Genomic DNA, 56,874 nt, shown 5'->3' with positions numbered 1-56,874 from the left:
GCGCAATATCGACGGCTACAACAACCGCGTCGCCGCCGCCCGCGACAAGGGCGAGACGATCACGATCAGCGTCCAGACCGGCTTCGACAAGGGAACCGGCGAGGCGATCAACGAGGACCAGGAACTCTCCCTCGAGCCGATGCCCTATATCGTCGTCATCGTCGACGAGATGGCCGACCTGATGATGGTCGCCGGCAAGGAGATCGAAGGTGCGATCCAGCGGCTCGCCCAGATGGCGCGCGCCGCCGGCATCCACCTGATCATGGCGACGCAGCGTCCCTCGGTCGACGTCATCACCGGCACGATCAAGGCGAACTTCCCGACGCGCATCTCCTTCCAGGTGACCTCGAAGATCGACAGCCGCACCATCCTCGGCGAGCAGGGGGCCGAACAGCTCCTCGGCCAGGGCGACATGCTGCACATGGCCGGCGGCGGGCGCATTTCCCGCGTCCACGGTCCGTTCGTCTCCGACGAGGAGGTCGAGAAGGTCGTGCTGCACCTGAAGGCGCAGGGCCGTCCGGAATATCTGGAGACGGTGACGGCGGACGAAGAGGAAGAAGAGGACGAGAAGCCGGCTGCCGGCGGCGCCGTCTTCGACAAGGGCGACATCGCAGCCGAGGACGGCGACGACCTCTACGAGAAGGCCGTCAAGGTCGTCATGCGCGACCGCAAGTGCTCGACCTCCTACATCCAGCGCCGCCTTGCCGTCGGCTACAACCGGGCCGCGTCCCTCGTCGAGCGCATGGAGAAGGAAGGCCTCGTCGGCCCCGCCAACCATGTCGGCAAGCGCGAGATCGTCACTGGCGAGCGCAACGGCTTCCAGCAGCAGGAAAGCGGCGACGACGAATAACATTCCGCCATGTGGCGATTGCCCGGCTGTCGGGCAATTGTCCTACTTATTTGAAATGGATGGATTTTCCGGGTCCGGTCCGCTCACGCGGGCCGGATTTTTACCGTGTCCACGGGAAATCTTATTCCGCCATCGCATTTAATCGATTTGGCCCATGACGGGGTCCGCGGGGCCTGTTGCATATGGCGGACGATCTGTGAATAGTGCCGCCCGACCGACGAAATCTGCATCCAAGGAGGACAGGAATGGCATTGATCACCATGCGGCAACTGCTCGATCACGCAGCGGAGAACGACTACGCACTGCCCGCATTCAACGTCAACAACCTGGAATATATCCAGGCGGTCATGCGCGCGGCGGATGCCACGGACTCCCCGGTGATCCTGCAGGCGAGCCGCGGTGCGCGCGCCTATGCCGGCGATGCCTTCCTGCGTCACCTCATCCTCGGCGCCGCCGAGGAATATCCGCATATCCCGGTATGCCTGCATCTCGACCACGGCGACCAGCCGTCGACCTGCATCTCGGCCATCACCAACGGCTTCACCTCCGTCATGATGGACGGCTCGCTGCTCGCCGACGGCAAGACCGTCGCCAGCTACGACTACAATATCGACGTCACGGCGGAAGTCGTGAAGATCGCCCATGCGGCCGGCGTCTCGGTCGAGGGCGAGCTTGGATGTCTCGGCAACCTTGAAACGGGCGCCGGCGACAAGGAGGACGGCCACGGCTTCGAGGGCAAGCTTTCCCGCGAGGAGCTGCTGACCGACCCGGACCAGGCGCTCGACTTCGTTTCGAAGACCGGCGTCGACGCGCTCGCCGTCGCCATCGGCACCAGCCACGGCGCCTACAAGTTCACCCGCGCGCCGGACGGCGACATCCTCTCCATCGAGACGATCGCCAAGATCCACGCGAAGCTGCCGAACACCCATCTCGTCATGCACGGCTCGTCCTCGGTTCCGCAAGACCTGCAGGACCTCTTCACCGCCTATGGCGGCGAGATGAAGCAGACCTGGGGCGTGCCCGTCGCCGAAATCCAGAAGGCGATCCCGCTCGGTGTGCGCAAGGTCAATATCGATACGGACCTGCGCCTCGCCATGACCGGCACGATCCGCAAGAACTTCAAGGAAAAGCCCGACAATTTCGATCCGCGCACCTACCTGAAGCCGGCGACCGCCCGCATGACGGACGTCTGCAAGGAACGCTTCGAAGCCTTCCGCACCGCCGGCAAGGCTTCCAGCATCCGCGTCAAGCGCCTTCCCGACATGGCGAAGTTCTACGCCGCGAAGTAAGCCGCCTTCGGCCTGTCTTTCCACCCTCCCGGTTCCGGCCGGGAGGGTTTTGTTCTTTGGGCGGCAAACCCGCACGAATCCATTGCGAGCCACAGTGCCTGCCCGTAAAAGATTGCGGACCGCAAGCGCGAGCGAGGACGATATGAGCGTGGAACAGGCCCTGACGATCGCAGACCTCAAGGAACGGGCGCGCCGCCGCGTGCCGAAGATGTTCTTCGACTATGCCGATTCCGGAGCCTGGACGGAAGGCACCTACCGCGCCAACGAGGACGACTTCCACAAGGTGAAGCTGCGCCAGCGCGTGCTGGTCGACATGAGCGACCGCTCGCTGGAAAGCGAGATGATCGGCGAGAAGGTCTCCATGCCCGTCGCCCTCGCGCCGACCGGCCTGACCGGCATGCAGCATGCCGACGGCGAGATGCTCGCCGCGCAGGCCGCAGAGGAATTCGGCGTTCCCTTCACGCTCTCCACCATGAGCATCTGCTCGATCGAGGATGTGCGCTCCGTCACCACGAAGCCCTTCTGGTTCCAGCTCTACGTGATGCAGGACAAGGATTTCGTCCACAATCTCATCGACCGTGCGAAGGCGGCGGGCTGCTCGGCCCTCGTGCTGACGCTCGATCTTCAGATTCTCGGCCAGCGCCACAAGGATATACGAAACGGCCTTTCCGCCCCGCCGCGCTTCACGCCGAAGCATCTCTGGCAGATGGCGACGCGGCCCTTCTGGTGCCTCGACATGCTCGGCACGAAGCGCCGCACCTTCGGCAACATCGTCGGCCACGCCAAGGGCGTGACGGACCTTTCCTCGCTCTCCTCCTGGACCACGGAACAGTTCGATCCGCAGCTCTCGTGGAAGGACATCGAATGGATCCGCGAGCGCTGGGGCGGCAAGCTCATCCTCAAGGGCATCCTCGACGAGGAGGATGCGCGCATGTCGCTCGGCAGCGGCGCGGATGCGATCATCGTCTCCAATCATGGTGGTCGCCAGCTCGACGGCGCGGCCTCCTCGATCAGCATGCTGCCGCGCATCGTCGATGCCGTCGGCGACAAGATGGAAGTCCATCTCGACGGCGGCATCCGCTCGGGTCAGGATGTCCTCAAGGCCGTCTGCTATGGCGCCAGGGGCACCTATATCGGCCGCCCCTTCCTCTACGGCCTCGGCGCCGGCGGCAAGGCCGGCGTGCGCCGGGCGCTGGAGATCATCCGCAAGGAGCTCGACGTCACGATGGCCCTCTGCGGCGAACGCGACATCAGGAACCTCTCGCGGGAGAACCTGCTCAGGGACGTGTAAGGAGCCTCACACCTCCTCGAAGCCCTGCAGCACGTTCACCGCGTTCACGCCCAGCGCCTCCACCGCATAGCCGCCTTCCATCACGAAGAGGGTCGGCAGGCCGAAATCGGCGATGCGGCGGCCGATGGTGGAAAAGTGTTCGCTCTCCAGCCTGAACTGCGAGATCGGGTCATCCTTGAACGTATCGACGCCGAGCGAGATGACGAGGGCGGTCGGGGCGTAGGCGCGGATTCTTGCATGCGCGTCCTCGAAGGCGGCCAGCCATTCCGGCCAGGCCGTACCGGCGGGCAGGGGATAGTTGAGGTTATGGCCTTCGCCCTTTCCGGCGCCGCGTTCGCAGGCATAGCCGAGATGGAAGGGAAATTCGAAATCCGGATCGCCGTGCAGGCTCGCGAGCAGCACGTCGTCGCGGTCGTAGAAGATTTCCTGCGTGCCGTTTCCGTGATGGTAATCGACATCGAAGATCGCGACGCGGGCATGGCCGTTGTCGAGGAAGCGCTGGGCGGCGATGGCGGCATTGTTGAGGTAGCAGTAGCCGCCGAAGAAATCCCGGCCCGCATGATGGCCGGGCGGACGGCAGAGCGAAAAGGCGGCCCGCTCGCCGGCAAGCACGGCATCGGCCCCGGCGAGCGCCGTATCGGCGGCGCGCTTTGCCGCCTGCCAGGTCGTTTCGGTGATCGAGCCGGCCATGTCGAAGGAATAGTAGGAAAGCCGGGCATCGAGGCCCGACGGCGGAGCGTCGATCATCGGCATGGAGCGATGGCGCCAGCTATAGGGCCAGACCTCGCCGTCGCGGCCCGCCGCCCGCCATTCGGCAAAGACGTTCTGCAGGAAATCGAGATAGTCCGGCGTATGGATGCGCTCGATGGCCGCCCGGTCGTAGGCGGCTGGCTCCAGAACCGGGCCGAGCCCGACTTCCCTGACGCGCCGAAGCACGATCTCGGCGCGCTCCGGCTTTTCGAAGGTTTCCACGATGCGGCCGAAGGAAAGCTCCATGCCGCTGTGATGCAGGTGATGGTCGGCGGTATAGAAGGTTTTCATGGTCAGACGACCTCGCCGTAGAGCGTGCGTTCGAGCGCGGTGATCTCCGCCGCGAAGCGGCGGTATTCGGCGCGCTTGAGGGCGAGGAAGACGTGGTGCAGCCGTTCGCCGAGCGCTTCCCTGAGGAAGGCCGAGCGGGTGGCCGTCTCGATGGCGCTGCGCCAGTCGGGCGGCAGTTCGTCGCCTCCCGCTTCTGCATAGGCGGTGGTTTCGGGGCCGGGATCGGCCTTTGCGAGGATGCCACTGCGCATGCCGGCGAGCACCGTCGCGCCGACGAGATAGGGGTTGGAATCGATGCCCGCGGCGCGCTGTTCGAGATGGCGGCCGGCGGGCGCGCCCGCGGGAATGCGGACGGCGACGCTGCGGTTGTTGGTGCCCCAGGTCGGCGTCGTCGGCGCATAGCTCTGGGCGGAGAAACGTCGCCAGGAGTTCAGATGCGGCGCGAAGACGAGCATGGATTCGTGCATCGTCTCCAGAAGCCCCGCGACGGCCTGTTTCAGGAGGGGCGAAAGCGCCTCGTTCCGGTCGGCGAAGAGGTTGTTGCCTCCCGCATCGGCAAGGCTCGCATGGACATGCATGCCCGAGCCGGCGCGGCCGGCAAAGGGCTTGGCCATGAAGCAGGCCATCATGCCATGACGCACGGCAAGGCCGCGCAGGAGACGCTTCAGCATGGCGAGGTCATCGGCGGCGCGCAGCGCGCTGCCATGGCGCAGCGTCAGCTCGAACTGGCCCTGCGCATATTCCGAGATCATGGTCTCGACGGGCAGGCCCTGCGCTTCCGCGCCGCGATAGACCGCCGCGATGAAGGGTTCCAGACGGTCGAGCTCGGTGACGCCATAGACCTGGATGCCCTCCGGCCGCTCCCCGGAAAGCGGCAGGCGGAGCGGCTGGAAATCGCCGTCGGCTGTCCGCTCACGGTCGAGCAGGTAGAATTCCAGCTCATAGGCGAGGATCGGATGGAAGCCACCCGCTTCGAGCAGCTTCACCTGGCGGGCGAGCGCATGGTGCGGGTCGGCCGCCATCGGGGTTCCGTCCAGCTCGAAGAGGGCGAGGCGTACTTCGCCGCGCGGCGGGGAGGTCCAGGGCAGGGGCACGAGCGAGCCCGCGACAGGCCAGGCACGACGGTCCGCATCGCCGTCCGACCAGACGAGGCCGGTTTCCTCGACATCTTCGCCCGTGACGTCGAGGCCGAGGATCGAGCCGGGCAGATGCCGGCCGGAGCGGAAGATCGGCAGCAGCTCGTGCCGCCTTACGATCTTGCCGCGGGCAATGCCGTTGAGATCGATCAGCACCAGATCGAAGGCGGTAATCTCCGGGTGCGCGGCGAGGAAGGCCTCGGCTTCGGCGATATCCGCGGCTTCCGGCGGGCGGGCGGCGAGGTCGCGGCTCACGCGGCGGCCCTCCGCTCGGCAAGGCGGCCGAGAACGGTCGCGAAGGCCTCGACCAGGCCATCCGTCTGCTGCTCCGAAAGGGCGGGGCTGACGAGCACCATGTTGTGGAACGGCGTCAGCAGGTAGCCGAGATTGAGCATCGCAAGATGCAGCGCGGCCTCGATCGTGTCGGAGGCGGCAGCGCGCGCCTCGGCGGCGTTGCGCACCGGCACGGGCGAGAACACGACCTCCAGCCGGGCGCCGACGCGCGAAACCGTCCAGCCGAGGCCGGCATCGGCGATCGCGGCCTTGAAGCCGGCCTCGATGCGGTCGGCGCGGGACTGCATGATGCGGTAGGCATCTTCCGTCATGACATTTTCGAGGCAGGCGCGCAGGCAGGCGAGCTGCAGGGCGCTGCCGGAAAGCGTGGTGCCGATGCCGGAATGGCCGTGGCCGCTCTGCTCGCGGCGGATGACGTGCAGCCTGTCGGAGATCGCCTCGGTCATGCCCCAGACACTGACGGGAACGCCGCCGCCGATGGGCTTGCCCATGACCATCAGGTCGGGTTCGAGGCCATGCACGCGGCTATAGCCGCCAAGCCCGGTGGAGATGGTGTGCGTCTCGTCGATGAGGAGCAGCGTTCCGGCCTCGTGCGTAAGGCGGCGCAGGGCATCGTGAAAACCGGGGGCAGGGGGGATCATGCCGCAATTCGTCATGACCGGCTCGGCGAGGACACAGGCGATGTCATGCCCGGCAAGCGCCTTTTCGAGCGCCGCCTCGTCGTTGAAGGGAATGGAGACGGTGAGTTCGCCGAGATCGCGGACCTGTCCGAGGAGGTTGCGGCGCGAAACGGTCCGGCCGTCGACGAGGTCGACCAGCGTCTCGTCCACGGCGCCGTGATAGCAGCCGTCGAAGACCAGCAGCTTCGCCCGGCCCGTCACGGCGCGCGCGACACGGATCGCAAAGCGGTTGGCGTCGCTGGCGGTGGCGCCGAGCTGCCAGCGCGGCAGGCCGAAGCGCTCCACCAGCAGCCGGCCCACGATCTGCGCATCCGAGGAGGGCAGCATGGTCGTCAGACCGCGCGTTCCGGCATTCTTAAGCGCTTCCAGCACCGGGGCGGGGCCGTGGCCGAACATGGCGCCGGTATCGCCGAGGCAGACGTCGACGATGCGGTTGCCGTCGATATCCACGAGCTCGGCGCCGCTTGCGCGGTCGACGACGACGGGGAAGGGGGCCGGCCAGTCGAGCATCCAGTGCTGCGGCACGCCGTCGAAGAAGCCCGATGCCGCCTCGTCATGCGCCGCGGCCGAGCGCGGCCGCCTTGCGCGAAAGACCTCTTCCTCCGCCTCGATGAGCGCGCGGGCGCGCGCCTCCAGGTTCGCCCTCTCCATCCCGTTCTCCCGCAGGTATTGCTGAAATGTGATCACATATTGGTTGATGTGATTCCAAGTGTCAAACGGCAAGATGGTTACAGCGAACCGACGATGCGCAGCCAATCGTGCACCGAGGCGGCCGCCTGCTTTTCCAGCGAACCGCGGGCAAGGGGGCTCTTGCCGTCCATCTCCCGCACCTCGCTCGGGCTCATGCCGAACTGGTTGCGGAAGGCGCGGGAAAAGGCGGAGATATCGGCAAAGCCGCAGGCATAGGCGACCTCGCCGACGGTGCGCTTGCCGTCATTGGCCAGCATGTCGAAGGCGGCGCGCAGACGGCGGGCGCGGATATAGTCCGTGACGCCGCCGATCGGCGCGAACAGCCGGTAGAGCGACGCCCGCGAGAGCGCGAACGCCCGGCAAAGGTGATCGGGGCCGAGGTCGGCGAGGGCGATATTCTGTTCGATATACCGGCGGATCTCCATGATGACCGCGCCGCGCACGGTGGGCGACGGCTGGCTGCGCGCCGCGATCTGTGGCCCGACGAGATTGGCGACGAGATTCGCCGTCGCCGTGACGAACGCCGGCGCTTCCGCCTCGTCGATGTCCGGCAGGCTCTCGAAGAGGGCGCGCAGATGGCTTGCGATCAGGCGTGCCGTGCTGGTCGTGCCCTTCAGAAGAAGGCCGTGCAACGCATCGTTCTGCGCTTCCCTGGCGAACAGCAGATGGCGCGGCAGGGCGAGGGTGAGGTTGCGGCAATGCCGCGTGACGGAATGCATCGGCCGCGAGAGGTCGAAGATGGATATGTCGCCGGCCTCGACCGGCACGGTTTCGCCGTTCGTCGTGCGCAGGTCACCCCCGTCGAGCGTCAGTTGCACGTGAATGAGGTCGAGGCCGCTGCGGGCGATGCGGGCGGGATCGCGCGAGAACGTATAGGTCGTGCCCCGCAGGTCCGCGGCGAACAGCAGGGCAGGGCCCAGGAAATAGGTCGAAAGGCTTGCCCGGAAATCGGCGAGCCGCTCCGGCGTCTCCACTGTCGTGCGGAACACCGGGGCGAGCGTTTCGGCGAAAAGATGGCTCTTGCGGCGGCAGTCCGCACCGGCTTCCGCGACCACGGAGTAGGAGGGCAGTTTGTCGGCAGGGCTCATTGCGCCTCACGGTTCATGGACGTCGTTGCCTGATCAAGCGAATGCGATGGAGGAAGGTTCCCCGGATGATCCCGTGCCGGTCCGCAGAGTTGGCACGGCGTCTCATTCTTTTGGCCCCCCGTCTCATAATGCTTAGCGCGGCTGGTATGACAATTGACAGTCCGTGTCCGCTGAAACCCCATGGAACATAATGGGTCAATTCGAGGCCCCGGTGGCGCGACAAGAACGAGAATGGGCGCACCGTTCCTGAACGGGATTATTGAGGTGGACCAGATCTCCTTAGACGACGGCGCCGTGGCCTTCCGGGTGCCGCCCCACGAATTCCTGCGTGCGCCGGCCTTCGCCGCGGCGAGGGACCGGCTGATCGCCGGCAAGCTGGCCGTCTACGAGGGCAACCATCTCTTCAACCGGCTCATCCTGGAGGAGGGGCGGTTCCTCTGTTATCTCGCCGCCCTTTCCCTTCATGCCGCGCAGGATATGGAACGGCCGTCTACCTGGCTCACGCTCGGCCGTCTCCAGCGCGAGGTGACGGAGCTGGGCGTCGCCAGCCGCAACCGCGTCGAGGCGCAGGTTTCCTGCCTGCGCAAATACGGCTTCCTCACACAACAGCCGCATGCCTCGGACCGGAGGGTTCGCCTGCTCATACCGGGCACGACGCTCACGGAGCGCGATACGGCCATTCTCGGCCATCTGGTCGAAGGGCTCCGCACGCTCGGCCTGTCGCCGACGGAGGGGTGCGAGAGCCCGCTTTCAAGCGAGCTGCACCGCGCCATGCGGCGGGCGACCTTGCCGCATCTGTACGGTCTCAGCCGCCTCATCCGCCGCCACCTGCCGCTTGCGCCCTTCTTCGAGCACGACTGCGGCTACATGATCCTCCTGCTTCTGCTGCGCGGCGCGCGGCATAGTGCCGATGGCACGTTCCCGACGGGGTATCAGCGGCTTGCGACTCAGACCGGCGTCTCGCGAACGCATGTCCGCCGGGTCGTGGAGGCGGCGCGCAATGCCGGCCTCCTGACGACCGCCGCCCGCGGCGGTCACGATATCAGGCTCACACCGGCGATGTGGCAGGCAGCGGACCGCTGGTTCGCCGACAATTTCGCCTTGAGCGATCTTCTCCTGCGCGAAGCGCTCGCCTAGTTGTCGCTCAGGCGGCCGATCCCGCTGCGGCAAGGAGGATCGCAAGGCCGATATGGGTGAGATGGTGCAGGCTCTGGTCCGCGCCGAAAAGCCACCAGAAACCGGCCTGTCGCGGCGTCACCTGCAGGCGCCGCGCGGCAAGGCTCTTCAGCCGGTCGATAACGCCATGAATGAGCGCATCGGCAATTCCAAGCCAGGCGAGGGGCGGGGAGACCATGAGGAAGAGCAGCGCCGTCATCGCGCCATGGACGCCGGCATGGGCCGCCAGCGGCGCCAGCCAGCCCTTTGGCCGCTCCTTGCCCGCCGCCATCCAGTCCGTCTGAAGCAGGAAATCCGCCAGATAATGTTTTGCCAGGAACGCCGCCAGCGCGGCGGCGATCCACAGGGTCGAAATCTGGTCCGGTATCTCGATCATGGCACGCCCGCACCCGATGGCTGGGCAATCCGGCAGGAGCATTCCGTTCCCGCCGGCTTGCACAGATGTTCCGGCAAGCCTTAGCGGCTGCCCGCCTCGACGATGCCTTTGGTCAGGCTGCCCGTCGCCGGATAGAGCGGAATGAGGCAGGCCTGGAGCGCATGATAGATGTCGCCCTTGCCGGCGAACAGGGTGTAGCTCGGCACGAGATCCTCCGTGAGCTCCTCATGCCAGCCGCCGCGATCCTGATCGAGGAAATGACGGGCGATCCCGTCCCAGATCCTGCGATACCAGGTCTCGTGGAAGTCGCTCGGCAGATGTTCGCAGAGGAAGGCGGCAGCGCCGACGCCCTCGGCCATCGGCCACCAGAGCTTGTTGCGCTTGGCCGGTGCGTCGTTCCAGTCGAGCGTATAGAAGAAGCCGCCTTTTTCCTTATCCCAGCCGAGCGCGACCGACTGGGCGAAGAGCGCCTTGGCCGCATCCGGCATCCAGGCGTGCCTGCGGCCGCCGAGGGCGTGGAGCTGGAGCACGAGGCGGGCCCATTCCAGCCAGTGGCCGGGCGTGGTGCCGGAGGGGCGGAACATCTCGTTGCCGCGGTAATCCTTGTCCAGCACCCAGTTCTCGTCGAAATGCTCGGGCACGCGGAAACCGTTCTCTCCGGCGCGGCGGCGGATGACGAGATCGGCGATGCTTTCGGCCTTGTCGAGATAGCTCTTCTGGCCGGTCGCCTCGTAGGCGGCCATCAGGGCCTCGGTGAGATGCATGTTGGAATTCTGGCCGCGATAGCCGGGGATGGGCGTCCAGTCCGCCTCGAATTCCTCCGCGATCGCGCCGTGGCTGTCCTCCCAGAATCGCTTTTCCAGCACCTCGGTGATATCCGCGATCATGCGGTCGGCGTCGGGGTGGCCCGCGGCCTTCGCGCTGGAGGCGGCCAGCAGCACGAAGGCATGGCCATAGCCTTGCTTTGTGGCATCGAGCAGGCCGGCATTGTCGAGCGACCAGTGATAGCCGCCGCGCTCGTGGTCGCGATGCTTTTCCCAGAGATATTTCATGCCATGATCGACGATGTCGTCCGAGCCGGGACGGCCGAGCAGGCTGCCGATGGCGAAGCAATGCACCATGCGCGCGGTGGAATGGATGCCGCGCACGGGATTGCCGGCATTGATCGGCCGGCCCTCGACGTCGAGTTCATGGAAGCCGCCAAGCGGGTTGAAGGCGCGGTTCTGGAAGAAGTCGAACAGTCTGTTCGCTTCCCGCCAGAGCCATTGCCGGTGATAGTCGCGTTCGCGCCAAGCCGTGCCGAGATGTCCCGTTGCGCCCATGATGCGTTCTCCTTTTTGATCGGTCCGCATTGTCGTGTCCGATGCCGGGCGCTTGCCGGAGCGCGGAAGAAACGACCGTGGCGTGGCTGATCACGCACGGCCCGCAACGCTCGCAATGACGGCTGGCCTCGACAGGTGGGAGGCGTTTTATGGCCCAGAAAAACCCGGGCCGCAACCCGCGAGGCGGTCATGTTGCCCGCCCGGCGGCCTCTCGGAGAGAAGATGAAACGCCCGTTTACAATTGCGGCAAAATTGAGAAAAAATACCCTACCAATCTTATAGGGATACTCTATATTGGAACCCGGAAACGGACAGGATGACAATGTCCGCACCCGAAGGAGACCGCAACGCGGCCTCCCAAGCAAGGGATGATGGCGATGAGCAATGTAAACCTCGGCGGCCGTTCCGCTTCCGGCTCTCTCGGTCCTGCCGGCACAAGGCGGTCCCGCCGCGCCGAACGGCAGATCCTCGTCAACAACATCGTCGTGGCCGGCGCCTTCCTCTTCGTCAGCGCCGTGGTCTTCGGCCTCCTGGGCTGACGCCTTCAAGTTCCATAATACCGATTATGCGATCGGTGGATGATTTCGCCCTCGATATCGGACGCCTCGCTATGGCCCCCTAGTCTCTCGAAGATCAGCCGATCTTCTCGACGATCGGCGGGATCTGGATGACGGCGGGGTCGGTCGTGCCGGCGTCGATGATGCCGAAGACGGCTTCGAGCATTTTGGGCACGTCCTGCCGCACCATCTCGATATGGTCGCCGAGCATGGCGACGAAGGGATCCCAGTCGAAGCAGCCAAGATGCGGCACGCCGTCGGCATAGCGGCCGGACCGGCGGATCCAGCGCATGACGCCTTCCAGCGAGATCGTCGAATTGACGAACATGCCGCGCGGCAGCACGCTGGCGTTTTCAGCCATCTGCCGCATCGCCTTCTCCGCCTTGTCGGGCGCATAGCCGCAGGTCATGATGAGGCTTTCGTCGACGGTCACGCCCGCCTGCGCATGGGCATCGCGGAAACCGCGCACGCGCTCGATCGTGTTGTGGTCCGTGCCGCGCCCGCCGACGAAGAGAAGCGGCGCCTTCTCGCCATATTCCCTTTCGCAATTCGCAAGCACGCGGCGCGTCAGTTCCAGCGCCCCGCCGTAATTGTCCGAGATGACGGAAGGCGCGCGCGAGCCCGGCAGGTCGAGATTGACGGTGCGCACGCCGGAGGCGGCGCAGAGGTCGACGATGCGGTCGGGATCGGTCGCGCCGGTCGCGATCAGGCAATCCACCTGGTAGGAGAGCATGGCGCGCGCCGCCTCGACCTCGAGCGCCGGATCGCGCCGCGTGCAGGTGACGATCGGGAAAAGCCCCCTCTCCCGCGCCAGCGCCTCGAACTGCTCGACGATGGAGCCGAAATAGCGGTTGTCGTATTTGGGCACGATCATGCCGATGATCTTGGAACGCTCCCGCCGCAGCACGCTCGCCTGCATGTTGAGCGCATAGCCCTGCTCCTCGGCGAGCTTGGTGATCTTCTCGGCGAGTTTCGCGCTGATGCGCCGCTTCTTCCAGTTACCGTTCAGGACGGCGCTGACGGCACTTGCGGAAGTACCCGCCAGTTCAGCGAGATCGTAGATCGTGGTCCTTTTCGGCGGGCTCGTCCGAGTCACATTTCATCTCCGTTTCGCGAGCCACCTTGACACCAATGGGGATTGGTGGCAATTCTTGCTTCATCGATTGAGCAAAGCTGCTCCATCGATGAAGTTGCCTGAACAGCAAGGCTGACCCAAGGGAGGAGTCAGACGGAGCATCGACCAGCCGGACGTTGCGGCATCGCCGCAGCGAACGATGATCTGCGCGCTTATGGTGCGTGGGACGGTCGGGCGCTGTCGCCCTTGGCGGCTTGAGGTCGCCGGCGAATACGACTGTGAAAAATCAACCGTGGAGGAACCCAATGAAGACGCTTACCTATCTGCTCGCCTCGACCGGCCTTGCCCTGTCGCTCGGCAGCGCCGCCCTTGCCCAGGAAAACGCCACCGTCGCCTTCCTGATGCCCGACCAGGCCTCGACCCGCTATGAGCAGCACGACTATCCGGGCTTCAAGGCGGAGATGGAAAAGCTGTGCGCGAGCTGCACGGTGATCTATCAGAACGCCAATGCCGACGTCGCGCTCCAGCAGCAGCAGTTCAACTCGGTCATCGCCCAGGGCGCCAAGGTCATCGTTCTCGACCCGGTCGATTCCGCCGCGGCTGCGGCTCTCGTCGAGATCGCCCAGTCGCAGGACGTCAAGGTCATCGCCTATGACCGTCCGATCCCGGACAAGCCGGCCGACTACTACGTCTCCTTCGACAATCAGGGCATCGGCAAGGCCATCGCCCAGTCGCTAGTCGACCACCTGAAGGCCAAGGGCGTTCCGGACGGCGCCGGCGTGCTCGAAATCAATGGCTCGCCGACGGATGCGGCCGCAGGCCTCATCCGCGACGGCATCCACGAGGCGCTCGAAGCCTCGCCCTACAAGACGCTTGCCGAATTCGACACGCCGGAATGGGCGCCGCCGAAGGCGCAGGAATGGGCAGCCGGCCAGATCACCCGCTTCGGCGACGAGATCAAGGGCATCGTGGCGGCAAACGACGGCACGGGCGGCGGCGCCATCGCGGCGCTGAAGGCCGCCGGCGTCAAGGAAATGCCGCCGGTGACGGGCAACGACGCGACCATCGCCGCGCTGCAGCTCATCATCTCGGGCGACCAATACAACACGATCTCCAAGCCCTCGGAGATCGTTGCAGCCGCGGCGGCCAACGTCGCCGTCAAGCTCCTCAAGGGCGAGATGCCGGAAGCCACCCACAAGCTCTACGAAACGCCTTCGCAGCTCTTCGTTCCGGCCGTGGTGACGGCCGAGAACATCAAGGCCGAGATCTTCGACAAGGGGATCAACAAGCCGGACGAAGTCTGCACCGGCGAATATGTTGAAGGTTGCCGCAAACTCGGCATCATCAACTAACGGCATTGATCGTGCCCGGCCGCCTCGCCGGCCGGGCACATCGACGGTCAAAAGATCAAAGGTTCCAGCGGCCATGACAGCCACGCTACAAGATGCTCCCGCCAAGGGAGAGCCGGTGCTTCGCCTTCGCGGCGTTTCCAAGAATTTCGGGGCCGTGTCCGCACTCACGGATATCGAGCTCGACGTGCAGGCCGGCGAAGTCGTCGCGCTCGTCGGCGACAACGGCGCCGGCAAGTCGACGCTGGTCAAGGTGCTCGCCGGCGTTCACCAGCCCTCCTCCGGCACGGTCGAATTCTGCGGCCAGCAGGTGACGCTCGACAGTCCCGCCAAGGCCCTCGACATGGGCATCGCCACCGTGTTCCAGGATCTGGCGCTCTGCGAGAACCTCGACGTCGTCGCGAACCTTTTCCTCGGCCACGAGATGTCGCCCTGGGCGCTCGACGAAGTGGCGATGGAAGTGCGCGCCTGGACGCTGCTGCGCGAGCTTGCCGCGCGCATCCCGTCCGTCCGCGAGCCCATCGCCTCGCTTTCCGGCGGCCAGCGGCAGACCGTCGCCATCGCCCGCTCGCTGCTGCTCAATCCCAAGCTCATCATGCTCGACGAGCCGACGGCCGCCCTCGGCGTCGCGCAGACGGCCGAGGTGCTGAACCTCATCGAGCGCGTGCGCGACCGCGGCCTCGGCGTCATCATCATCAGCCACAACATGGAGGACGTGCGCGCCGTCGCTGACCGCATCGTCGTGCTGCGCCTCGGGCGCAACAACGGGGTCTTCACACCCGACTCATCCAATCAGGAACTCGTTTCCGCCATCACCGGCGCGACCGACAATTCCGTTTCGCGCCGCGCCGATCGCAAGGCCGGACACGTCCAGGAAACCCATGGGGGCGCCGCATGAGCCAGAACCCTTCCAATGCCCAGCCGCTGCTCGACCGCAGTGACGAGCGCGTGCGCCACGACGACAGCCTCGCCGCCATGGCGAAAGGCTTCATCGACCGGGTCCGTTCCGGCGATCTCGGCATGCTGCCGGTCGCCGTCGGCCTCGTCGTCATCTCGGCCGTCTTCTCGGCGCTCAACCCGATCTTCCTTGCGCCGAACAACCTGGTGAACCTGCTGTTCGACTGCGCCACGGTCGGCGTCATCTCGCTCGGCATTGTCTGCGTGCTGGTGCTCGGCGAGATCGACCTTTCGGTCGGCTCGATGAGCGGGCTCGCCTCCGCCATGGTCGGCGTGCTCTGGGTCAACCAGGGCTGGCCCATCGTCGGCGCGATCCTCGCGGCCCTCGTCGTCGGCGCGGGCGTCGGCCTCCTCTATGCGACGCTCTACAACCGTCTCGGCATGCCGAGCTTCGTCGCCACGCTCGCGGGCCTGCTCGCGCTGCTCGGCATGCAGCTCTACATTCTCGGCCCGACCGGCTCGATCAACCTGCCCTATGCCTCCTCGCTGGTGCGCTTCGGCCAGATCCTGATCATGCCCGACTGGCTGTCCTACACGCTGGCGCTCGCGCCCGGCCTTGTCATGATCGCCCGGGGCCTTCGGACCCGCAGCCAGCGCCTGGCCGCGAACCTTTCGGCTCAGCCGATGCGCGCCCTGATCCTCAAGGCCGTCCTGTTGACGGTCCTTCTGGAAGCAGCCGTCTTCTACCTTAACCTCGGCCGCGGCATTCCGTGGATGTTCGCCCTCTTCGTCGCGCTCGCCATCGTCCTCAACTATGCGCTGACGCGCACCAAGTGGGGCCGCTCCATGTTCGCCGTCGGCGGCAACAAGGAAGCCGCGCGGCGCTCGGGCATCAATGTCCGCCGCATCTATATGAGCGCCTTCGTGCTCTGCTCGACGCTGGCGGCGCTGGGCGGCATCCTTTCGGCCTCGCGCCTCGCCTCCTCCAGCCAGCAGGCCGGTACCGGCGACGTCAACCTCAACGCCATCGCGGCGGCGGTCATCGGCGGCACCAGCCTCTTCGGCGGCCGCGGCAGCGCCTATTCGGCCCTTCTCGGCATCATCGTCATCCAGGCGATCTCGAACGGCCTGACGCTGCTCAACCTTTCGTCCTCGCTGCGCTACATGATCACCGGCGGCGTCCTTGCCATCGCCGTCATCGTCGACTCGCTCGCCCGTCGCTCCCGTGTCAGCCACGGCCGCGCATAACACTATCGCAATGGAGTTTTCAGAAATGGCTGACCTCATGAAGGGCAAGATCGCCGCCATCACGGGTGCCGCTTCCGGCATCGGCCTCGAATGCGCCCGCACCCTGATCGCCGAAGGCGCGAAGGTGGTGCTCGTCGACCGCGCGCAGGACAGGCTGGAACAGCTCTGCAGGGAGCTCGGCCCGAACGCCCTGCCCCTCGTCGTCGACCTCTTGAAGCCGTCCGACGTCTCCGGCATGCTGCCACGCATCCTCGACATTGCCGGCGGTCTCGACGTCTTCCACGCCAATGCCGGCGCCTATATCGGCGGGCCGGTGGCCGAGGGCGACCCGGATGCCTGGGACCGCATGCTGAACCTCAACATCAACGCGGCCTTCCGCTCGGTCCACGCGGTGCTGCCCTACATGATCGAGAAGAAGACGGGCGACATCCTCTTCACCAGTTCGATCGCCGGCGTCGTGCCGGTCGTCTGGGAGCCGATCTATACGGCCTCGAAATTCGCCGTGCAGGCCTTCGTGCATTCGACCCGCCGGCAGGTGGCGCAGCATGGCGTGCGCGTCGGCGCGGTCCTGCCCGGCCCCGTGGTCACGGCCCTTCTCGACGACTGGCCGAAGGAGAAGATGGACGAGGCGCTTGCAAACGGCAGCCTGATGCAGCCGAAGGAAGTGGCCGACGCCGTGCTCTTCATGCTGACGCGGCCGCGCAACGTCACGATCCGCGACCTCGTGATCCTGCCGAACAGCGTGGACCTTTGACGAAAGCGGCGGGCGGCAAGAGGCCGCTCGCCGGACATATTCCCGAATGCAGGCGGTAGACCCCATGAGCAACACTTCCTCCGCACGCCCCGAAGGCGGCGCACGCTACCTCGTCGGCGTCGATGTCGGAACGGGCAGCGCCAGGGCCGGCCTCTTCGACCTTACCGGCCGCATGCTGGCATCCGGAAAGCGCGACATCGCGCTCTTCCGGGAGCCGGGCGCGATGGTCGAGCAGTCGAGTACCGAGATCTGGGCCGCCGTCTGCGCATCGGTGCGCGAGGCGGTCGCCAAGGCCGGCGTCTCGCCGGAGGACTGCGCCGGCATCGGCTTCGATGCGACATGCTCGCTGGTCGTTCTCGGCAAGGACGGCACGCCCCTGCCCGTCGGCCCATCGGAGGATCCGGAACGCGACATCATCGTGTGGATGGACCACCGCGCGGTCGATCAGGTCGAGCGCATCAATGCGACGGGGCACGCGGTGCTGCGCTATGTCGGCGGGCGCATCTCGCCCGAGATGGAGACGCCGAAGCTGCTCTGGCTCAAGGAAAACCGTCCTCACGTCTTCGACGCGGCCTGGCAGTTCTTCGATCTTGCGGACTTCCTGACCTGGCGCGCAACGGGCGATCTTGCCCGTTCCACCTGCACGGTCACCTGCAAATGGACGTATCTGGCGCATGAGAAGCGCTGGGACCCGAGCTATTTCCACGCCATCGGCCTCGGCGTGCTCGCCGAGGAGGATTTCGCCCGCATCGGCCGGAACGTCGTCGAGCCCGGCACGCCGGTCGGCGCGGGGCTCACCGAACGCGCGGCGGCGGAACTCGGCCTTGCGGCCGGCACGCCGGTCGGCGCGGGCATGATCGACGCCCATGCGGGCGGCATCGGCACGGTGGGCGTCGACGGCCCGCCGGAAAACAGCCTCGGCTATGTCTTCGGCACCTCCTCCTGCACCATGACCTCCACCCACGAGCCGGTCTTCGTGCCGGGCGTCTGGGGTCCCTATTTCTCGGCCATGGTGCCGGGCATGTGGCTCAACGAGGGCGGACAGTCCGCGGCGGGCGCTGCCATCGAGCAGCTTCTCTCCTTCCACCCGGCGGCGGGCGAAGCGTCTGCGCTCGCCAAGACACGTGGCCTCTCCCTGCCTGTCCTGCTGGCGGAACTTGCCGCCGAAAAGGCGGAAACGCTTTCCGGCGTCGCGGGGCTCGCGGACGGGCTGCATGTGGTTCCGGAATTCCTCGGAAACCGTGCACCCTTCGCCGATCCCCATGCCCGCGCCGCCATCGTCGGCCTAGGGATGGAGCGTGGCATCGACAATCTCGTCTCGCTCTATGTCGCCGGCCTCTGCGGCATCGGCTATGGCCTGCGCCAGATCATCGACGCCCAGGCTGCGGCCGGAGCGCCGGTCGAGAAGATCGTCATCAGCGGGGGCGCGGGCCAGCTCGATCTCGTGCGCCAGCTTCTGGCCGATGCGACCGGAAAGCCGTTGCTCGCCACGCGGTCGGAGGAGCCCGTGCTGCTCGGCGCGGCCATTCTCGGCAGCGTTGCCGGCGCGGCGTTTCCCGACGTGCGCTCGGCCATGGCGGCCCTTTCGGCCACCGACCGCAGTTACCTACCCGCGAGGGGGGAAACCGAGGCCCTTCACGCCAAGCGCTACGACGCCTTCAAGCGCTTGCAGGCCTTGGCACGCGAAATCCGCTGATCAGTCGAGCCGCCTGCCCTCGCCGTCGAAGAGGTGCAGCTTGTCGCGCGGCAGGTCGAGGCGGACGGTCGCGCCGGGGTTCAGCATGGCGCGGTCGAGCGTGAAGACCTTGAGCGGTACGTCATGCACCGTCACATGCATGATGATGCCGAAGCCGGTCGGCTCGATGAGATCGACCCTCCCCTCCAGCGCGCCGCCTTCCGTGATGACGACATGCTCCGGGCGGATGCCGAGGGTCGCCGGTGCGCCGGATTCGATACCGCCGACCCTGCGGGCCGGCAGCGCCACGCCGTTTCCGAGCGTCACGTCCGCGTGATCGCCGGACAACAGATAGCGTCCTTCGAAGAAATTCATGCCCGGCGAGCCGATGAAGCCGGCGACGAAGAGGTTGGCGGGCCGGTCGTAGAGATCGAGCGGCGTACCGACCTGTTGCACCACGCCGCCATGCATGGCGACGATGCGGTCGGCAAGCGTCATGGCCTCGATCTGGTCATGCGTCACGTAAATGGATGTTGCGTGAAGATCGCCGTGCAACTTCTTGATTTCGGCGCGCATTTGTTCACGCAGGCGCGCATCGAGGTTCGACAGGGGCTCGTCGAAGAGAAAGGCTTTCGGCTGGCGCACGATGGCGCGGCCCATGGCGACGCGCTGGCGCTGGCCGCCGGAAAGGGCGCGCGGACGGCGCTCAAGGAGGGGGTCGAGCCCGAGCTTCGCGGCCGCGCCGCTGACGGCGCTGGCGATCTTCTCCTTGGTGGAGCGGCGCAGGCGCAGGCTGTAGCTCATGTTGTCGGCAACGCTCATATGCGGATAGAGCGCATAGGACTGGAACACCATGGCGATGTCGCGGTCCTTGGGGGCAAGATCGTTGACGCGCTTGCCGTCGATGCGGATGTCGCCGGCCGTGACCTCCTCAAGGCCGGCGATCATGCGCAGCAGCGTCGATTTTCCGCAGCCGGAGGGGCCGACCAGCACGATGAACTCGCCGTCCCTGATGGTGAGGTCGACGCCGTGCAGCACGGGAAAGGCGCCGAAGCTCTTGCGGATGCCCTCGATATCGATGGAAGCCATGGAAGGTCCTTTCAGCCTTTGACCGCGCCGGCCGTCAGGCCCTGCACGAGATAGCGCTGGATGAGCAGGAAGAAGAGGCAGGCCGGGATGAGCGCGAGAATGCCCGCCGCCATCATCTGCCCGAAATCGACGGAGAATTTCGAGACGAAGGTAAGAAGCCCGACCGGGAAGGTCGCCGCGTCGTTGCCGGAGATCAGCATCAGCGCGAAGAGCAGTTCGCTCCATGCGGCGGTGAAGACGAAGCCGAGCGTCGCGGCGATGCCGGGCAGCGTCAGCGGCAGGATGATCTGGCGGAAGGCGATGAACTGCGTCGCCCCGTCGATCATCGCCGCTTCTTCCAGGTCCTTCGGAATGCCGTCGAAGAAGGACTGCATGAGGAAGGTCGCGAACGGCACGTTGAACGCGGTGTAGACGATGACGAGGCCGGTCAGGCTGTTGGTGAGGCCGAGCGGCGAGAGCATCTTGAAGATCGGCGCGACCAGCATGACGAGCGGGAACATCTGCGTGATCAGCATCAGCGCGACGATCCAGTATTTCGCCCGGAAGCGGAAACGCGACAGCGCATAGCCGGCAAGCGAGGCGAGGATCGTCACCGTCACCGCGGTCGAGCCCGCGACGATCAGGCTGTTCTTGAAGAAGGTCGGGAAGGCGCTGTGGGCGATGACGAAGGTATAGTGCTCCAGCGTCGCGCGCGACGGCCACATGCGCACGCCTTCGCTGTAGAGCAGGTCGTTCGGCGTCACCGACACCTTGAGCAGCCAGAAGAGCGGAAAGAGCGCGAAGGCGATATAGGCGAGGATTGCGAGCCGGTGCGCGACGGTGAAGGCGATTTTGCGGGTTCGCATGGCGTCAGTCCTTGTTGAGCAGCGTCTGGCGCAGAAGCACGATCAGCAGCGAATAGACGAGAAGCAGGACGAGCAGCACGAGCGCGATGGCCGAGGCATAGCCGAAATCCAGCCGCTTGAAGGCCTGGGTGAAGATGTAGCTCGCGACGATCTGCGTGCGGTCGGCAGGCCCGCCATTCGTCATGACGACGATGAGGTCGGCGAAGTTGGAGATCCAGACGGTGCGCAGGAGGATGGTGATGGCGATGGTGGGCGCGAGGAACGGCAGCGTGATCGAGACGAAACGCTGGACCGGCCCTGCCCCGTCGATGCTTGCGGCCTCGTAGAGATCGCGCGGGATCGCCTGCAGCGCGGCAAGCAGGGTGATCGCGAAGAACGGAATGCCCCACCAGACATTGGCGATGATCGGCCCCCACATGGCAAGCTGCGGATCGGACAGGATGTTGTTGGGCGCGTCAAGAATGCCGAAGGCATACAGCCAGTGCGGCAGCGGGCCGATCACCGGGTTGAAGAGCCAGGCCCAGTTGAGGCCGGCAAGGAAGCTGGGCACCGCCCAAGGCAGGAAGCAGAGCGCCTGCGCCAGCCCGCGGCCGGCAAAAGGCTTGTCCAGCAGCAGCGCAAGGATGAGCCCGAAGACGAATTGCAGGAAGACCGAGGCGCCCGTCCACCAGAGCGTGTTGCGCAGGGCCCGGAAGAAGGCCTGGTCCTGCCCCAGCGCCCGGAAATGATCAAGCCCGATGAAGCCGCCGGAAAAGGGATTAAGAAGCTGGATATCGCGGAAGGCGTAGGAAATGCCGAGCACCAGCGGCACCAGCATCACGGCGACGATCAGGATCAGCGCCGGCGCGCTGTAGAGATAGGGCTCCGCAGCATCGGCGAACCGCTTTCTGAACGGCCGCGTGGCCGGGTGATAGGCAGCATGGGTCATCGTCTCGCTTCCGTCAGGCTTGCGGGGCGTTTCGTGGAAGAAGCCGGACGGAGCCTCGTTCTCCGTCCGGCGGTTCCCGGCGTTATTGCTTCGCCAGGAACTTCTGCTGTGCCTTGGTCAGGTAGTCCGCCCACTGGTTGGCGAGGTCTTCCGGCGTGATGTCGCCGAGAAGGGCCTCCTGCGAGGTCTTGATCACCAGCGAATCCTTGAAGAAGGCGAATTCCTCCAGATGCGTCGGCATCACGGTCGGCACGGCATCCTTGTCCTCAAGCTCGGCGAACCAGCCCTTGAACTGCTCGCTCGAATAGAACGGATCCTTTTCCGCAGACGTGTGCACCGGCAGCGCGCCCGTGCGCTTGTTCCACTCGATGTTGCCTTCCGGCCCCTCGAGCGTCTCGATCAATTTCCAGGACAGGTCCTTGTTGGCGCTGGAGGCGAACATCGACCAGCCGGCAAAACCGATGGTCGGGAAGGTCTTGCCGTCCGGTCCCTTCGGCATGGTCATGATGCCGTAGTCTTCCGCCTTCATGCGCTCGGCGATGGCGATCAGCGCGTCCGGGTCCTGGTCGAGGAAGGCGCAGGTGCCGGAATAGAAGCCAGCGACGATCTCGTTGAAGCCCCAGTTGACGCTGTCCTTCGGCGCATAGCCGTTCTTGTAGAGGTCGATCAGGAAGGTGAGGCCCTTGACCCAGCCCTCGCTGTTAAAGGTGGAGGTGCCGTCCTCGTTGAAGAATTTGTTGGAGCCGGCCATGGAGGCGCCGAACATCACCCAGCCGTTGAGGCCGCCCGGCCCGCCGCGAAGGCAATAGCCGTACTTGCCCGGCAGGGCCGAGACCTTCTTTGAGGCTTCGGCGAATTCGTCCAGCGTCTTCGGCGGCTCGGAGACGCCGGCCTCGGCCAGCAGCTTCTTGTTGTAGAACATGGCGCGCAGATAGAAGCCGTAGGGCAGCATGTAGGCCGTGTTCTTGATGTCGCGGCCAAGTTCCAGGGCGCGCGCCGTCAGGCCCGGCGTGTGTTCCCACTTTTCGAGATAGGGCTCCAGGCTCTCCAGCATGCCGTTATTGGCGTAGAGCGACAGCCAGGTATCGGGCATTTCCATGACGTCCGGCACCTCGCCGGCCGAGACCATGGTCGCGAATTTCTGGAACGCCTCACCCCAGGGCAGCGAGATGATCTCGACCTTGGTGCCGGGATTGGCCGCCTCGAACTTGCCGACGATGGATTTCAGCGTTTCCGTGCGCTCGGGGCTGGTGATCACCTCGACGAGCTTCAGCGTGGTATCGGCCAGCGCGCTGGAAGCCATCAGCGTGGTGAGAAGCGCCGCAGTCAGAAGTCTTTTCATGGTCGTTCCCTCTTTTCGTTTTGATTGATCGTTCGACGTCAGTTTTCGGTCGCGGCCTCCATCGCCGCTTCCAGATCCCTCCACAGGGCCTCGGTTCCCTCCAGGCCGACATGGAGACGCACGGACCGCGCATCGATGCCGAAGGCATGCGCGGAATTCGGTTGGGCCTTCTGTTGCAGAACCACCTCGCCCGGCACGATCAGGCTTTCGTGTCCCCCCCAGGAAACGCCGAGCTTGAAAAGGGTGAGGTGATCGGCGAAGGCGCGGATGTCGACGCCCTCGCGGAAGGTGAAGGAAAAGAGGCCGGACGTGCCGGTGAGCCCCGGCGGCAGGCGATTGGCGAGCGCCGGGTGAAAGACCGTGCCGACGATATCGAGCGCCTGCAGGCGCCTTGCGATGTCGAGCGCCGAGGCCTCGTGCGCCTTCATGCGGATCGGCAGGGTGCGAAGGCCCCGCACCAAGAGCCAGGCATCGAAGGGCGAGAGCTTGCCGCCGAGATAGGGATAGGCCTCCGCGCGGATGCGACCGATGAGCTCCTTCGAGCCGGCGACGACGCCCGCAACGACGTCGCTGTGTCCGCCGAGATATTTCGAGGCGGAATGCAGCACGAGATCGACGCCGAGCGTCAGCGGCCGCTGGAAGATGGGGCTTGCCCAGCTGTTGTCGATGACGCTGATAACGCCGTGGCGTTTGGCAAGCGCGGCGAGCGCGCCGACGTCGTGAGCCTCCATGACCCAGCTCGTCGGGCTTTCGAGATAGAGGAGCTTGGCGCCCGGCAGGGCTTTCGCGACCGCCTCCTCATCACGCCCGTCGACATAGGTGACCTCCACCTTCATGCGTTTCAGGTGGGTGCCGAACAGGCGGAAGGCATCCGGGTAGCAATGGCGCACGGCAACGATGCGGTCGCCCGGCTCGACGAAGGAGAGCACGGTGGAGGAAATGGCCGCCATGCCGCTGGCAAAGCCCAGCGCATCCTCGCCGCCTTCGAGCTTCGCCAGCATCTCCTCGAAGGCGCGCACCGTCGGGTTGAGGCCGCGCGTATAGATCGGCCGGACGATCTCGCCGCGATAGGCGGCGACCATCTCGTCATAGCTGGCGAAGGTGAAGAGCGAGGTCTGGACGATGGGCGGCACCACCGCGTCGAAGGCGTTCGCCGCATCGTGGGCGACGGTGAGGGAGGCAAGGTCGAACGGATCGGCTCCGTTGATCATCGGGACATTTCCTTGATGTCTTCCTCGACGACTTCGAGGATCCTGAGGGTTTCGATGCGCGCGGTCTCGGGGTCCTCGGCGGCGATCGCATTGAAGAGCGTGCGGTGGAACGGGAAGGAGCGGCGGGCGAAATCCGGACGGTCGAACGGCTTTTCCCAGAAGCGCTCGAAGGCGCCGCGCATCTGTTCGAGAAACTGCTTGAAGAGCGGGTTGTGCGTGGCGTCGTAGATGGCGAGGTGGAAGGCAAGGTCTTCCGGGCCGGAGCTGCCCTTGGCGATGTGAACGCGCTCCATCGCGTCCAGCTTCGCCTCGATGATGGCGAGGTCCTCCGGCGTGCGCCGCCGCGCCGCCACCATGTTCGCCTCGCATTCGAGCCCCCGGCGGACCTCCAGCGTCTGGAGCAGCACGTCGCGCAAATGCGCCGCGTCGAAGGAGAGCGGCATGTGCACGGTGGCGGTGGTGACCGGCTTCAGGAGATAGGTGCCGCTGCCCTTGCGGCTTTCGATGACGCCGAGCGCCTGGAAATGGCGGATCGCCTCGCGGATGGTCGAGCGGCCGACCGCCAGCGCCGCCATGAGCTCGCGCTCGGCCGGCAGGCGGTCGCCTGCCTGAAGGCTCGCCCGGTCGATATAGGAGGCCAAAGCCTCCGTCACCTGCCGCGCCCTGTCGATGGGCGGCAAAGGCGCGATCTGCGGCCTGTCGCGAGTTCCGATTGGCATGACGCCAATTCCCCTGTTTCGTGCCAGCTTCTCGAATTGGTCTGACATCTTAGCATTATGCGGCGAACTTCGTCTGTCAAGCGGGTGCATGAAAGTGCTGAATGACGCGCTCGGCTTCATCGGAATAATACCAGTTCAACACCGGGAAAAAATATTGCATAAGGGAATCCCCATGACGACAGGTGCCCCATGAGCGATCAGGCGACCCTTCAATTTCTGGCCGGGCTCGTTTCCCTTGCGAGCGGCGAGCCGCTCTATCGCCAGCTCGGGCGCGCGCTGAAGACCGCCATCGACGAATCCGTGCTGAAGCGCGGCGCGGTGATCCCCAGCGAGCGGGACCTCAGCGCCGGCCTCGGCCTTTCGCGCGTCACGGTGCGCAAGGCCATCGACAACCTCGTTTCCGACGGCCTGCTCGACCGCCGGCAGGGGGCGAAGACCGTCGTCTCCTCCCGCCTCGAAAAGTCGCTCGCGATGATGACGAGCTTTTCGGAGGACATGCGCTCGCGCGGGCTGGAGCCCGGCTGCGTCTGGATTTCCCGGGAAATCAGCCGCCCCTCGCCCGCCGAGATGATGGCGCTCGGCATTCCCGGCCATGAGAAGGTCGTGCGGCTCAGGCGCCTGCGCACGGCCGATACCATGCCGATCGCCATCGAGACCGCGACGCTGCCCGCCCGCTTCGTTCCCGATCCGGACGCCATCGGCGCCTCGCTCTACGAATATCTTGCCGCCCATGGCGCCATGCCCGTGCGCGCCATGCAGCGCATGCAGGCAAAGCCGGCGACGGAAGAGGAACGCCGGCTGCTCGTAACGCCCGAAGGCACCAGCCTTCTGACCATGGAACGCCGCTGCTTCCTTGCCGACGACCAGATCGTCGAGTTCACCCAGACGAAATATCGCGGCGACGTCTACGACTTCGTCATCGAGCTGACGCGATAATACCAGTTTAATTCCTGTTGCATTCCGGTTTCATCCTGCTACCGTCGACCCGTCCTGATCGCAAGGACAGGCGAACGTGCGGCTAAGCCGGGAGGATGCGGGTGCCATTCGATTTCAGTCAGCTCGAAAACGGCCTGATCGTCTCCTGCCAGCCGGTCAAGGGCGGCGCCATGGACAATGCGGCCATGGTGGTGGGCTTCGCGCTCGCCGCGCTCGATGGCGGCGCCATCGCATTGCGCATCGAATCCGCCGATTATGTGCGGGCCGTCCGCGCCGCGACGGACCGGCCGATCATCGGCCTCGTCAAGCGCGATCTCGACGATTCCCCCGTCCGCATCACCCCCTTCATCGAGGATGTCGAGGCGCTGGCTGCCGCCGGCGCGGATATCATCGCCTATGACGCTACCGACCGGGTGCGCCCCGTCTCCACCCGCGCGCTGATCGAGCGCATCCACGCGGCCGGCAAGGTCGCCATGGCGGACTGCTCCATTCTTGCCGATGCCGAGCGGGCGCTTTCCGAGGGCGCGGAGATCGTCGGCTCGACGCTTGCCGGTTATACCGGCCCGGTCGAGCCCACGGAGCCGGACTTCGCATTGATGCGCGGGATGCGGGCGCTGACGCCCTATGTCATCGCCGAAGGCTGCGTGCGCACGACCGACCATGCGGCGAAGGCCCATGCGGCCGGCGCCTATGCCGTGGTCGTCGGCTCGGCCATCACCCGGCCGGAGCACGTCACCTCCTGGTTCCGCAGCGCGCTCGACGATGCGCAGGCGAGCGGGGCCTGAACCATGGCCGCGCCGGACGCCATCCTCGCAATCGATGTCGGCGGCACGAAGATGCTGGCGGCGCTGGTGCATGGCACGAGCGTTCTCGACACCGTGCGCCTGCCGACGCCGGCCGATGGCGATCCGGCCCACTGGTTCGCAGCACTCTTTGCCGCGGTTGAAGGCTGGCGGGGCCGTTATGATGCGGTCGGTGTCGCCGTCACCGGCATTGTCGACGATGGCCACTGGTCGGCGCTGAACCGCAAGACGCTCGATATCCCCGACCGCTTTCCTCTGGTGGAAACCGTCGCCCGCTTCACGGACGCGCCGGTCTTCGCCGCCAACGATGCACAGGCCGCCGCCTGGGGCGAATATGCCTTCGGCGCGGGCGGGCGTGAGGACATGGTGTTCCTCACCATCTCAACCGGCATCGGCGGGGGCATCGTCATCGGCGCGCGGCTTCTCGGCGGGCTCGGCGGCCATTTCGGCCAGTTCCGCGACCTCGACCATCCGGACGAGACGCTGGAGGATCGCGTCTCCGGCCGCTGGATCGCTGCGCAGGCGGCCACGCACGCGCCGGATGCCACGGCTCGCGAGGTCTTCGCCGCCGCGTATGCGGGAGAAGGCTGGGCGAAAGCCATCGTCGAGGCCTCGGCCCGGCAGGCGGCCAATCTCTGCCGCAACGTGCAGCTCGCGCTCGATCCGCGCCGCATCGTCATCGGCGGCAGCATCGGGCTTGCGGAAGGCTATCTTGCCGCGATGGAGCGGGCGCTCGAAAGCGTGCCACCGCGCCTCAAGCCTTCGCTTCATACCGCCGCTCTTGCGGAAAATGCGGGAGTCATCGGCATCGCAGACCTGGCGCAACGTCGCCCGGCAACCATGAGGGAGAACGGACAATGATCTATGCGAAGATGAAACAGGCACTTTATACCGCCTGCGCGCTCGGCCTGCTGGCAGGTCCCGCGCTGGCCGAGGTCACGGTGCTCGGCTGGCCGGGCGGCCCGGAGGAAGTGGCGCTGCGCGCCGCCGCCGATGCCTACAACGCCAAGCCCGACACGGCGGATGCCGACAAGGTCGAGCTGCTGTTCTTCAACCGCGACGGCTTCTGGGACAAGCTGCAGGCAGACCTTGCCGCCGGCTCGAAGGCCTTCGACGTCAACCTGCTCGCGACCTATTCCATCGGCCGCTATGCGCCCTTCATGGAGCCGATCCAGCTTTCCGACGACGCGAAAGCCGTCTATGGCGACGCGGTTCTCGCCACCATGCAGTACCAGAACGAGCAGTACGGCGTCCCGACCGATCTTTCCGCGCATTTCATGTATTACCGCACGGACCTCATCGACGCGCTGATGAAGGACGATGCGGCCAAGACGAAATACGGCGAGATCTCCGAAAAGCTGCTCGGCAAGAAGCTCGAGCCGAAGATGCCGGACGAATGGACCTGGGACGATTATGCCGCGACCGCGCTCTACTTCACCCAGGCGGTCAACCCGGATAGCCCGACGCGCTACGGCACCGTGCTCCAGCTGAAGAACCTCCTCTTCAACATCATGGTCTGGCAGTCCGTGCCGCGCGCCTATGGCGGCGACTGGATGGACGAGAGCGGCAAGATCACGGTCAATTCCGACGCCTACCGCAAGGGTCTCGAAATCTACAAGCTGCTCTACGACAACGGTGCGACGCCGCGCGATTCGCTCTCCTACGAATTCGCGGAAGCCAATGCCGCCTTCGCCTCCGGCCAGGTGGCGGCGATGCTGCAATGGAACGCCGCGGCAAGCGACCTCACCAGCAAGGAGAAGTCGCCGACCGTCGCGGAAGTCACCGACACCGTCGCCCCGCCCTCCGGCCCAGCCGGCCGCTTCACCCATATCCACGGCCTCGGCTTCGGCCTCAACAAGAATGCCGAGCACAAGGACGGCGCGGTGAAGTTCCTGAAATGGCTCTCCTCCAAGGAAGCCGCGCTGGTCTACGCCCGCAACAACGGCGCGCCGGCCCTGACGCCCGAAGTGGTGGCCGAGGTCGCCAAGGAACGGCCCGACCTCGTCAAGCTCGGCGAATTCGCCGGCAAATACGGCTATGTCATGACCGGCGGCACCTCCGCCAAAGCGCTCTCGGTCTATGAGCTCCAGGCCAAGGAGTTCACCGGCTACTGGTCGGGCCAGCAGTCGCTCGACGATGCCCTCGCCAACACCGAGAAGGGCATGGCGGAACTGCTGAAGCAGTAGGTTCGGGTGGGAAGACCCCTCCCCAACCCCTCCCCACAAGGGAGAGGGGCTTACCGTGCCGCACTCTCAGCGTTCAATTTTGAACGGTGAGCAAGCCTCCTCCTTCTCCCCCCTCGTGGGGGAGATGCCGGCAGGCAGAGGGGGTCTTGGCCCGACTATCGCGAAGAGGACACGATGGCGACAACGAGAAGACAGATCGAGGCCCCCGCCTTCCGGATGCTGGCAACGCCGCTCGTCGCCTTCCTCTTGCTGTTCCTCGGCTTCCCGGCCGTCGTCAACCTGATCTATTCCGTCTCCGACGTCACCTTCGAGACGCTGCGCCAGCCGACGCTTTCCGGCTTCGGCAATTTCGTCGCGGTCGCCACCGACGGGGCCTTCTGGCGGGCGACGTGGTTCTCCCTGCGCTTCGGCCTGCTCACCGCTTTGCTGGAATGCGCGCTCGGCCTGTTCCTCGCCATCTTCCTTTCCCCGCTCATCGAGAAGCGAAGCTGGCTGCTGGCGATCCTGATGATGCCGCTGATGGTGGCCCCTGCCCTCGTCGGCCTCATGTACCGGCTCGTGCTGCACGAATTCGTCGGCCCGGTGCCCTATTATCTCTGGGCCTATTTCGGGGTCAGCATCTCCTTCCTCGGCGTCGATTCCGCCTTCTGGACGCTCGTCGCCATCGAGACGCTGCAATGGACGCCCTTCGCGCTCCTGCTCTTCTACATGGCCTACCAGGCGATCCCCGTGGAGGTGACCGAGGCGGCGACGCTCGACGGCGCCAGCCCCTTCCAGCGCCTGCGCGATATCGAACTGCCGCTGATGATGCCGACCATCGCCGTCGCGCTCCTCATCCGCTTCATCGACGGCTTCCGCGTCTTCGACAATGTTTATGTGCTGACCGGCAGCGGCCCGGGCGGAGCCACGGCCTCGCTGTCGATCTATATCTACGAGGCCTTCTTCAAGCAGGGCGCGATCGGCAAGGCGGTCGCCGCCTCGGTGATCCTCTTCGCCGCGTCCTTCGTGGTGCTCTACGGCCTCAACGCCTATGCCGCCCGCCGCAAAGGAAAAGGCCGATGATCCGAGCACTTCGCTGGGCCGTGTTCGCCCTTGCCGCCTTCGCCCTCAATTTCCCGATCCTCGTGACGCTCGTCACCTCGCTGAAGAGCGCGCGGGAGCTTTCCGCCAATCCCGGCCTCTGGATCAAGGCGCCGACGCTGGAGAACTATGCCACGGTCTTCACCGTCAGCGACCGGCTCAACATCTTCCTCTATCTCTTCAACAGCCTCGCCGTCTCGCTGATCGGGACCGGGCTTGCGGTCGTGCTGGCGCTGCCGGCCGCCTATGCCATCGCCCGCGGCAAGCTCGGCGAGCGCACGCTCCTGCCGCTCATCGTCAACCTGCGCGCCGTGCCGCTGATCATCTTCGCCATTCCGCTCTACATGATGTTCCAGTGGCTGGCGCTGCTCGATACGCTCATCGGCCTCGGCCTCATCCTCACCATCGTCAACCTGCCGCTGGTGCTGGTCATCCTCGTCAACGCCATCAACGACGTGCCGGAGGAGCTGGACGAGGCGGCGCTGGTGGATGGGGCGAGCCGCTTCCAGATCCTCGTGACGATCCTTGCGCCCGTCTGCCGCCCGGCCATCGTGACGAGCCTCATCTTCGGCTTCATCACCGCCTGGAACGAATTCCTCTTCGGCCTGATGCTGACGACCTCCAAGGCCGTGCCGATCACCGTCGGCGCTTCCTTCTTCTTCGCCGCGAGCGGCGGCGGGGTTCAATGGGGCGTCGCCTCCGCGGTGATGATCGTCGGCGCCCTGCCCCCGCTCCTGCTCGGCCTCGTCATGTACCGCCAGATCAGCGGCTCGATGACGGCGGGCGCGGTGAAGGGATAGGCCGGTTGTCCACAGCGGATGGCCAACTGTAATACGCACGTCATGTAGGCTTCTTATGCGCAGGGGGTAACGCACCGCTCAAGAGAGGCCCTCCCATGCGTAAACTCCTCCTCGCTCTCGCATCGGCAACGATGCTCGCAGGCGCCGCGAATGCCGCGACCGTCTACCCGCTCGACCGCGCGACCATCCTCGCCGGCTCCCCCTTCGACTTCAAGGTCGAGTTCGACGCCGTCGTGAAGCCGGAAGACGTCAAGATCACCGTCAACGGCCAGGACTACGAAACCGTCTTCGGCAAGAAGGCTGAATTCGTTGCTGAAGAAAAGGACAAGGACGACAAGGTCCTCGGCTCCGCCCTCATCCTGCGCGACCTTTCCGTCGCCGCGGCCGGCGCCTACAAGGTGGAGGTTTCCGCCGGCAGCGAGACCAGGTCGGTGAACTGGGACGTCTACGAGACCGCCGCCGAGCCGAAGGCGAAGAACATCATCTTCCTCGTCGCCGACGGCCTTTCCGTCGCCCACCGCACGGGCGCGCGAATCATGTCCAAGGGCATGACCGAGGGCAAGGCGAACGGCCGCCTCGCCATGGACGACATCCCGCCGGTCGCCTTCATCGGCACCTCCTCGACCCATTCGATCGCCACCGACAGCGCCAACACCATGTCGGCCTACATGACCGGCCACAAGGCGCGCGTCAACGCGCTCGGCGTCTATGCCGACCGCACGCCCGCAAGCCTCGACGACCCGAAGGTCGAGACCATCGCCGAAGCCCTGCGCCGCACCACGAAGAAGTCCATCGGCATCGTCTCGACCGCCGAGCTGGAGGATGCGACGCCGGCAGCGGTGGTCGCCCACACCCGCAAGCGCGCCGACAAGGAGGAGATCGTCGGCATGATGTTCGACGTCCAGCCGGACGTCATCCTCGGCGGCGGCTCGGCCTACTTCCTTTCCAAGGACGTACCGGGCTCCAAGCGCAAGGACGACAAGGACTATATCGCCGAGTTCAAGAATGCCGGCTATGCGCTGGCGACCGACAAGACCGAGCTTGCCGCTGCCGCCGGCTCGAACCAGGACAGGCTGCTAGGCCTCTTCCACACCGGCAACATGGACGTGACGCTCGACCGTGAATTCCTCAAGAAGGGCACCGTCGACAAGTTCCCGAACCAGCCCGGCCTTGTCGACATGACCCGGGCCGCGCTCGACAAGCTCTCGAAGAACCCGGAAGGCTTCTTCCTGATGGTGGAAGGCGCCTCGGTCGACAAGATGAGCCATCCGCTCGATTGGGACCGCGCCCTCGTCGAGACCATCGAGTTCGACAAGGCCGTGGCGGTCGCCCGGGAATTCGCGGACAAGAACCCCGATACGCTGATCGTCGTCACCGGCGACCACACGCACGGCGTCGCCATCATCGGCACGGTCGACGACGACAAGCCCGGCATGGAAATGCGCGAGAAGGTCGGCACCTACGATAATGCCGGCTTCCCGAACTACGAGGACAAGGACGGCGACGGCTATCCGGACCGCGTCGACGTCTCGCGCCGCCTGTTCATGGCCGCCAACAACGGCCCGGACCACTACGAGACCTTCCGTCCGAAGCTCGACGGTCCCTTCGTTCCGGCGATCCAGAACGAGAACAAGGAATATGTCGCCAACGAGGCCTACAAGGATGTGCCCGGCGCGGTCTTCGTTGAGGGCAATATCCCGAAGGACGAGGACACTGGCGTCCACGCCGTCGACGACATCGTGCTCCAGGCCACAGGCCCAGGTGCCGAAGGCTTCCGTGGCTACATGGAACAGAGCGACGTCTACCGCGTGCTGGCCGACGCCTTCGCGCTCGGCGCGGCGAAGAAGTAGTCAGGCTGTACCGGGGGAAAGTCCCCCGTCCCGCTGCCACCCCTTTCCGCAAGGAGTGGGGTGGCGGCAAAGCGGTTTCACCCCTTCCTTCTCCCCACGCGGGGAGAAGGCCCGGCAGGCGGATGAGGGGCCGACCATGGAGACGATCATGCGACAGATGTTCAAGCGGCGGCAGGTTCTGGGAGCGCTTGCGGCCTTCTCCGCCCTTCCCCTCGCCCATCCGGCGCGCGCGGCGGAAAAGCTCGGCTTCGGCGAGCTCTACAAGAGCTTCGGCGTGCTCGGCCTCGAATTTTCCGACAAGGTGAAGCGGCTGAACGGCGCGGACGTCGCCGTGAAGGGCTTCATGGCGCCGCCGCTGAAGGCGGAAGCGAACTTCTTCGTCCTCACCGAAATCCCGATGTCGCTCTGCCCCTTCTGCTCTTCCGATGCGGACTGGCCGGACAACATCCTCGTCGTCTATCTCGCACGCAGGCAGACCTTCGTGCAGTACAACGCCCCGATCGAGGCCCAAGGCGTGCTGGAATACGGCGCCTGGATCGACCCGGAAACCGGCTTCGTCAGCCAGCTTCGCCTGCGCGAAGCCTCCTTCGATACGGTCTGACCCATGCTTTCGCTCGACATTGCCGATCTCACCATGCGCTTTCCCGGCCTCGAAGCGCCGGTCCTCGCCATCGGCCGCCTCCACGTTCCGGCCGGCGGGCAGCTTGCGGTCACCGGGGCATCCGGCTCGGGCAAGAGCACGCTGGTGAATGCGATCACCGGCCTTGAGCGCGTGACCGGCGGAACGGTCTCTTGGGGCGGAACGGACATCACGCGTCTTCCGACGGGCCGGCGCGATGCCTTCCGCGCGGCCCATGTCGGCCTCGTCATGCAGGATTTTCATCTCTTTCCCGGCCTTTCGGCGCTGGAGAATGTCGTGCTGCCGATCCGCCTTTCGCGGCGGCTGGAGTCGGCCGAGCGCGAACGGGCACTCCGGCTCCTCGACACAGTCGGTATCGCGCGTCCGCAGCAGGCCGTAGAGACCCTGTCGCGGGGCGAGATGCAGCGCGTCGCCGTGGCGCGCGCGCTCTTGGCAAGGCCCGGCGTCATCGTCGCCGACGAGCCCACCGCCAGCCTCGACGGGCGCACGGGCGAGGCCGTCGCCGACCTCCTCGTGCAGCTTGCCGGGGCGGAAGGGGCGACGCTGATCGCCGTCACCCACGATCCCGCCCTGATGGAGCGGCTCGACCGGCGCATCGGCCTTGCCGGCGGCCGGATCGTCGAGGACAGCGCGGAGGCGCTTGCAGCATGATCCGTTTAATCCTCGCCGACCTTCGCCGTTTCAAGGCGGGCGCTCTCGCCGTCGTGGTGCTGATCGCGCTTTCCGTCGCGCTCAGCGTTACCGTCACGCTGCAGGAGCGCGCCGTGCGGCTCGGCAGCGCGCGGGCGGCTGAAAAATTCGACCTTCTCGTCGGAGCCGCCGGCAGCGAGACCCAGCTTGCCCTTTCGGCCGTCTTCCTCCAGCCCTCGCCCCTGCCGCTGATGTCGGGCGGCGTGCTCGCCAAGCTATCGGACGATCCGCGCGTCGATTTCGCCGCGCCGGTCGGCTTCGGCGATTCGGCGGATGGCTATCCGGTCGTCGGCACGACGACGACACTCGTCTCCGCCCTTTCGCCCGCGCTTGCCGAGGGCGCGCTTTTCACCCGCCTCGGCGAGGCCGTGGTCGGCGCGGACGTGCCCAAGCGGCTCGGCGCGGAGATCAAGCCGATGCACGGCGCCGCCGACGAAGGCGGCCATACCCATACGGAAATCGCCTATACCGTGACCGGCCGGATGGCGCCGACGGGCACGGCATGGGACCGGGCGATCCTCGTGCCGATCCGTGCGGTCTGGCAACTGCATGGCATGGAGAAAGAGGCCGGCCACGAGGATCACGATCATGAGGGTCAAGCCCACGAGGATCATGATCACGACCACGAAGCCCATGTCGATGCGAATGCTGGCCTCGACGAGCATTTCGATGCCGCAACACCCGGCGTCCCGGCCGTTCTCGTCAAGCCGAAGACGGTCGCCGACGCCTATCGCCTGCGGCAGGAATATCGCGGCGAGACGACGCTCGCCGTCTTTCCGGCCGAAGTGCTGACCCGGCTCTATGCGACGCTCGGCGATGCGCGAAGCCTCCTCCTTGCCATCGCCAACGGGGCGCAGGTGATCGTCATCGCGGCCATCCTGCTCGTCACCGTCATGCATGTCGGGGCGCGCCAGCGGCAGATCGGGGCGCTGCGGGCCTTCGGCGCGCCGCGGCGCTCGGTGCTGGCCATCGTCTGGGGCGAGCTGTTCGTGCTCTTCCTTGCCGGTTTCGCGCTCGGCCTTGCCGCCGGCTATGCCGCCGCCGAGGCGATCTCCGCCTCGCTGGCCGCGACGACCGCCGTCCGCATGCCCGTGGAGTTCGCGCGCGAGGACATTCCCCTCGCCCTCTGGTTCCTGTTCCTGGCGGTGCTGGTCTCGCTCGTGCCGGCCGTTTCAGCCCTTCGCCTCAGCCCGGCGCGGGCCCTTCGGGCCTGATTGCCATGCAAAGGAAGCACAGCACGAGAATTTGATATCGTTACGTGCCTGCCTGCCTCAAAATTCCGCTTTTCTTTTCGCAAAAGCGCGCGTAAGGCGCAAATACGACGACGACGATGACGACGGCGGCTGCCAACGGCCCCGCCGGACGATCCGAGCAGTCCCGCGCCGGTAAGGGCGCGCCACTGCCGAACGTCACCTCGCCGGACATGGCACAAGCAGGATTTCGAATATGAACGACGCAGGCACCCATTTGCGCGGCCTCAGCCAGGGCGTGATGGATACGAGCGAGAGCGGCCCGATGCCGCAGATCCTTTGCGGTCCCGATTCGCCGCGCGCCGGCCAGCCGGAAGAGCGGCTTTCCCGCGTCTTCGAGGGTCTTGCCGAAACCTGGGGCGACGCGCCGGCCGTGCTCGATTCCGGCCGCATCTGGACCTATCGCGAGATGGATGCCGCCGCGAACCGCTTCGCGCGCCTGCTCGCCGAGCGCGGCGTCAGGCCCGGCGACCGCGTGGCCCTGCTGCTCGACCGCTCCGCCGAGACCTATATCGCCATCCTCGCCGTCATGAAGGCGGGCGCGGCCTTCGTGCCGCTCGCCCCGGCCTTCCCCGAAGAGCGCATGTCGCTCATCGTCGAGGATGCGGGCGTCAGCCTCGTCGTCACCATCGCCGGCTATGCCGCGCGCGCCGCAGGGCTTTCCGTCCCCCATGTGGTGATCGCGGCCGATTGCCCGGAGGCCGCCCGGCACCCGGATACGCCGCTCGAACTCGGCTCCTGCGAAGACGACATCTGCTACATCCTCTATACCTCCGGCACGACCGGACGGCCGAAGGGCGTGGCGGTGCGCCACCAGAGCATCTGCAACTTCGTCCGCGTCGCCGCCGACGCCTATGGCTACCGCCCGGGCGACCGCGTCTACCAGGGCATGACCATCGCCTTCGACTTCTCCACCGAGGAGATCTGGGTGCCGTTCGCCGCCGGCGCGACCGTCGTTCCCGCACCGGGCCGCATGACGCTGGTGGGCGAGGAGCTTGCGGATTTCCTGCGCGCCAATGCCATCACCTGCATGGCCTGCTCGCCGACGCTGCTCTCCTCCATCGAGAGCGACGTGCCGAGCCTGCGCGCCATCCTCGTCGGCGGCGAGGCCTGCCCGCACAATCTCGTCACGCGTTGGTCGAAGCCGGGCCGGCAGATCCTCAATACCTACGGCCCGACCGAGGCGACCGTGACGGCGACCATGGGTTACCTCACGCCCGAGCGCCCCGTGACGATCGGCGCGCCGCTGCCGACCTATTCCATCGTCATCCTCGATGCCGAGGCGCCGCATCTGACGGCGCCGGGCGAGCTCGGCGAGATCGGCATTGCCGGCATCGGCGTCGCGGTCGGCTATCTCAACCGGCCGGACCTGACGGCGCAGAAGTTCATCCCCGATTTCATCGGCCTGCCGAACAATCCCTCGCAGCGCATCTACCGCACCGGCGACCTCGGCCGCATCAATGCGGATGGCGAGATCGAATATCACGGCCGCATCGATACGCAGGTGAAGATCCGCGGCTACCGCATCGAGCTCGGCGAGATCGAGGCCGTGCTGCTCGACCAGCCCGGCATCGCGCAGGCGGCCGTCACCACTTGGGAGATCGAGCCCGGCCGCGTCGAGCTGGTCGGCTACTACGCGCTGAAATCCGGCACGGATACCCTCGCCCGAGCGGATCTCGGCAAGGAACTGCGCCGCCGCCTGCCCGACTACATGGTGCCCTCCTTCCTGGAGGAGCTTCCGGCCCTGCCGATGACCGTGTCCGACAAGGTGGACACCCGCAAGCTGCCGAAACCCGCCGGTCTCCGCCTCGGGACCGAGCGCAAGGAAATCCTGCCGTCCACCGAGGACGAGCGCTTCCTGACGGAAGCGCTGCGCGACGTGCTGAAGATGGACGACATCTATGCCGAGGATCATTTCTTCGACGATCTCGGCGCCAATTCGCTGCTGATGGCCCGCTTCTGCGCGAAGCTGCGCACGCGCAAGGAGTGGGCGACCACCTCGATGCGCGACATCTACATGTATCCGACGGTGGCCGGTCTCGCGCGGCACCTGCGCGGCCCCGAGGAAGAGGCCGCGGCCGTCGAGGAGCCCTGCCTCACCCACCGTGCCTCGAACCTTGCCTACTGGACGAGCGGCGCGGCGCAGCTCGCCTTCTACGGCCTCTACAGCTATTTCGGCCTGTGGATGCTGAACTACGGCCTCAACTGGGTCTACGACATGCTCGACGATCCGGTTCAGCTCTATCTGCGCTGCGCCATCCTGTCGGCCGCCGTGTTCTTCGGCATGTCGGGCTTTGCCGTCGCCATGAAGTGGCTGCTGGTCGGCCGCTGGAAGGCCGAGAGCTTCCCGATCTGGGGGCTTCGCTACTATCGCTTCTGGGTGGTCAAGACGCTGATCCGCACCGCGCCGGTCGTGCTCTTCCGCGGCAGCCCGCTCTACAGCCTCTACCTGCGCCTGCTCGGCGCGCGGCTCGGCCGCGGCACCACCATCGAGTGCCGCACGATCCCCGTCTGCACCGATCTCATCTCCATCGGCGAGAGCTCGATCCTGCGCAAGGAATCGATGATTCTCGGCTACCGGGCGCAGGCCGGCTACATCCATACGGGGCCTATCTCCATCGGCCGCGACGCCTTCGTCGGCGTCGGCTGCGTGATCGATATCGACACCTCCATCGGCGACCGCGCCCAGCTCGGCCATGCCTCCTCGCTCCAGCGCGGACAGCATGTTCCCGACGACGCGCACTGGCACGGCTCGCCCGCCGTCCCGACCACGGCGGACTATTGCAAGGTGCCGGTCGTCACGCTCTCCAAGACGCGGCGCATCCTCTACGAGGCCGTGCAACTCGTCACGCTGTTTGCCGTCGTCACGCCGTTCCCGCTGTGGTTCCACAGCTACTGGCAGAATGTCAGCGACGACTACCAGGAATCGATCGGCATCGTCGCCATCGGCACGACGGTCACGCTCATCGCCCTCATCGCGGCGCTCGCCTTCGTCGCCCTGGTGCTGCCGCGGCTGTTCAGCCTCGTCCTGAAGCCCGGCCGCACCTATCGGATGTACGGCTTCCATTTCTGGCTCCAGTCCATCGTCGAGGCCGGCACCAATGCGCGCCTGCTCAACCTGATCTTCGGCGACAGTTCCGCCGTCGTCCACTATATCCGGGCGCTCGGCTGGAACCTCAACAAGGTGGTGCAGACCGGCTCGAACTTCGGCAGCAACCAGCAGCAGGACAATCCGCTGTTCTGCGAGATCGGGACCGGCACCATGGTCTCGGACGGCCTCTACATGATCAACGTGCACAAGTCGGCCTCCGCCTTCCGGCTGGAGCACACGAAGGTCGGCGAGCGCAACTATTTCGGCAACAACATCTTCTATCCGCCGGACGGGCGGACGGGGGAGAACGTCCTTCTCGGCACCAAGGTCATGGTGCCCATCGACGGGCTGCTGCGCGAGAATGTCGGCCTTCTCGGCTCCCCGCCGTTCGAGATTCCGCGCATGGTCAAGCGCGACAAGGAACTGATCCAGGGCGTCAGCGACGAGGACCGCCGCGCCCGTCTGCCGCACAAGAACCGGCATAACCTGGTGACCGCGCTGATGTTCATCGCCGTGCAGTGGACGATGTTGTTCGTGACGCTGGCGATCTGGGACCGGGCGCTCAACTACTATACGGAATGGGCGCAGGTGGCGCTCTTCGTCGCCGTCGTGCTGACGGCGGCCGTCACCATTCCCTTCTATATCCTGATGGAATGGGCAAGCCTTCGCTTCCGCAGGCTCCGGCCGCAGATGACCACCATCTACGACGTCGATTTCTGGCGCCACGAGCGGCACTGGAAACTGTCGGATTCGCCCATCGTGCGGCTCTTCGCCGGCACGCCGTTCCGCCCGATGATCCTTCGGGCGCTGGGCGTCAAGGTCGGCAGGCGCGTCTATGACGGCGGGGCCAACCTGACGGAACGCTCGCTGGTGGAGATCGGCGACGATGCCACGCTCAACGAAGGCTGCGTCATCCAGGCCCATTCGCTGGAGGAAGGCGCCTTCAAGTCGGATTATATCCGCATCGGCAACGGCTGCACGCTCAGCCCCTCCGCCTTCGTCCATTACGGCGTGACGATGGGCGAAGGCTCCATCGCCGATGTCGACTGCTTCGTGATGAAGGGCGAGATCCTCGAGCCGAACTCGATCTGGCGCGGCAACCCGGCCAAGCTCCATGCCTTCGCCAGACCGGTCCCGGCCGAATGAGCGGCAGCGCGGCCGAGACCGCGCTGCTGGCGCAGATGAACCGGCTGGCCCTGCCGGCGGTCCGGCTCGGCTGCCGGCTTATCCGGGATGGCGACGAGGCCCTGCTCCTGCCGGCAGAGGCCGCCGCCCTTCCGGCGCGCCGGCTCGCGGCCCGGCGTTCAAGCGGCGCAGCCCGTGCGCTTGCGCGAGGTCTGCTGGCGGCTGAAGGCATGACTTCCGTTGCAATCGGACGCGGTCCTGCGGGTGACCCGCTCTGGCCGGCGGGCTTCGCCGGCTCGCTCGCCCATGACGACGAGATGGCCGTCGCGGCCATCGCCCGCAAGGCCAATATTGCCTCGCTCGGCATCGATGTCGAGCCGGCCGAGCCGCTGCCGGACGACATCGCCGCGCTGGCGGTAATGTCCGGCGATGTCCTTGAGGGCGTCGATCCTCGCCTTGCGGCACGCCTTCTCTTCAGCGCGAAGGAGGCGGTCTACAAGGCCGCCTATCCGCTGGACGGGGAAATCCTCGGTTACGAGCACATCGGCGTCGATCTTGCGCGCGGCGAGGCCATGACGGCGAGCGGCCGCAGGATGCGGCTCTCCTTCTGCCTCCTGCCCCGTATCGTCGTCCTTGCCGTCGCGGAGGATCAGCCGGCCAGCAGGTGATAGGCGACGTAAAGCACGATGAGGCCGACGGCCACGGCGCCGAGGATGAGGCCGAGACGCTTTTCCACGAAGGCCTGGATCGGCTCGCCGTAGCGGCGCAGCAGGAAGGCGAGGAGATAGAAGCGAAGGCCGCGCGCGACGATCGCCGACAGCACGAAATGCCAGAGCTTGATATGCGCGACGCCCGCAAGGATCGTCACGATCTTGATCGGCGGCAGGTGCGCGAGGCCCGACGTGACGAGGAGAAGGTTGAGCTGCCCCTCGGTGACGTGGGATTTCAACTGCTCGAAGGCCTCCAGCTTGCCGTAGAATTCGAGCACGGGCTTGGCGACCGCCTCATAGGCATAATAGCCGAGCATCCAGCCGGCGATGCCGCCGGCCACCGATGCCGCCGTCGCGACGAAGGCATAGCGGTAGGCCCGCTCCGGCCGGGCAAGCGCCATGGGCAGGAAAAGGACATCCGCCGGCACCAGGAAGACCGAGCTTTCGACGAAGGCGATCAGCGCAAGCCAGGCTTCCGCGGCCTTGCGCCCGGCAAGCGAGAGGGTCCAGGCGTAGAGTTTTCGTAACATGGGATTTCGTGTCTGCCGAACGGGATGGGGAATGGCCGGGATGCCGCCTCCGGCTTGGTACATGCTTCGCCCCGTGAACTCAACCCGCGCCCCTGCCCGCATCATCGCCGAAGGCATTGCAAATCATCGCCCAAGCGTCGAGAAGAGCGATAGCCATCGAGGGAGAGGACATGGACAGCGAAGAATTCCGCCAATGGTCGCGAACCGCCGCCGACTGGGGCGCCGACTACCGTGCAGGACTGCGCGACCGGCCCGTGCGGGCGCAGACGAAGCCCGGCGACATCATCCGGCAGATCGCCGATGCCGCCCCGGAAACCGGCGAGACGATGGAAACCATCTTCGCCGATTTCGAACGCATCATCCCCGATGGCATCACCCATTGGCAGCATCCGCGCTTCTTCGCCTATTTTCCGGCCAATGCCGCGCCGGTCTCGGTGATCGCCGATTACCTCGTCACCGCCGTCGCCGCGCAGTGCATGCTCTGGCAGACCTCGCCGGCGGCGACGGAGCTGGAAACGCGCGTCGTCGACTGGCTGCGCAAGGCGCTCGGCCTGCCGGACGGCTTTGCCGGCGTCATCCAGGATTCCGCCTCCACCGCGACACTCGCCGCCTTGCTGGTGATGCGGGAAAAGGCGCTCGGCTGGAAGGGCAACAGCGAGGGGCTGGCGGCCCATGGCGCCGTTCGCGTTTATGCCTCCGGGCAGGTGCATACCTCCATCGACCGGGCGATCTGGATCGCCGGCATCGGAGAAGCGAACCTCGTGCGCATTCCCACCAGGGGGGCGCTGAACGGCATGGACCCGGACGCGCTGGATGCCGCGATCAGGGCGGACCTTGCGGCCGGCCACATTCCCGCCGGCGTCATCGCCTGCACGGGAGGAACCTCCATCGGCGCCTGCGATCCTATCGCCGAGGTGGCGGCGGTGGTGAAGGCGCATGGCCTCTACCTCCATGTCGATGCCGCCTGGGCGGGCTCGGCCATGATCTGCCCGGAATTCCGCGGCCTCTGGGAAGGCATAGAGGCGGCCGATTCCATCGTCTTCAACCCACATAAATGGCTCGGCGCCAATTTCGACTGCTCGGTGCAGTTCATTCGCAGCCCCGAGGACCAGGTGCGAACCCTCGCCATCCAGCCGGAATATCTGAAAACCCACGGCCTCGACGGCATCGTCAACTATTCCGAATGGTCCGTGCCGCTCGGCCGCCGCTTCCGCGCGCTGAAGCTCTGGTTCCTGATGCGCTATCACGGGCTGGAAGGGCTGCGCGCGATGATCCGCAACCATGTCGCATGGTCCGCGGAACTTGCCGCGCGACTTGCCGCCGAGGCCGATTTCGAGATCGTCAGCCAGCCGGTCCTGTCGCTCTTCTCCTTCCGCCACAAGGGTGCGGGGGACGCCGACCGGCACAATATCGCCCTCGTCAACGCCATCAACGACGACGGCCGCATCTATCTCACGCAGACCCGCGTCGACGGGCGCATCGCCATCCGCTTCCAGGCCGGCCAGTTCGAGATGACGCGCGACGACGCCGATACGGCCTTCAAGGTGATAACCGGGATCGCCCGCGCATTGCCGTAGGCGGGCAGCGTCAGGCGCGCTTCGTCCGTCCCCTCGGCTTCGTCGCCAGCACGTTGCGGATCGCGAAGCTCGAATGGATCCGCGAGACGCCGGGCATCGCCGAGAGGATTTCCTTGTGGATGCGCTCGAATTCGCCGGCATTGGCGACCTCGACGCGCAGCAGGTAATCCGAGCCGCCCGTCATCAGGAAGCATTCGCGGATTTCCGGGTGTTTTCGGACGGCCGCCTCGAAACGGTCGAGGTGGTCCTCCGTCTGGCGTTCCAGCGTGATGTTGATGATGACCGCGATGGTCGATTCCGCATTCGAGGCATCCACCAGCGCGGTATAGCCGCGGATGACGCCTGCCTGCTCCATCAGCTTGATGCGCCTGAGGCAGGCCGAAGGGGAGAGGCCCACTTCGGCCGCCAGCCGCGCGTTGCTCATGCGTGCATCGAGGCGCAGAAGGCGCAGGATGTTGCGGTCTATGGCGTCGAGAGCGGTCATTGCAGATCATTCCAAACTGTCGTTGTTTCTTTCAAAAATCATAGCACCACGCAACAATCAAGCGCTGTTTCGTCGGCAATTTCACGATCGTTTCACTAGGCTCCGCGTGATGTGGGAGGCAGGGCATGGATGGCGTGACGAGAACAGACAGGCAGAGCGAAGCGGCCGGCGCCGGTGGCGCATCGGGCTACCTGACCATCGATCTGGCGGCCCTTGCCCGCAACTATGAACGGCTCTGTGCCGAAGTCGCGCCGGCGCGTGCCGCCGCCGTCGTCAAGGCCGATGCCTATGGGCTCGGCGCCGCGCGGGTCGCCGAAAGGCTCTACGCCCATGGCTGCCGCGATTTCTTCGTCGCGCAATTCGTCGAGGCCCTCGCCCTAAGGCCGGTGCTTGCCTCCGACGCGACGGTCTTCGTGCTGAACGGCCTCCAGCCCGGCAATGAATTCCCCGCCGCGCGGGACGGTATCGTGCCGGTCATCAACTCGCTGGAGCAGTGGCGGCAATGGGCGGATGCCGCCCGGATGCTCGCCCGCAGGCTGCCGGCCGTCCTGCAATTCGACACCGGCATGTCGCGCCTCGGCGTGCCGCCGGAAGAGCGGGCCGCCCTTGCCGATCTGGTGAAGGCCGAAGGCGGGATCGACGTCCTCTTCGTCATGAGCCACCTTGCCTCCGCCGACGATGCGGACAGCGGGCAGAACGGCGACCAGCTTGCCGAGATGGCGCGCGTTACGGCGGACTTCCCGCAGCTTCCCGTCTGCTTTGCCAATTCCGGCGGTGTCTTCCTCGGCAAGGCCTATCATGGCGTTCTCGCCCGTCCCGGCATCGCGCTTTACGGCGGCGCGCCGACGGCTGGACGCGCCAACCCGATGGAGCCCGTCGTGCGCCTCGACATCGCCGTGGTGCAGACGCGCACTGTGCCCACCGGCACGCGCGTCGGCTACAGCGGCACGCATGTCACGACCGGCCCCACCCGTCTCGCCACCATCGCCGCCGGCTATGCCGACGGCATGCTGCGCAGCCTTTCGGGGCGCGGCGCCGTCTTCTGCGATGGCGTGCGCCTGCCCATTGTCGGCCGCGTCTCGATGGACAGCATCACCATCGACGTCTCCGCCCTGCCGGAAGGCCGCCTCAAGCTCGGCAGCCTTATGGAAGTGCTGGGCCCGCACCAGACGCTAGAGGACGTGGCGCGCGACGCAGGCACCATTTCCTACGAGATCCTGACCAGCCTCGGCCACCGCTACGAGCGGCAATACCGCTAGGGCGACTTCGCGCGGAGCATCCGCCGCACTCGCGACCGCCTTGAAAACAAAAGACAAAGCATTTTCTTTCCAGTGAGGATACCATGAAAGTCATCGTTCTCGGCGCCGGCATCGTCGGCGTCACGTCGGCCTACCAGCTTGCCAGGGCGGGGCACGAGGTCACGGTCGTCGACCGCCAGCCCGGCCCGGCGCTGGAGACCAGCTTCGCCAATGCCGGCGAGGTCTCCTTCGGCTATTGCTCGCCCTGGGCCGCGCCCGGCATTCCGATGAAGGCTTTGAAATGGCTGTTCATGGAACATGCCCCGCTGATCCTTCGCCCCAAGGTCGACGGCGCCATGCTGTCCTGGATGGTGAAGATGCTCCGCAACTGCACCTCCGGCCGCTATGCCATCAACAAGAGCCGCATGCTGCGCCTTGCCGATTACAGCCGCGTCTCCATCGCCGCGCTGCGCGAGGAAACGGGCATCGCCTATGACGAGCGCATGCAGGGCACGCTGCAGCTCTTCCGCACCCAGGCCCAGCTCGACGCCTCGGCCAAGGACGTCAAGGCGCTCGCCGCCGACGGCATTCCCTATGAAGTGCTCGATCCCGAAGGCTGCATCCGCGTCGAGCCGGCGCTGAGGCACGTGCGCGAGAAGATCGTCGGCGGCCTGCTGACGCCGAAGGACGAGACCGGCGACTGCTTCAAGTTCTCCAACGCGCTGGCCGCGAAGGCCGAGGCGCTCGGCGTTCGCTTCAACTACGGCAACATCATCCGCGGCCTCGATGTGGAGGGCGGCCGCGTCACCGGCGTCGTCACCGCGCACGGCAGGCTCGAAGCCGACGCCGTCGTCGTGGCGCTCGGCAGCTTCTCGCCGCTCCTCGTCAAGCCGCACGACATCCACCTCCCGGTCTACCCGGTCAAGGGCTACTCGCTGACGATCCCGATCGTCGATCCCGCGCGCGCGCCGGAATCGACCGTGATGGACGAGACCTTCAAGATCGCCATCACCCGCCTCGGCGACCGCATCCGCGTCGGCGGCATGGCGGAAATCTCCGGCTATACCAACGATCTCGGCGAGCCGCGCCGCCTCACGCTGCAGCATTCCGTCACCGACCTCTTCCCCGGAGGCGACATTTCCAAGGCCAGCTTCTGGTCCGGCCTGCGCCCGATGACGCCGGACGGCACGCCGGTCATCGGCCCGACGAAGATCGCCGGCCTCTTCCTCAACACCGGCCACGGCACGCTCGGCTGGACGATGAGCTCCGGCTCCGCCCGCGTCATCGCCGACCTCGTCTCCGGCAAGAAGCCGGATATCGACGCGACGGACCTCGCGATCGCCCGCTACGCGTAAGCCTGAAGCCATGGGCTGGCGATGAGCTTGCTTTTGAAGGGAAGAACGTCATCCCAGGTCCCTTCTCCCCGCTTGCGGGGAGAAAGTCGCGGCAGCGGGATGAGGGGCAGGCGGAGCGGAAGATAAGGGCCCCTCATCCGCCTGCCGGCACCTTCTCCCCGCAAGCGGGGAGAAGGAAGATGTGGTGCGCTCACCGGCAGCTCCCTTGCGGGAAGCATGTGGAGCGCGTCGACGACCGGCTTACTGGGCGATCGGGGCGTAGGCGCCGTTGCTCCAGCGGTTGATGTCGTAGCTGGCGTCCTTCAGGTCGCCCTTCTCGTCGAAGGTGACCGCGCCGACGACGGTGTCGATCGACTGGCCGTTTTTCAGCGCCTCGGCAACCTTCGTCGGATCGTCCGAACCGGCGCGCTCGATGCCCTGCGCGAAGGCCTGGATGACGGCGTAGGAGAAGAGCGTGAAGCCTTCCGGCTTGAAGCCGCCGGACTGGATCTTCTCGACGGCTTCCTTCGCTTCGGGCTTGGCCTGCGGATCGGACGGGAAGACGAAGAGCGTGCCTTCGCCGGCCGGCCCTGCGACCTGCCAGAATTCCGGCGAGGCGATGGAATCGGGCATGATGAGCTGGAACTTGTAGTTCTGCTCGGCCGCCTGGCGCAGCATGAGACCGGCTTCGGGGTGATAGCCGCCGAAATAGACGACATCGACCTTGGCGTCTTTCAGCTTCGTCACCAGCGCATTGTAGTCCTTCTCGCCCGGATTGATGCCTTCGGCGAGAACTTCCTTGAGGCCCTTCTCGTTCATGGTGGCGCGCACGGCGTCGGCGACGCCCTGGCCGTAGGCCGTCTTGTCATGCAGGACGGCGACGTTCTTGCCGGCATATTGCTGGGCGATCCACGGGCCGATGAAGGCGCCCTGCGCATCGTCGCGGGTGTAGAGACGCATGATGTTGGTCCAGCCCTTGGCGGCGGCATCGTCCGTCATGACCGGGTTGGAGGAGGCCGGGCTCATCATCAGCGTGCCGTTTTCGGCATAGACGGCGGAGGCCGGAATGCTCGAGCCCGAGCAGGCATGGCCGTCGACGAAGCCGATGCCGGCGGCCGTGATGCGGTTGGCCACCGAGACCGCCTGCTTCGGGTCGCACTGGTCGTCCTCGAACTGCAGCTTGATCTGGCGGCCGAGCACGCCGCCCTTGCCGTTGATGGCGTCGGCGGCGGCCTGCGCGCCCTGCTTGAACTGGTCGCCGATCGTGGCGAGCGGCCCGGTCATGGGGCCGGCCACGGCGATGGTCAGGTCATCCGCCCGCGCGGCCGTTCCCATGACGAGGCCGAGGGCCGTGCCGAGGATCAGAATGCTTTTCATATATTTCAACTCCCCTTTGCGCCCGCACCATTGCGGGTCGTTCTTGTTCGAAACCGGGTTCTCCTCAGCCCCCGCCGGCGCTGCCGGACAGAAGCGGCTGGCGTTCCATCCATTCCCACAGATAAGCGGCGAGCCCCCGGTCCACGTGGATGCGCAATGTCTGCATATCCGCGTGGAAATAGACACTGCATGTCACGCCGCAAAACTGCAAGGCCGCACATGGGCCGCCGTTGTCGGGATCGACCGTCGTCGCGCGGGCGATGAGGTCGCCGACATCCTGCCCGCGCGCTTCGAGGACGCGCAGCGCCGAGCCGACCGCCGTCACGGCATAGCCTTCCCCGTGCCATCCGGCCGGGCATTCGGTGGCCGGAACGCCCACGGCGAGCAGCCGGTCGCGGGCAACGCGCACCGCATACCGCCCGCCGGAGGCAAGCCCGAAGGCGCCGATATCGGCGCCAAGGCCATGCCGGGCGAGAAAGCGCTCGATGTTGCCGCTGACGAGATGCTGCGGCAGGCCGATGACGGCACGGATGCGGAGCGACGGCGCGGCGAGCAGCGCCTCCGACCAATCGGGCTCCGGACGCCATTTGCGGGAATTGTCAAGCATGGAGCCGACCTCCTTCCGGATCGAAGGCGCAGGGCGCGACGATGCGGGCGCGCCGCGCCTCCTTCAGGTGCTGCAATTCGATGACGTCGCCCATGCGCGAAAGGCCGCGCTCGATGAGGCCGAGGGCGATCGGCCGCTGGAGCGCGGGGCTGAAATAGCTTGACGTGACATAGCCCGTGCTGCGCAGGCCGCCCGCCGTCCGCTCGATGCCGTGCGCGCCGGTCGGCAGCACGCCCCCGCCGTCCACCGCCTCAAACCCGACGAACTGCCGGCGGTCGGCGCGTGCGGCATCCTCGGTGATCAGCGAGCGGCGGCCGATGAACTCGACCTTCTTTCTTTCCAGCGGCGCGGCAAGGCCGAAATCCATCGGCCGGCTCGTTCCATCCGTATCCTTGCCGATGACGACATAACCTTTCTCCGCGCGCAGGATCATGAGCGCCTCCAGGCCGAGCAGCGTCGCGCCGTAAGCCTCGCCCTCCCGCCGCAGCCGCGACCAGAGCGCGGCGGCATGGTCGGCCGGAACGGAGATCTCGTAGGACCGTTCGCCGGTGAAGCTGACGCGGGCGATCCGCACCGGGGCCCCTTCGAAAGCGCCGGAGACGACGGCCATATGCGGCAGGGCCGCATCGTCGAGCGCCGCGTCCAGGCCGAGCGCGGCGATCAGCGCCGGCGCCTCGCGGCCGGACACCGTCAGCGTCGCCATTTCCGCCGTCGCATTGTGGATGAAGATGCGGCTGCGGTCGAAACGGTCCTGCCGCCATTCCTCCAGAAGGGCATACACGCCCGCGACATGGGAGGAGGAGCAGGAGACGACGAAGCGGTTCTCGTCGAGGCGCACCAGCACGCCGTCGTCGTAGATATTGCCGGCCTCGCTGAGGATGAAGCCGTAGCGGCAACGGCCGGGGGAAAGCGTCGAGACGGTGTTGTAATAGATGAAGTCGAGGAAGGGTGCGGCATCCGGGCCGATGACCTCGATCTTGCCGAGGGGCGAGCCGTCGAAGAGCACGACACCCTTGCGCGCCGCCGCAGCCTCGGCCTGGATGCGGGCCTCCGCGGGGCCTTCGCCATAATAGGCCGGCCGCAGCCAGCCGCCATATTCGCGGAAGACGGCGCCATCCGCCCGGTGCTCCCTTTCGAGCGGAAGGCGGCGCAGCGGGTTCATGAGCGTACCGGAGCGGGCGCCCGCGAAGGAGGCGAGCGGAACCGGCGTGAAGGGCGGGCGATAGGTCGTCGTGCCGACTTCGGGAATACGGCGGCCGGTGATCTCGGCCATCAGCGCGAGGCCGTTGACATTCGAGGTCTTGCCCTGGTCGGTCGCCATGCCGAGCGTGGTATAACGCTTCAGGTGCTCGACGGAGACGAAGTTTTCCCGGACGGCGAGTTCCACGTCCTTGGCGGTGACGTCGTTCTGGAGATCGATCCAGACCCGCTCCTTCGCCCCCGGCTTCGGCCATGCGGCGACGATACCGAAATCGCGGGGCGCCCCTTCCGCAAGCTCTGCCGGAAGGCCGAAATCGCCGGCCGCGGCCCCGACCACCTCGACGCCCCCCACCGGCCGGCCGGGCACGAAGGCGAGAATGTCGTCGCGCCAGTCGAGCTTGCCCTGCGCCTGGCAATAGAGATGTACGGTCGGCGTGAAGCCGCCGGAAACGAGCACCGCATCCGCCTCCAACACGCTGCCATTGGAAAGCCGGACGGCACTGACGGCGCCGCGGCCGCTCGCCGAGACGACGGTGAGCCCCTTCAGCACCCGCAGCCCGGCGGGCGTCGGGGCATCGGGGCGATAGTCGACGACGGTGACCTCGGCGCCGGCGCCCGCCAGCGCTTCCGCCGCCTCATAGGCAAGGCCGTTATTGGTGGCGACGACGATCTTCCGCCCGGCGGCGATGCCGAAGCGGCGGAGATAGACGAGCGCGGCCTCCGCCGACATGACGCCCGGCAGGTCGTTGTTGCCGAAGGGAAGCGGCCGTTCGATGGCGCCCGTCGCAAGCACGATGGATCCGGCGCGAACCCGCCAGAGCCGGTCCGGCGCACCATCCGCGCCCTTCTGGCTGAGGCCGACGAGGCGGTGGTCGTAGATGCCGAAAACCGTCGTGCCCGTCAGCACCAGCGCGCCTGCCCCTAGGAGTTCCGCTGCAACATCCGCAGCCCACTCCGCCCCCGGCTTGTCCTCAATGGTCGCCGCGCAATGAAGAAGGCTGCCGCCCGCCTGCCGCCCGTCGTCGCAAAGCACGACCCGCCGGCCGGCCCGCAGGGCCTTGCGCGCCGCGAGGAGGCCCGAGGGCCCGGCGCCGACCACCAGCACGTCGCAATGATGGTTGACCTGTTCGGCAAAGGACGGCTCGCGCAAGCCGGCATCCAGCGTCCCGAGGCCGGCCATCTGCCGGATACGCGGCTCGAACAGGTGCCAGTCGGGGAACATGAAGGTCTTGTAGTAGAAGGCCGCCGGGATGAAGCGCGAGAAGGCGTCGAGGAAGGCGTGGCGATCCTTCTCGGCGCTCGGATCGGCATTGACGCTGCGCACGGCGAGGCCATCGGCGGCCGGAACCTGCGTCGCCCGCGTGTTCGGCATGGAACCGGCGATGTCGACCAGCGCGTTCGGCTCCTCGACGCCGGCGCCCCAGAGGCCGCGCGGGCGGTGATACTTGAAGCTGCGGCCGAGGACGGAGACGCCGCCCGCCAGCAGCGCGGAGGCGACGGTGTCGCCCGCAAAGCCCTCCACCGCCTTGCCGTCGAAGGTGAAGCGCAGCGGCCTTGTCCTGTCGATGGCCGTCCCGCCCTTAGTGCGCCAAGCCGTCATCGCCGCCTCCTTCCGTCAGCGCGAAGGACCGCGCAATGCCGTGGTGCACTGTATCGCGCTCCATGCGGAACACCTCCCCGCAGGTCATGTGCATCCAGATCTCGTTTGCCGCGCCGCGCAGGTTGTTCCGTTCATGAAGGTAGGCGGTCCATTCGCCATCCGTGACGTCGCGAAAACCTTCCGGGCGGTGGTTGCCGGCGTCGCCGCCGAAGTGGAATTCCGTCTCGGAACGCGGCCCGCAGAAGGGGCATGGGAAAAGCTGCATCCGGTCCTCCTAATGCGCGATGCCGGAGCCGGCAGCCTCATCGATCAGCCGTCCGCGGGCGAAGCGGTCGAGATCGAAGGGGCGGCTGACGTCGTGGTGCCTGCCGGTGGCGAGGAGATGCGCGAGCAGCGTGCCGCCCGCGGGAATCGCCTTGAAGCCGCCCGTTCCCCAGCCGCAATTGAGGAAGAGGCCGGGCAGCGGGCTTTCGCCGAGGATCGGCGAGGAATCCGGCGTGACGTCGACGATGCCGGCCCATTGCCGCATCAGCCGGAGCTGCCGGAAGCTCGGGAACATTTCCAGGAGCCCCGAGATCACCGTCTCCAGCATCGGCAGGTTACCGCGCTGGCCGTAGGAGGGAACGCGGTCGAGCCCGCCGCCGATGACGAGCTCGCCCTTGTCCGACTGGCTGGCATAGGTGCCGGTGGCCGGCGACAGGACGACCGTATCGAGCGCCGGCTTGATCGGCTCGGAAACGCAGGCCTGCAAGGCATAGGAGGTGATCGGCAGGCGGAAGCCGGCCTTGGCCGCAAGGTGGGACGAATGGCCGGCGACGACCATGCCGACCCGCTCGGCGCGGATCTCGCCGCGGCTCGTCTTCACGCCGTGGCATCGCCCGCCCTCGATGAGGAAGTCCTCGACCTCGCAGGACTGGATGATATCGACGCCCAGCCGGTCGGCGGCGCGCGCATAGCCCCAGGCGACCGCATCGTGCCGCGCCGTGCCGGCCCTGCCCTGCCAGACGCCGCCGAAGACCGGGTAACGCGCATCGGGCGACATGTCGAGCAGCGGTAGCACGCGACGCACGTCCTCGATGCCGAAGAGCTCGGCATCCGTGCCGTTGATCTGCATGGCATTGACGGTGCGCGCCGCCATCTCCATCTCCGCCTCGCTGTGGGCGAGCGTGATGATGCCGCGCTGGGAAAGCATGATATTGTAGTTGAGGTCGCGGCCAAGCCCTTCGTAGAGCTTCAGGGCCATCTCGTAGAGCGCCGTGCTCTCGGGGAAGAAGTAGTTGGAGCGCACGACCGTCGTGTTGCGCCCCGTATTGCCGCCGCCGAGCCAGCCCTTCTCGATGACCGCGACATTGCGGATATTATGAACCTTGGCGAGATAGTACGCCGTCGCCAGCCCATGCCCGCCACCGCCGATGATAAGGATGTCGTAGCGCGGCTTCGGCTGCGGCGAGCGCCACGCCTGCTGCCAGCCTTTCTGGCCGGCAAGCCCTTCCTTGAAGAGCGAAAGCGCCGAGTAATGCCGCGTCATCGCACTCCATCCTTTGCAGGGTAGAGCCGCTTTGTCGAGAAAGCGACGGCCGGATTTTTCCTCATGAATCCCCCTCCCGGCAGGCCCGCGCCTGTCGTTGGATGAATTTCATATCCTCTCTGTACATGGATGTCCATTGGGGTTTGAAAAGCATCCACGTTCCTTCCACGCAAGTGCAAGAGACTGGGGAAATCGTCTGTACAGAAGTGAACGGAAGTCAGCCGTCGGGCAGCAGCCGGTGCATCACCGCAGTGAAATCCGCCACCTCGCCTTCCGTGGCCGGGCGGCCGGTGAAGGTCAGGAGATAGGAGCGGAGATGGCTGAGGCGCTCGTCGCGACTATCGCCGATGCCGAGCGTGAAATGACCGACCTGCGTGAAATAGAGGACGCGCGCCCGGGTGAAGGCTTCCTCCTCCGGATAGTCGTAGCGCAGGAACATCCGCTTTATGGCGTCGATCCGCTGATCGTCCGCCTGCCCGACGACCGCGCGCACCGTGGCGTCGACGCGTCCCCAGGCGCGAATGGCGGCATCCAGCGGAGGATCGAAAAGCGCGGGATCGACCCAGCATTCGAAGATATGGCAGACGCCTTCATTGGCCGATGCGGCCGGGCGCAGGGCGCGCTCGATGATCGGGCCGGTATTCTTGCGCAGCCAATGGTCCAGCAATTCGCGCTGCAAGGCGTGCAGATCGGTGAAGAACCAGTAGAAGCTGGAGCGCGACACGCCGAGCTTCTTGGCAAGAACCTGGATCTTGACGTGCCCGATGCTCTCTTCGACCAGCGCCTCGACGCCGGCCTCGATCCACGCCTCGCGCGTCATGCGTCCGGCGGCCTGCTTCGCCCCGGAGGGCTTTCCTGCACTCACCTCGTCCCCTCTGGTTCGTTCCACGGCGCCATCTTGCGCAAAGCCCGGTCGATGGCAAGGCGGGCGGACGCCAGTTGCAAATCGTGGGATCGCTTCCGCTCAGCCGGTGCGCCGGAAACCTTCGCTGGCGGCAAGCAGGCCGCGCGTATAGTCCTGCGTCACCCTGCGGGCAGCAAGATCGGCGGCGGTCAGCTCTTCCACGGCGCGGCCGTTCTGCATCACCATCAGCCGGTCGCACATATGGGTGACGACGGCGAGGTCGTGGCTGACCATGACGAAGGTGAGCTTGCGGGCAGCGCGGAGCTGTTCGAGCAGGTTCAGCACCTCGGCCTGCACCGAGGCGTCGAGCGCGGAGGTCGGCTCGTCGAGCAGCAGGATCGAGGGTTCGAGGATCAGCGCGCGGGCGATCGCCACGCGCTGGCGCTGGCCGCCGGAGAGCTGGTGCGAATAGCGGAAGCGGAAGCCGGAGCCGAGGCCCACCTCGTCGAGTGCCCGCACGATACGGTTTTCGGTATCGGTGAAACCGTGGATGGCGAGCGGTTCGAGGAGCAGGCGGTCGACCGTCTGGCGTGGATGCAGCGAGCCGTAGGGGTCCTGGAAGACCATCTGGACCTTGCGGTAGAAGGCCTTGTCGCGCTTGTCGGCGAGCGGCTTTCCGTCCACCGTGATCGTGCCGGCGGATACCGGCGCAAGACCCGCGACGGCGCGCAGCAGCGTCGACTTGCCGGAGCCGGATTCGCCGACGAGGCCGTAGGACTCGCCCGGCGCGACCGAGAGGCTGACATCGTCGAGCGCCGTGAAGTCGTCATAGACGACGCCGAGGCCGTTTATGGCAAGGGCCGGCATCATGTCCGCCACTCCGGTTTGCGGTCGAGCACGGGCAGCGGATGCCGGTCGGCGCCGATCTGCGGCATGCAATTCAAGAGACCGCGCGTATAGGGATGCTGCGCCTCGGAAAGCTTCTCGGCCGGCAGCTCCTCGACGATGCGGCCGGCATACATGACGATGACGCGGTCGCAGAAGGACGAGACGAGGCGCAGGTCGTGCGAGATGAAGATAAGCCCCATGCCGCGCTCGGCGACCAGCCGGTTGAGGATGTCGAGCACGTCGAGCTGTACCGTCACGTCCAACGCCGAGGTCGGCTCGTCGGCGATGAGGAGTTCGGGGCCGGCGACGAGCATCATGGCGATCATCGCGCGCTGGCCCATGCCCCCGGAGACCTCGTGCGGATAGAGGCCGAAGACGCGCTCGGGATCGCGGATCTGCACGGCGGCCAGCATGTCGAGCGCGCGCTTTTTCGCCTCCGCCCGGCCGACGGGCTCGTGCGTGCGCAGCGTCTCGACGATCTGGCGGCCGATGGTCATGACCGGGTTCAGCGAATATTTCGGGTCCTGCAGGATCATGGCGATGCGCTTGCCGCGCAGCGCCCGCCGCTCGGCCTTCGACGCCTTGAGGAGATCGATGCCGTTGAATTCGAGGCGTTTTGCGTCGATGACGCCGTGCTCGGCGGTCAGGCCCATGATGGCGCGGCCGGTCTGCGACTTGCCGGAACCGCTCTCGCCGACGATGCCGAGCCGCTCGCGGCCGAGCGTGAAGGAGACGCCGCGCACGGCCTCCACGACGCCGGTGCGCGTGGGGAAGGAGACACGAAGGTCCTCGACGGTCAGCAGCGCGCTCACTGGGCGCTCCCCCGCGGGTCGAGCGCATCGCGCAGGCCGTCGCCGAGCAGGTTGAAGCCGAGGCTGACGATGAGGATGGCGAAGCCCGGCATGGCGGCGACCCACCATTGATCGAGGATGAAGCGGCGGCCGGAGGCGATCATCGCGCCCCATTCGGGCAGCGGCGGCTGCGCGCCGAGGCCGAGGAAGCCGAGGCCGGCGGCGGTGAGGATGATGCCCGCCATGTCGAGCGTCACGCGCACGATGAGCGAGGAGATGCAGAGCGGCATGATATGGCGCAGCACGATGCGCCAGGGCGAGGCGCCCATGAGCTGCACGGCGAGGATATAGTCCGAATTGCGCACCGTCAGCGTCTCGGCCCGCGCGATGCGCGCATAGGGCGGCCAGGAGGTGATGGCGATGGCGATGATGGCGTTGCCGATGCCGGGGCCGAGCGCTGCGACGAAGGCGAGCGCCAGGACGAGCTTCGGGAAGGCGAGGAAGATGTCGGTGATGCGCATCAGCACCGCATCCACCCAGCCGCCGGCATAGCCGGCGACCGTGCCGACCAGCAGGCCGATGGGCGCGGCGATGACCGCCACCAGCAAGACGACCTGCAGCGTGAGGCGCGAACCATAGATGAGACGCGAGAGGATGTCGCGGCCCTGGTCGTCCGTGCCGAGCCAGTGGCCCGGCCCTGGCGTCAGCAGGCGCGCATTGGCAAGATCGCCGACATAGGGCGAATGGGGCGCGATGAGCGGCGCGAAGAGCGCGAGGAAAACGAGGCCGAGGATGATCAGGAGGCCGAGAACGGCAAGCCGGTTGGCGGTGAAGCGCCGCCAGGCGACATAGGCGCGGCCGAGCCTTGCCTGAAGGCGCGATTGCGGCCGGTCGGTCAGGAGCCATTCGCGGCGGGTCATGGCGGATTCGCTCATCGGGTCCTCGTTCTGGGATCGAGCATGCGATAGAGCACGTCGGAGAGAATATTGATCGCGATGAAGACGGAACCGATGACGATGGTGCCGCCGAGCACCGCGTTCATGTCGGCGTTCTGCAGCGAATTGGTGATGTAGAGGCCGAGGCCCGGCCAGGCGAAGACCGTCTCCGTCAGCACCGAGCCTTCGAGAAGGCCGGCATAGGAAAGCGCGATGACGGTAACGAGCGGCACGGCGGCGTTGCGCAGCGCATGGCCCCAGATGATACGGGTTTCCGAAAGGCCCTTCGCCCGCGCCGCGACGATATATTCCTGCCCCAGCTCGTTCAGCATGAAGGAGCGGGTCATGCGGCTGATATAGGCCATGGAGAAATAGCCGAGCAGAGAGGCCGGCAGGATGATGTGCGAGACGATGTCGCGGAAGGCGGCCCAGTCGCGGTTGAGGATCGCGTCGATCAGGAAGAAGCCGGTGACGGGCGTGAAGGTATATTCGAACACGACGTCGATGCGGCCGGGGCCGGAAACCCAGCCGAGGCGGGCATAGAAGACGAGGAGCGCGAGAAGGCCGAGCCAGAATATCGGCACGGAATAGCCGATGAGACCGACGATGCGCACCACCTGGTCGGAGATGCTGCCGCGCCGGACGGCGGCCAGCACGCCGAGCGGAATGCCGATGGCCGCGCCGATGATGGTGCCGACGGAGGCAAGCTCCATCGTCGCCGGGAAGACGCGGCGGATGTCCGTCATCACGGGATTGGTGGTCAGCACCGACGTGCCGAAATCGCCCTGGAGGACGCCTTTGATATAGAGCCAGAACTGCTGGTAATAAGGCAGGTCCAGCCCCATCTCCTGCCGCACGCGCTCGACCACGCGGGCCGGCGCGCGGTCGCCGACGATCGCCAGCACCGGATCGATCGGCACGACGCGGCCGATGAAGAAGGTGACGGCGAGAAGGCCGAGATAGGTCGTGGCGACGACCACGAGGAAGCCGGCAATCGATTTGAGCCTCGCATAGGCGCGCCGTTTGGCGCGCCCTGCCGGCTTTACCGTGTCAGACATGCTCAAGGAAATCGTCCTTCCGGCCTATTCCTTGCTGACGGGGGCCAGCGGGTTGGAGTCGAAGCTCGGGCCGAGCGTGTAGCCCTTGACCTTGCCGCGAACACCTGCCACCTCGATCTGCTGGAAGATCATCACGAAGGGGCTGGTGTCCAGCGCCTCCTGCTGGAGCTTCTTGTACATCTCGGCGCGCTTGTCGGAATCGCGCTCCAGAAGGGCGGCCTTGCTCTGCTCCGTCAGCTCCGGAATGTCCCAGGCATTGCGCCAGGCAAGCGTCTTGACGGAGGCGTCGTCGCCATTGTCCGGGTTCGAGGTGAAGGCTTCCGCGTTGGAGTTCGGATCCCAGTAGTCCATGCCCCACTGGCCGATATACATGTCGTGGTTGCGGGCGCGATACTTGGTCAGCGTCTGCTTGCCGTCGCCGGGAATGATCTCGACCTTGACGCCGGCCTCACCGGCGGTCTGCTGGAAGGACTCGGCAATGCCCGTCACCGGCTGCGTGTTGCGCACGTCGAAGGTGACGGAGAAGCCATCCTTCAGGCCGGCCTTATCGAGCAGTTCCTTGGCCTTCGCGACATCGAGCTTGTAGGGGCTCGCATCGAGCGCGCCGAGCACGCCCTTGGCCTGGTAGGTCTGGCGGATCTCGCCGATGCCCTTGATGAGCGTCGAGCCGATCGCGTCGTAGTCGACGAGATACTTGAGGGCCTCGCGCACCTCGGGCTTCGCCAGCTTCTCGTTCTTCTGGTTGAGGCTGATGTAGTAGACCGTGCCCTTGGGCGCGCTGGTCGTCGTCAGGTCCGCAT

The 56,874-nt window shown here is 66.3% G+C and carries 49 protein-coding genes and 1 pseudogene (2 of these 50 cut by a window edge); 24 read left to right on the top strand and 26 right to left on the bottom strand.

Annotated elements, in window-relative coordinates; translation table 11 throughout:
• The 3 genes from ACZ1A1_RS09735 to ACZ1A1_RS09725 all read left to right on the top strand — a co-directional run.
• Window positions 1–850, top strand: the end of a protein-coding gene (locus ACZ1A1_RS09735) for a DNA translocase FtsK (protein WP_463619745.1). It extends 1,895 nt beyond the left edge of the window; 850 of the gene's 2,745 nt are visible here — the last part of the coding sequence; the start codon falls outside the window, past its left edge; it ends in the stop codon at window positions 848–850.
• A 245-nt stretch (window positions 851–1,095) separates the two neighbouring features.
• A complete protein-coding gene (fba, locus tag ACZ1A1_RS09730) occupies window positions 1,096–2,139 on the top strand; it encodes a class II fructose-bisphosphate aldolase (RefSeq protein WP_463619744.1) in 1,044 nt (347 codons plus the stop codon).
• A 148-nt stretch (window positions 2,140–2,287) separates the two neighbouring features.
• Window positions 2,288–3,430, top strand: a complete 1,143-nt coding sequence (locus ACZ1A1_RS09725; protein WP_463620101.1) for an alpha-hydroxy acid oxidase — start codon at window positions 2,288–2,290, stop codon at window positions 3,428–3,430.
• 6 nt (window positions 3,431–3,436) lie between these two features.
• On the opposite strand, the gene ACZ1A1_RS09720 is transcribed toward ACZ1A1_RS09725, so the two are convergent.
• The 4 genes from ACZ1A1_RS09720 to ACZ1A1_RS09705 form a co-directional block, all read right to left on the bottom strand.
• On the bottom strand, window positions 3,437–4,471 hold the full coding sequence (locus ACZ1A1_RS09720) for a histone deacetylase family protein (protein WP_463619743.1): 1,035 nt from the start codon (window positions 4,469–4,471) through the stop codon (window positions 3,437–3,439).
• A gap of 2 nt (window positions 4,472–4,473) precedes the next feature.
• Window positions 4,474–5,862 (bottom strand): glutamine synthetase family protein, encoded by a 1,389-nt coding sequence (locus tag ACZ1A1_RS09715; RefSeq protein ID WP_463619742.1) that lies wholly within the window; start codon window positions 5,860–5,862, stop codon window positions 4,474–4,476.
• A complete protein-coding gene (locus ACZ1A1_RS09710) occupies window positions 5,859–7,232 on the bottom strand; it encodes a transaminase (protein ID WP_463619741.1) in 1,374 nt (457 codons plus the stop codon). The genes ACZ1A1_RS09715 and ACZ1A1_RS09710 overlap by 4 nt, the downstream gene beginning before the upstream one ends.
• A gap of 77 nt (window positions 7,233–7,309) precedes the next feature.
• Window positions 7,310–8,359, bottom strand: a complete 1,050-nt coding sequence (locus ACZ1A1_RS09705) for a helix-turn-helix domain-containing protein (RefSeq protein ID WP_463619740.1) — start codon at window positions 8,357–8,359, stop codon at window positions 7,310–7,312.
• A 231-nt stretch (window positions 8,360–8,590) separates the two neighbouring features.
• Here ACZ1A1_RS09705 and ACZ1A1_RS09700 point away from each other — a divergent pair, with 231 nt between their 5' ends.
• Complete coding sequence (locus ACZ1A1_RS09700) at window positions 8,591–9,496, top strand: hypothetical protein (RefSeq protein ID WP_463619739.1); 906 nt, start codon at window positions 8,591–8,593, stop codon at window positions 9,494–9,496.
• 7 nt (window positions 9,497–9,503) lie between these two features.
• On the opposite strand, the gene ACZ1A1_RS09695 is transcribed toward ACZ1A1_RS09700, so the two are convergent.
• Together ACZ1A1_RS09695 and ACZ1A1_RS09690 are read right to left on the bottom strand one after the other, a co-directional pair.
• Window positions 9,504–9,911, bottom strand: a complete 408-nt coding sequence (locus tag ACZ1A1_RS09695) for a DUF3307 domain-containing protein (protein WP_463619738.1) — start codon at window positions 9,909–9,911, stop codon at window positions 9,504–9,506.
• Window positions 9,912–9,991: 80 nt separating this feature from the next.
• Window positions 9,992–11,233, bottom strand: a complete 1,242-nt coding sequence (locus tag ACZ1A1_RS09690) for an AGE family epimerase/isomerase (RefSeq protein ID WP_463619737.1) — start codon at window positions 11,231–11,233, stop codon at window positions 9,992–9,994.
• Between the two features lie 377 nt (window positions 11,234–11,610).
• Between ACZ1A1_RS09690 and ACZ1A1_RS09685 the strand changes: the two genes are divergently transcribed.
• Window positions 11,611–11,772, top strand: a complete 162-nt coding sequence (locus ACZ1A1_RS09685) for a hypothetical protein (RefSeq protein ID WP_313195425.1) — start codon at window positions 11,611–11,613, stop codon at window positions 11,770–11,772.
• Between the two features lie 94 nt (window positions 11,773–11,866).
• Here the strand turns inward: ACZ1A1_RS09685 and ACZ1A1_RS09680 are convergent, their stop codons facing one another.
• Entirely contained in the window at window positions 11,867–12,886 is a 1,020-nt protein-coding gene (locus ACZ1A1_RS09680) for a LacI family DNA-binding transcriptional regulator (RefSeq protein ID WP_463619736.1), read from the bottom strand.
• Window positions 12,887–13,170: 284 nt separating this feature from the next.
• Between ACZ1A1_RS09680 and ACZ1A1_RS09675 the strand changes: the two genes are divergently transcribed.
• From ACZ1A1_RS09675 to ACZ1A1_RS09655, 5 genes are all read left to right on the top strand, one after another.
• Window positions 13,171–14,217, top strand: coding sequence for an ABC transporter substrate-binding protein (locus ACZ1A1_RS09675; RefSeq protein WP_313195423.1), 1,047 nt, complete (start codon window positions 13,171–13,173; stop codon window positions 14,215–14,217).
• A gap of 73 nt (window positions 14,218–14,290) precedes the next feature.
• Window positions 14,291–15,112 (top strand): ATP-binding cassette domain-containing protein, encoded by an 822-nt coding sequence (locus ACZ1A1_RS09670; RefSeq protein ID WP_119255756.1) that lies wholly within the window; start codon window positions 14,291–14,293, stop codon window positions 15,110–15,112.
• Window positions 15,109–16,359 (top strand): sugar ABC transporter permease, encoded by a 1,251-nt coding sequence (locus ACZ1A1_RS09665; protein ID WP_463619735.1) that lies wholly within the window; start codon window positions 15,109–15,111, stop codon window positions 16,357–16,359. Before ACZ1A1_RS09670 ends, ACZ1A1_RS09665 begins: the two co-directional genes overlap by 4 nt.
• A gap of 25 nt (window positions 16,360–16,384) precedes the next feature.
• Window positions 16,385–17,113 (top strand): SDR family oxidoreductase, encoded by a 729-nt coding sequence (locus ACZ1A1_RS09660; RefSeq protein ID WP_119255754.1) that lies wholly within the window; start codon window positions 16,385–16,387, stop codon window positions 17,111–17,113.
• A gap of 64 nt (window positions 17,114–17,177) precedes the next feature.
• Entirely contained in the window at window positions 17,178–18,809 is a 1,632-nt protein-coding gene (locus ACZ1A1_RS09655; RefSeq protein WP_463619734.1) for an FGGY-family carbohydrate kinase, read from the top strand.
• On the opposite strand, the gene ACZ1A1_RS09650 is transcribed toward ACZ1A1_RS09655, so the two are convergent.
• From ACZ1A1_RS09650 to ACZ1A1_RS09625, 6 genes are all read right to left on the bottom strand, one after another.
• The gene (locus tag ACZ1A1_RS09650) at window positions 18,810–19,877 is read right to left on the bottom strand and encodes an ABC transporter ATP-binding protein (RefSeq protein ID WP_463619733.1); all 1,068 of its coding nucleotides are present in this window, start codon (window positions 19,875–19,877) and stop codon (window positions 18,810–18,812) included.
• Between the two features lie 11 nt (window positions 19,878–19,888).
• On the bottom strand, window positions 19,889–20,722 hold the full coding sequence (locus ACZ1A1_RS09645; protein WP_234188070.1) for a carbohydrate ABC transporter permease: 834 nt from the start codon (window positions 20,720–20,722) through the stop codon (window positions 19,889–19,891).
• A 4-nt stretch (window positions 20,723–20,726) separates the two neighbouring features.
• Window positions 20,727–21,650: a carbohydrate ABC transporter permease gene (locus tag ACZ1A1_RS09640; RefSeq protein ID WP_463619732.1), complete on the bottom strand. Its 924-nt coding sequence runs from the start codon at window positions 21,648–21,650 to the stop codon at window positions 20,727–20,729.
• A gap of 82 nt (window positions 21,651–21,732) precedes the next feature.
• Entirely contained in the window at window positions 21,733–22,992 is a 1,260-nt protein-coding gene (locus ACZ1A1_RS09635) for an ABC transporter substrate-binding protein (protein WP_203317906.1), read from the bottom strand.
• A 38-nt stretch (window positions 22,993–23,030) separates the two neighbouring features.
• Entirely contained in the window at window positions 23,031–24,203 is a 1,173-nt protein-coding gene (locus ACZ1A1_RS09630; RefSeq protein ID WP_463619731.1) for a PLP-dependent transferase, read from the bottom strand.
• Window positions 24,200–24,922 carry a FadR/GntR family transcriptional regulator gene (locus ACZ1A1_RS09625; protein WP_463619730.1) on the bottom strand — a complete coding sequence of 241 codons (723 nt, stop codon included), beginning with the start codon at window positions 24,920–24,922 and terminating at the stop codon, window positions 24,200–24,202. Before ACZ1A1_RS09625 ends, ACZ1A1_RS09630 begins: the two co-directional genes overlap by 4 nt.
• Before the next feature lie 189 nt (window positions 24,923–25,111).
• Between ACZ1A1_RS09625 and ACZ1A1_RS09620 the strand changes: the two genes are divergently transcribed.
• The 11 genes and pseudogenes from ACZ1A1_RS09620 (at window position 25,112) to ACZ1A1_RS09570 (ending at window position 40,041) form a co-directional block, all read left to right on the top strand.
• Window positions 25,112–25,858, top strand: coding sequence for a GntR family transcriptional regulator (locus tag ACZ1A1_RS09620; RefSeq protein WP_463619729.1), 747 nt, complete (start codon window positions 25,112–25,114; stop codon window positions 25,856–25,858).
• 95 nt (window positions 25,859–25,953) lie between these two features.
• A pseudogene (locus tag ACZ1A1_RS09615) lies at window positions 25,954–27,522 on the top strand (putative N-acetylmannosamine-6-phosphate 2-epimerase).
• A complete protein-coding gene (locus ACZ1A1_RS09610; RefSeq protein WP_463619728.1) occupies window positions 27,519–28,847 on the top strand; it encodes an extracellular solute-binding protein in 1,329 nt (442 codons plus the stop codon). The pseudogene ACZ1A1_RS09615 and the gene ACZ1A1_RS09610 overlap by 4 nt, the downstream one beginning before the upstream one ends.
• Before the next feature lie 174 nt (window positions 28,848–29,021).
• Complete coding sequence (locus tag ACZ1A1_RS09605) at window positions 29,022–29,909, top strand: carbohydrate ABC transporter permease (RefSeq protein WP_463619727.1); 888 nt, start codon at window positions 29,022–29,024, stop codon at window positions 29,907–29,909.
• The gene (locus tag ACZ1A1_RS09600; protein WP_313195409.1) at window positions 29,906–30,727 is read left to right on the top strand and encodes a carbohydrate ABC transporter permease; all 822 of its coding nucleotides are present in this window, start codon (window positions 29,906–29,908) and stop codon (window positions 30,725–30,727) included. Before ACZ1A1_RS09605 ends, ACZ1A1_RS09600 begins: the two co-directional genes overlap by 4 nt.
• Before the next feature lie 95 nt (window positions 30,728–30,822).
• A complete protein-coding gene (locus tag ACZ1A1_RS09595; RefSeq protein WP_463619726.1) occupies window positions 30,823–32,577 on the top strand; it encodes an alkaline phosphatase in 1,755 nt (584 codons plus the stop codon).
• A 136-nt stretch (window positions 32,578–32,713) separates the two neighbouring features.
• Window positions 32,714–33,178: a hypothetical protein gene (locus ACZ1A1_RS09590; RefSeq protein WP_463619725.1), complete on the top strand. Its 465-nt coding sequence runs from the start codon at window positions 32,714–32,716 to the stop codon at window positions 33,176–33,178.
• A 3-nt stretch (window positions 33,179–33,181) separates the two neighbouring features.
• Window positions 33,182–33,868 carry an ABC transporter ATP-binding protein gene (locus ACZ1A1_RS09585; RefSeq protein WP_463619724.1) on the top strand — a complete coding sequence of 229 codons (687 nt, stop codon included), beginning with the start codon at window positions 33,182–33,184 and terminating at the stop codon, window positions 33,866–33,868.
• The gene (locus tag ACZ1A1_RS09580; protein ID WP_463619723.1) at window positions 33,865–35,121 is read left to right on the top strand and encodes an ABC transporter permease; all 1,257 of its coding nucleotides are present in this window, start codon (window positions 33,865–33,867) and stop codon (window positions 35,119–35,121) included. Before ACZ1A1_RS09585 ends, ACZ1A1_RS09580 begins: the two co-directional genes overlap by 4 nt.
• Before the next feature lie 277 nt (window positions 35,122–35,398).
• Window positions 35,399–39,394: a Pls/PosA family non-ribosomal peptide synthetase gene (locus ACZ1A1_RS09575; RefSeq protein ID WP_463620100.1), complete on the top strand. Its 3,996-nt coding sequence runs from the start codon at window positions 35,399–35,401 to the stop codon at window positions 39,392–39,394.
• A complete protein-coding gene (locus ACZ1A1_RS09570; protein ID WP_463619722.1) occupies window positions 39,391–40,041 on the top strand; it encodes a 4'-phosphopantetheinyl transferase family protein in 651 nt (216 codons plus the stop codon). The genes ACZ1A1_RS09575 and ACZ1A1_RS09570 overlap by 4 nt, the downstream gene beginning before the upstream one ends.
• Here ACZ1A1_RS09570 and ACZ1A1_RS09565 read toward each other — a convergent pair.
• Window positions 40,023–40,613: a YqaA family protein gene (locus ACZ1A1_RS09565; protein ID WP_313195493.1), complete on the bottom strand. Its 591-nt coding sequence runs from the start codon at window positions 40,611–40,613 to the stop codon at window positions 40,023–40,025. The genes ACZ1A1_RS09570 and ACZ1A1_RS09565 overlap by 19 nt on opposite strands.
• 170 nt (window positions 40,614–40,783) lie before the next feature.
• Between ACZ1A1_RS09565 and ACZ1A1_RS09560 the strand changes: the two genes are divergently transcribed.
• Window positions 40,784–42,190 (top strand): pyridoxal phosphate-dependent decarboxylase family protein, encoded by a 1,407-nt coding sequence (locus tag ACZ1A1_RS09560; RefSeq protein ID WP_463619721.1) that lies wholly within the window; start codon window positions 40,784–40,786, stop codon window positions 42,188–42,190.
• Between the two features lie 10 nt (window positions 42,191–42,200).
• Here the strand turns inward: ACZ1A1_RS09560 and ACZ1A1_RS09555 are convergent, their stop codons facing one another.
• Window positions 42,201–42,674 (bottom strand): Lrp/AsnC family transcriptional regulator, encoded by a 474-nt coding sequence (locus ACZ1A1_RS09555; protein WP_119255739.1) that lies wholly within the window; start codon window positions 42,672–42,674, stop codon window positions 42,201–42,203.
• Between the two features lie 125 nt (window positions 42,675–42,799).
• On the opposite strand from ACZ1A1_RS09555, the gene alr reads away from it, so the two are divergent.
• Window positions 42,800–43,933: an alanine racemase gene (alr, locus tag ACZ1A1_RS09550; RefSeq protein ID WP_463619720.1), complete on the top strand. Its 1,134-nt coding sequence runs from the start codon at window positions 42,800–42,802 to the stop codon at window positions 43,931–43,933.
• Between the two features lie 83 nt (window positions 43,934–44,016).
• Window positions 44,017–45,267: a D-amino acid dehydrogenase gene (locus tag ACZ1A1_RS09545; RefSeq protein ID WP_463619719.1), complete on the top strand. Its 1,251-nt coding sequence runs from the start codon at window positions 44,017–44,019 to the stop codon at window positions 45,265–45,267.
• A gap of 240 nt (window positions 45,268–45,507) precedes the next feature.
• On the opposite strand, the gene ACZ1A1_RS09540 is transcribed toward ACZ1A1_RS09545, so the two are convergent.
• From ACZ1A1_RS09540 to ACZ1A1_RS09490, 11 genes are all read right to left on the bottom strand, one after another.
• Entirely contained in the window at window positions 45,508–46,623 is a 1,116-nt protein-coding gene (locus tag ACZ1A1_RS09540) for a branched-chain amino acid ABC transporter substrate-binding protein (protein ID WP_313195400.1), read from the bottom strand.
• 64 nt (window positions 46,624–46,687) lie between these two features.
• Window positions 46,688–47,230 (bottom strand): hypothetical protein, encoded by a 543-nt coding sequence (locus ACZ1A1_RS09535; protein ID WP_463619718.1) that lies wholly within the window; start codon window positions 47,228–47,230, stop codon window positions 46,688–46,690.
• Window positions 47,223–50,030, bottom strand: a complete 2,808-nt coding sequence (locus ACZ1A1_RS09530) for a 2Fe-2S iron-sulfur cluster-binding protein (RefSeq protein ID WP_463619716.1) — start codon at window positions 50,028–50,030, stop codon at window positions 47,223–47,225. The genes ACZ1A1_RS09535 and ACZ1A1_RS09530 overlap by 8 nt, the downstream gene beginning before the upstream one ends.
• A complete protein-coding gene (locus tag ACZ1A1_RS09525; RefSeq protein WP_119255734.1) occupies window positions 50,011–50,295 on the bottom strand; it encodes a sarcosine oxidase subunit delta in 285 nt (94 codons plus the stop codon). The genes ACZ1A1_RS09530 and ACZ1A1_RS09525 overlap by 20 nt, the downstream gene beginning before the upstream one ends.
• 9 nt (window positions 50,296–50,304) lie before the next feature.
• Window positions 50,305–51,558 carry a sarcosine oxidase subunit beta family protein gene (locus tag ACZ1A1_RS09520; protein WP_415213409.1) on the bottom strand — a complete coding sequence of 418 codons (1,254 nt, stop codon included), beginning with the start codon at window positions 51,556–51,558 and terminating at the stop codon, window positions 50,305–50,307.
• A 217-nt stretch (window positions 51,559–51,775) separates the two neighbouring features.
• Complete coding sequence (locus tag ACZ1A1_RS09515; protein WP_463619715.1) at window positions 51,776–52,447, bottom strand: TetR/AcrR family transcriptional regulator; 672 nt, start codon at window positions 52,445–52,447, stop codon at window positions 51,776–51,778.
• A gap of 75 nt (window positions 52,448–52,522) precedes the next feature.
• Window positions 52,523–53,272 (bottom strand): ABC transporter ATP-binding protein, encoded by a 750-nt coding sequence (locus ACZ1A1_RS09510; RefSeq protein WP_463619714.1) that lies wholly within the window; start codon window positions 53,270–53,272, stop codon window positions 52,523–52,525.
• The gene (locus tag ACZ1A1_RS09505) at window positions 53,269–54,102 is read right to left on the bottom strand and encodes an ABC transporter ATP-binding protein (protein WP_463619713.1); all 834 of its coding nucleotides are present in this window, start codon (window positions 54,100–54,102) and stop codon (window positions 53,269–53,271) included. The genes ACZ1A1_RS09510 and ACZ1A1_RS09505 overlap by 4 nt, the downstream gene beginning before the upstream one ends.
• Complete coding sequence (gene nikC / locus ACZ1A1_RS09500; RefSeq protein ID WP_463619712.1) at window positions 54,099–55,016, bottom strand: nickel transporter permease; 918 nt, start codon at window positions 55,014–55,016, stop codon at window positions 54,099–54,101. Before nikC ends, ACZ1A1_RS09505 begins: the two co-directional genes overlap by 4 nt.
• Window positions 55,013–56,074: an ABC transporter permease gene (locus tag ACZ1A1_RS09495; protein WP_463619711.1), complete on the bottom strand. Its 1,062-nt coding sequence runs from the start codon at window positions 56,072–56,074 to the stop codon at window positions 55,013–55,015. Before ACZ1A1_RS09495 ends, nikC begins: the two co-directional genes overlap by 4 nt.
• Before the next feature lie 24 nt (window positions 56,075–56,098).
• A protein-coding gene (locus tag ACZ1A1_RS09490; RefSeq protein WP_463619710.1) for an ABC transporter substrate-binding protein crosses the window boundary here: on the bottom strand, window positions 56,099–56,874 show its 3' portion. 874 nt of this gene lie beyond the right edge of the window; 776 of the gene's 1,650 nt are visible here — the last part of the coding sequence; the start codon falls outside the window, past its right edge; it ends in the stop codon at window positions 56,099–56,101.

The sequence above is a fragment of the Shinella sp. R2-11 genome (assembly GCF_055330205.1).
This window is presented reverse-complemented; position numbering and strand designations above follow the sequence as displayed.

Bases quoted from the DNA above. Each gene is read 5' to 3' on its own strand.
- fba (WP_463619744.1), top strand. From the start codon at position 1,096: ATGGCATTGATCACCATGCGGCAACTGCTCGATCACGCAGCGGAGAAC.
- ACZ1A1_RS09720 (WP_463619743.1), bottom strand. From the start codon at position 4,471: ATGAAAACCTTCTATACCGCCGACCATCACCTGCATCACAGCGGCATG.
- ACZ1A1_RS09710 (WP_463619741.1), bottom strand. From the start codon at position 7,232: ATGGAGAGGGCGAACCTGGAGGCGCGCGCCCGCGCGCTCATCGAGGCG.
- ACZ1A1_RS09705 (WP_463619740.1), bottom strand. From the start codon at position 8,359: ATGAGCCCTGCCGACAAACTGCCCTCCTACTCCGTGGTCGCGGAAGCC.
- ACZ1A1_RS09700 (WP_463619739.1), top strand. From the start codon at position 8,591: ATGGGCGCACCGTTCCTGAACGGGATTATTGAGGTGGACCAGATCTCC.
- ACZ1A1_RS09695 (WP_463619738.1), bottom strand. From the start codon at position 9,911: ATGATCGAGATACCGGACCAGATTTCGACCCTGTGGATCGCCGCCGCG.
- ACZ1A1_RS09690 (WP_463619737.1), bottom strand. From the start codon at position 11,233: ATGGGCGCAACGGGACATCTCGGCACGGCTTGGCGCGAACGCGACTAT.
- ACZ1A1_RS09685 (WP_313195425.1), top strand. From the start codon at position 11,611: ATGAGCAATGTAAACCTCGGCGGCCGTTCCGCTTCCGGCTCTCTCGGT.
- ACZ1A1_RS09675 (WP_313195423.1), top strand. From the start codon at position 13,171: ATGAAGACGCTTACCTATCTGCTCGCCTCGACCGGCCTTGCCCTGTCG.
- ACZ1A1_RS09670 (WP_119255756.1), top strand. From the start codon at position 14,291: ATGACAGCCACGCTACAAGATGCTCCCGCCAAGGGAGAGCCGGTGCTT.
- ACZ1A1_RS09665 (WP_463619735.1), top strand. From the start codon at position 15,109: ATGAGCCAGAACCCTTCCAATGCCCAGCCGCTGCTCGACCGCAGTGAC.
- ACZ1A1_RS09660 (WP_119255754.1), top strand. From the start codon at position 16,385: ATGGCTGACCTCATGAAGGGCAAGATCGCCGCCATCACGGGTGCCGCT.
- ACZ1A1_RS09655 (WP_463619734.1), top strand. From the start codon at position 17,178: ATGAGCAACACTTCCTCCGCACGCCCCGAAGGCGGCGCACGCTACCTC.
- ACZ1A1_RS09650 (WP_463619733.1), bottom strand. From the start codon at position 19,877: ATGGCTTCCATCGATATCGAGGGCATCCGCAAGAGCTTCGGCGCCTTT.
- ACZ1A1_RS09645 (WP_234188070.1), bottom strand. From the start codon at position 20,722: ATGCGAACCCGCAAAATCGCCTTCACCGTCGCGCACCGGCTCGCAATC.
- ACZ1A1_RS09640 (WP_463619732.1), bottom strand. From the start codon at position 21,650: ATGACCCATGCTGCCTATCACCCGGCCACGCGGCCGTTCAGAAAGCGG.
- ACZ1A1_RS09635 (WP_203317906.1), bottom strand. From the start codon at position 22,992: ATGAAAAGACTTCTGACTGCGGCGCTTCTCACCACGCTGATGGCTTCC.
- ACZ1A1_RS09630 (WP_463619731.1), bottom strand. From the start codon at position 24,203: ATGATCAACGGAGCCGATCCGTTCGACCTTGCCTCCCTCACCGTCGCC.
- ACZ1A1_RS09625 (WP_463619730.1), bottom strand. From the start codon at position 24,922: ATGCCAATCGGAACTCGCGACAGGCCGCAGATCGCGCCTTTGCCGCCC.
- ACZ1A1_RS09620 (WP_463619729.1), top strand. From the start codon at position 25,112: ATGAGCGATCAGGCGACCCTTCAATTTCTGGCCGGGCTCGTTTCCCTT.
- ACZ1A1_RS09610 (WP_463619728.1), top strand. From the start codon at position 27,519: ATGATCTATGCGAAGATGAAACAGGCACTTTATACCGCCTGCGCGCTC.
- ACZ1A1_RS09605 (WP_463619727.1), top strand. From the start codon at position 29,022: ATGGCGACAACGAGAAGACAGATCGAGGCCCCCGCCTTCCGGATGCTG.
- ACZ1A1_RS09600 (WP_313195409.1), top strand. From the start codon at position 29,906: ATGATCCGAGCACTTCGCTGGGCCGTGTTCGCCCTTGCCGCCTTCGCC.
- ACZ1A1_RS09595 (WP_463619726.1), top strand. From the start codon at position 30,823: ATGCGTAAACTCCTCCTCGCTCTCGCATCGGCAACGATGCTCGCAGGC.
- ACZ1A1_RS09590 (WP_463619725.1), top strand. From the start codon at position 32,714: ATGGAGACGATCATGCGACAGATGTTCAAGCGGCGGCAGGTTCTGGGA.
- ACZ1A1_RS09585 (WP_463619724.1), top strand. From the start codon at position 33,182: ATGCTTTCGCTCGACATTGCCGATCTCACCATGCGCTTTCCCGGCCTC.
- ACZ1A1_RS09580 (WP_463619723.1), top strand. From the start codon at position 33,865: ATGATCCGTTTAATCCTCGCCGACCTTCGCCGTTTCAAGGCGGGCGCT.
- ACZ1A1_RS09575 (WP_463620100.1), top strand. From the start codon at position 35,399: ATGGATACGAGCGAGAGCGGCCCGATGCCGCAGATCCTTTGCGGTCCC.
- ACZ1A1_RS09570 (WP_463619722.1), top strand. From the start codon at position 39,391: ATGAGCGGCAGCGCGGCCGAGACCGCGCTGCTGGCGCAGATGAACCGG.
- ACZ1A1_RS09565 (WP_313195493.1), bottom strand. From the start codon at position 40,613: ATGTTACGAAAACTCTACGCCTGGACCCTCTCGCTTGCCGGGCGCAAG.
- ACZ1A1_RS09560 (WP_463619721.1), top strand. From the start codon at position 40,784: ATGGACAGCGAAGAATTCCGCCAATGGTCGCGAACCGCCGCCGACTGG.
- ACZ1A1_RS09555 (WP_119255739.1), bottom strand. From the start codon at position 42,674: ATGACCGCTCTCGACGCCATAGACCGCAACATCCTGCGCCTTCTGCGC.
- alr (WP_463619720.1), top strand. From the start codon at position 42,800: ATGGATGGCGTGACGAGAACAGACAGGCAGAGCGAAGCGGCCGGCGCC.
- ACZ1A1_RS09545 (WP_463619719.1), top strand. From the start codon at position 44,017: ATGAAAGTCATCGTTCTCGGCGCCGGCATCGTCGGCGTCACGTCGGCC.
- ACZ1A1_RS09540 (WP_313195400.1), bottom strand. From the start codon at position 46,623: ATGAAAAGCATTCTGATCCTCGGCACGGCCCTCGGCCTCGTCATGGGA.
- ACZ1A1_RS09535 (WP_463619718.1), bottom strand. From the start codon at position 47,230: ATGCTTGACAATTCCCGCAAATGGCGTCCGGAGCCCGATTGGTCGGAG.
- ACZ1A1_RS09530 (WP_463619716.1), bottom strand. From the start codon at position 50,030: ATGACGGCTTGGCGCACTAAGGGCGGGACGGCCATCGACAGGACAAGG.
- ACZ1A1_RS09525 (WP_119255734.1), bottom strand. From the start codon at position 50,295: ATGCAGCTTTTCCCATGCCCCTTCTGCGGGCCGCGTTCCGAGACGGAA.
- ACZ1A1_RS09520 (WP_415213409.1), bottom strand. From the start codon at position 51,558: ATGACGCGGCATTACTCGGCGCTTTCGCTCTTCAAGGAAGGGCTTGCC.
- ACZ1A1_RS09510 (WP_463619714.1), bottom strand. From the start codon at position 53,272: ATGATGCCGGCCCTTGCCATAAACGGCCTCGGCGTCGTCTATGACGAC.
- nikC (WP_463619712.1), bottom strand. From the start codon at position 55,016: ATGAGCGAATCCGCCATGACCCGCCGCGAATGGCTCCTGACCGACCGG.
- ACZ1A1_RS09495 (WP_463619711.1), bottom strand. From the start codon at position 56,074: ATGTCTGACACGGTAAAGCCGGCAGGGCGCGCCAAACGGCGCGCCTAT.